General features: G+C 73.2%; 51 protein-coding genes. 37 read left to right on the forward strand and 14 right to left on the reverse strand.

All coding sequences use genetic code 11. The annotated features are described in order from the left end of the window. Together ACIRPK_RS11535 and ACIRPK_RS11540 are read right to left on the reverse strand one after the other, a co-directional pair. Nucleotides 1-249, reverse strand: a 249-nt coding sequence (locus ACIRPK_RS11535; RefSeq protein ID WP_403036876.1) for a carboxyl transferase domain-containing protein, incomplete at its 3' end; no start/stop codon positions are given. A gap of 326 nt (nucleotides 250-575) precedes the next feature. Continuing rightward, nucleotides 576-944, reverse strand: a complete 369-nt coding sequence (locus ACIRPK_RS11540) for a PLD nuclease N-terminal domain-containing protein (RefSeq protein ID WP_403036379.1) — start codon at nucleotides 942-944, stop codon at nucleotides 576-578. 78 nt (nucleotides 945-1022) lie between these two features. Between ACIRPK_RS11540 and ACIRPK_RS11545 the strand changes: the two genes are divergently transcribed. From ACIRPK_RS11545 to hemC, 4 genes are all read left to right on the forward strand, one after another. Continuing rightward, nucleotides 1023-2480 carry a menaquinone biosynthesis decarboxylase gene (locus ACIRPK_RS11545; RefSeq protein ID WP_403036382.1) on the forward strand — a complete coding sequence of 486 codons (1458 nt, stop codon included), beginning with the start codon at nucleotides 1023-1025 and terminating at the stop codon, nucleotides 2478-2480. Next, the gene (mqnP, locus tag ACIRPK_RS11550; protein WP_403036384.1) at nucleotides 2477-3373 is read left to right on the forward strand and encodes a menaquinone biosynthesis prenyltransferase MqnP; all 897 of its coding nucleotides are present in this window, start codon (nucleotides 2477-2479) and stop codon (nucleotides 3371-3373) included. Before ACIRPK_RS11545 ends, mqnP begins: the two co-directional genes overlap by 4 nt. Nucleotides 3374-3490: 117 nt before the next feature. Beyond that, on the forward strand, nucleotides 3491-3880 hold the full coding sequence (locus tag ACIRPK_RS11555) for a VOC family protein (RefSeq protein WP_403036387.1): 390 nt from the start codon (nucleotides 3491-3493) through the stop codon (nucleotides 3878-3880). A gap of 17 nt (nucleotides 3881-3897) precedes the next feature. Further along, nucleotides 3898-4833 carry a hydroxymethylbilane synthase gene (hemC, locus tag ACIRPK_RS11560; RefSeq protein ID WP_403036390.1) on the forward strand — a complete coding sequence of 312 codons (936 nt, stop codon included), beginning with the start codon at nucleotides 3898-3900 and terminating at the stop codon, nucleotides 4831-4833. A 7-nt stretch (nucleotides 4834-4840) separates the two neighbouring features. On the opposite strand, the gene ACIRPK_RS11565 is transcribed toward hemC, so the two are convergent. The 3 genes from ACIRPK_RS11565 to ACIRPK_RS11575 form a co-directional block, all read right to left on the reverse strand. Then, nucleotides 4841-5551, reverse strand: a complete 711-nt coding sequence (locus ACIRPK_RS11565) for an MOSC domain-containing protein (protein WP_403036393.1) — start codon at nucleotides 5549-5551, stop codon at nucleotides 4841-4843. Nucleotides 5552-5669: 118 nt separating this feature from the next. After that, the gene (locus ACIRPK_RS11570) at nucleotides 5670-6005 is read right to left on the reverse strand and encodes a chaplin (RefSeq protein WP_403036396.1); all 336 of its coding nucleotides are present in this window, start codon (nucleotides 6003-6005) and stop codon (nucleotides 5670-5672) included. Nucleotides 6006-6170: 165 nt separating this feature from the next. Next, entirely contained in the window at nucleotides 6171-6911 is a 741-nt protein-coding gene (locus ACIRPK_RS11575) for a cyclase family protein (protein WP_403036399.1), read from the reverse strand. A gap of 558 nt (nucleotides 6912-7469) precedes the next feature. On the opposite strand from ACIRPK_RS11575, the gene ACIRPK_RS11580 reads away from it, so the two are divergent. The 8 genes from ACIRPK_RS11580 (at nucleotide 7470) to ACIRPK_RS11615 (ending at nucleotide 16173) form a co-directional block, all read left to right on the forward strand. After that, complete coding sequence (locus ACIRPK_RS11580) at nucleotides 7470-9182, forward strand: hypothetical protein (protein ID WP_403036402.1); 1713 nt, start codon at nucleotides 7470-7472, stop codon at nucleotides 9180-9182. Nucleotides 9183-9288: 106 nt separating this feature from the next. Further along, nucleotides 9289-10587 carry a condensation domain-containing protein gene (locus tag ACIRPK_RS11585; protein ID WP_403036404.1) on the forward strand — a complete coding sequence of 433 codons (1299 nt, stop codon included), beginning with the start codon at nucleotides 9289-9291 and terminating at the stop codon, nucleotides 10585-10587. Nucleotides 10588-10630: 43 nt separating this feature from the next. Then, nucleotides 10631-11281, forward strand: a complete 651-nt coding sequence (locus ACIRPK_RS11590; protein WP_403036407.1) for a UbiX family flavin prenyltransferase — start codon at nucleotides 10631-10633, stop codon at nucleotides 11279-11281. 120 nt (nucleotides 11282-11401) lie between these two features. Continuing rightward, nucleotides 11402-11863 (forward strand): Lrp/AsnC family transcriptional regulator, encoded by a 462-nt coding sequence (locus ACIRPK_RS11595; RefSeq protein ID WP_057231532.1) that lies wholly within the window; start codon nucleotides 11402-11404, stop codon nucleotides 11861-11863. Between the two features lie 6 nt (nucleotides 11864-11869). Continuing rightward, on the forward strand, nucleotides 11870-12832 hold the full coding sequence (locus tag ACIRPK_RS11600) for a threonine/serine dehydratase (RefSeq protein ID WP_403036410.1): 963 nt from the start codon (nucleotides 11870-11872) through the stop codon (nucleotides 12830-12832). A 50-nt stretch (nucleotides 12833-12882) separates the two neighbouring features. Beyond that, nucleotides 12883-14046: an aminofutalosine synthase MqnE gene (mqnE, locus tag ACIRPK_RS11605; RefSeq protein WP_403036412.1), complete on the forward strand. Its 1164-nt coding sequence runs from the start codon at nucleotides 12883-12885 to the stop codon at nucleotides 14044-14046. A 134-nt stretch (nucleotides 14047-14180) separates the two neighbouring features. Beyond that, nucleotides 14181-15098, forward strand: coding sequence for a L,D-transpeptidase family protein (locus ACIRPK_RS11610; protein WP_403036415.1), 918 nt, complete (start codon nucleotides 14181-14183; stop codon nucleotides 15096-15098). 130 nt (nucleotides 15099-15228) lie between these two features. Then, nucleotides 15229-16173, forward strand: coding sequence for a beta-ketoacyl-ACP synthase III (locus ACIRPK_RS11615; protein ID WP_403036418.1), 945 nt, complete (start codon nucleotides 15229-15231; stop codon nucleotides 16171-16173). A gap of 357 nt (nucleotides 16174-16530) precedes the next feature. On the opposite strand, the gene ACIRPK_RS11620 is transcribed toward ACIRPK_RS11615, so the two are convergent. Beyond that, the gene (locus ACIRPK_RS11620) at nucleotides 16531-17172 is read right to left on the reverse strand and encodes a TetR family transcriptional regulator (RefSeq protein ID WP_403036421.1); all 642 of its coding nucleotides are present in this window, start codon (nucleotides 17170-17172) and stop codon (nucleotides 16531-16533) included. Nucleotides 17173-17534: 362 nt separating this feature from the next. Between ACIRPK_RS11620 and ACIRPK_RS11625 the strand changes: the two genes are divergently transcribed. Continuing rightward, the gene (locus ACIRPK_RS11625; RefSeq protein WP_403036424.1) at nucleotides 17535-19754 is read left to right on the forward strand and encodes a PQQ-binding-like beta-propeller repeat protein; all 2220 of its coding nucleotides are present in this window, start codon (nucleotides 17535-17537) and stop codon (nucleotides 19752-19754) included. 208 nt (nucleotides 19755-19962) lie between these two features. On the opposite strand, the gene galE is transcribed toward ACIRPK_RS11625, so the two are convergent. Beyond that, nucleotides 19963-20925 (reverse strand): UDP-glucose 4-epimerase GalE, encoded by a 963-nt coding sequence (gene galE / locus ACIRPK_RS11630; protein WP_403036427.1) that lies wholly within the window; start codon nucleotides 20923-20925, stop codon nucleotides 19963-19965. A 169-nt stretch (nucleotides 20926-21094) separates the two neighbouring features. Here galE and ACIRPK_RS11635 point away from each other — a divergent pair, with 169 nt between their 5' ends. After that, complete coding sequence (locus tag ACIRPK_RS11635) at nucleotides 21095-22171, forward strand: S1C family serine protease (protein WP_403036878.1); 1077 nt, start codon at nucleotides 21095-21097, stop codon at nucleotides 22169-22171. A gap of 78 nt (nucleotides 22172-22249) precedes the next feature. Here ACIRPK_RS11635 and ACIRPK_RS11640 read toward each other — a convergent pair whose 3' ends face one another. Next, the gene (locus ACIRPK_RS11640) at nucleotides 22250-23395 is read right to left on the reverse strand and encodes a sensor histidine kinase (protein WP_403036881.1); all 1146 of its coding nucleotides are present in this window, start codon (nucleotides 23393-23395) and stop codon (nucleotides 22250-22252) included. Nucleotides 23396-23611: 216 nt separating this feature from the next. Between ACIRPK_RS11640 and ACIRPK_RS11645 the strand changes: the two genes are divergently transcribed. From ACIRPK_RS11645 to htpX, 11 genes are all read left to right on the forward strand, one after another. Further along, nucleotides 23612-24019: an NADH-quinone oxidoreductase subunit A gene (locus ACIRPK_RS11645; protein ID WP_403036430.1), complete on the forward strand. Its 408-nt coding sequence runs from the start codon at nucleotides 23612-23614 to the stop codon at nucleotides 24017-24019. Further along, nucleotides 24010-24630, forward strand: coding sequence for an NADH-quinone oxidoreductase subunit B (locus ACIRPK_RS11650; protein ID WP_403036433.1), 621 nt, complete (start codon nucleotides 24010-24012; stop codon nucleotides 24628-24630). The genes ACIRPK_RS11645 and ACIRPK_RS11650 overlap by 10 nt, the downstream gene beginning before the upstream one ends. Continuing rightward, nucleotides 24627-25595 carry an NADH-quinone oxidoreductase subunit C gene (locus ACIRPK_RS11655; protein WP_403036435.1) on the forward strand — a complete coding sequence of 323 codons (969 nt, stop codon included), beginning with the start codon at nucleotides 24627-24629 and terminating at the stop codon, nucleotides 25593-25595. The genes ACIRPK_RS11650 and ACIRPK_RS11655 overlap by 4 nt, the downstream gene beginning before the upstream one ends. After that, the gene (gene nuoH / locus ACIRPK_RS11660) at nucleotides 25592-26551 is read left to right on the forward strand and encodes an NADH-quinone oxidoreductase subunit NuoH (RefSeq protein ID WP_403036438.1); all 960 of its coding nucleotides are present in this window, start codon (nucleotides 25592-25594) and stop codon (nucleotides 26549-26551) included. The genes ACIRPK_RS11655 and nuoH overlap by 4 nt, the downstream gene beginning before the upstream one ends. Continuing rightward, nucleotides 26552-27106, forward strand: coding sequence for a NuoI/complex I 23 kDa subunit family protein (locus ACIRPK_RS11665; protein WP_403036441.1), 555 nt, complete (start codon nucleotides 26552-26554; stop codon nucleotides 27104-27106). 2 nt (nucleotides 27107-27108) lie between these two features. Next, complete coding sequence (locus ACIRPK_RS11670) at nucleotides 27109-27747, forward strand: NADH-quinone oxidoreductase subunit J (protein WP_403036883.1); 639 nt, start codon at nucleotides 27109-27111, stop codon at nucleotides 27745-27747. Between the two features lie 2 nt (nucleotides 27748-27749). Next, entirely contained in the window at nucleotides 27750-28094 is a 345-nt protein-coding gene (gene nuoK, locus ACIRPK_RS11675) for an NADH-quinone oxidoreductase subunit NuoK (protein ID WP_403036444.1), read from the forward strand. Next, nucleotides 28091-30109 (forward strand): NADH-quinone oxidoreductase subunit L, encoded by a 2019-nt coding sequence (locus ACIRPK_RS11680; RefSeq protein WP_403036447.1) that lies wholly within the window; start codon nucleotides 28091-28093, stop codon nucleotides 30107-30109. Before nuoK ends, ACIRPK_RS11680 begins: the two co-directional genes overlap by 4 nt. Before the next feature lie 31 nt (nucleotides 30110-30140). Then, the gene (locus ACIRPK_RS11685) at nucleotides 30141-31664 is read left to right on the forward strand and encodes a NuoM family protein (RefSeq protein ID WP_403036449.1); all 1524 of its coding nucleotides are present in this window, start codon (nucleotides 30141-30143) and stop codon (nucleotides 31662-31664) included. A gap of 39 nt (nucleotides 31665-31703) precedes the next feature. Then, nucleotides 31704-33194, forward strand: coding sequence for an NADH-quinone oxidoreductase subunit N (locus ACIRPK_RS11690; RefSeq protein WP_403036451.1), 1491 nt, complete (start codon nucleotides 31704-31706; stop codon nucleotides 33192-33194). Nucleotides 33195-33299: 105 nt separating this feature from the next. Then, the gene (htpX, locus tag ACIRPK_RS11695) at nucleotides 33300-34166 is read left to right on the forward strand and encodes a zinc metalloprotease HtpX (protein ID WP_403036453.1); all 867 of its coding nucleotides are present in this window, start codon (nucleotides 33300-33302) and stop codon (nucleotides 34164-34166) included. A 3-nt stretch (nucleotides 34167-34169) separates the two neighbouring features. On the opposite strand, the gene ACIRPK_RS11700 is transcribed toward htpX, so the two are convergent. Further along, the gene (locus ACIRPK_RS11700) at nucleotides 34170-34607 is read right to left on the reverse strand and encodes a hypothetical protein (protein ID WP_403036456.1); all 438 of its coding nucleotides are present in this window, start codon (nucleotides 34605-34607) and stop codon (nucleotides 34170-34172) included. 143 nt (nucleotides 34608-34750) lie between these two features. Between ACIRPK_RS11700 and ACIRPK_RS11705 the strand changes: the two genes are divergently transcribed. Next, nucleotides 34751-35008: a hypothetical protein gene (locus ACIRPK_RS11705; protein WP_403036459.1), complete on the forward strand. Its 258-nt coding sequence runs from the start codon at nucleotides 34751-34753 to the stop codon at nucleotides 35006-35008. 9 nt (nucleotides 35009-35017) lie between these two features. Here the strand turns inward: ACIRPK_RS11705 and ACIRPK_RS11710 are convergent, their stop codons facing one another. Then, nucleotides 35018-35944 carry a carbohydrate kinase gene (locus ACIRPK_RS11710; protein ID WP_403036462.1) on the reverse strand — a complete coding sequence of 309 codons (927 nt, stop codon included), beginning with the start codon at nucleotides 35942-35944 and terminating at the stop codon, nucleotides 35018-35020. A gap of 119 nt (nucleotides 35945-36063) precedes the next feature. Here ACIRPK_RS11710 and ACIRPK_RS11715 point away from each other — a divergent pair, with 119 nt between their 5' ends. Next, nucleotides 36064-36789 (forward strand): helix-turn-helix domain-containing protein, encoded by a 726-nt coding sequence (locus ACIRPK_RS11715; RefSeq protein WP_403036465.1) that lies wholly within the window; start codon nucleotides 36064-36066, stop codon nucleotides 36787-36789. Between the two features lie 75 nt (nucleotides 36790-36864). Here ACIRPK_RS11715 and ACIRPK_RS11720 read toward each other — a convergent pair whose 3' ends face one another. Continuing rightward, nucleotides 36865-37287: an SHOCT domain-containing protein gene (locus ACIRPK_RS11720; RefSeq protein ID WP_403036467.1), complete on the reverse strand. Its 423-nt coding sequence runs from the start codon at nucleotides 37285-37287 to the stop codon at nucleotides 36865-36867. A gap of 236 nt (nucleotides 37288-37523) precedes the next feature. Between ACIRPK_RS11720 and ACIRPK_RS11725 the strand changes: the two genes are divergently transcribed. The 3 genes from ACIRPK_RS11725 to ACIRPK_RS11735 all read left to right on the forward strand — a co-directional run bounded on the left by ACIRPK_RS11725 (nucleotide 37524) and on the right by ACIRPK_RS11735 (nucleotide 40284). Beyond that, nucleotides 37524-38519, forward strand: coding sequence for a hypothetical protein (locus ACIRPK_RS11725; protein ID WP_403036470.1), 996 nt, complete (start codon nucleotides 37524-37526; stop codon nucleotides 38517-38519). A gap of 12 nt (nucleotides 38520-38531) precedes the next feature. Beyond that, nucleotides 38532-39749 carry an MFS transporter gene (locus ACIRPK_RS11730; RefSeq protein ID WP_403036473.1) on the forward strand — a complete coding sequence of 406 codons (1218 nt, stop codon included), beginning with the start codon at nucleotides 38532-38534 and terminating at the stop codon, nucleotides 39747-39749. Between the two features lie 133 nt (nucleotides 39750-39882). Then, nucleotides 39883-40284 carry a YccF domain-containing protein gene (locus tag ACIRPK_RS11735; RefSeq protein WP_403036476.1) on the forward strand — a complete coding sequence of 134 codons (402 nt, stop codon included), beginning with the start codon at nucleotides 39883-39885 and terminating at the stop codon, nucleotides 40282-40284. An 11-nt stretch (nucleotides 40285-40295) separates the two neighbouring features. On the opposite strand, the gene ACIRPK_RS11740 is transcribed toward ACIRPK_RS11735, so the two are convergent. After that, complete coding sequence (locus ACIRPK_RS11740) at nucleotides 40296-41090, reverse strand: helix-turn-helix domain-containing protein (protein ID WP_403036478.1); 795 nt, start codon at nucleotides 41088-41090, stop codon at nucleotides 40296-40298. Nucleotides 41091-41239: 149 nt separating this feature from the next. Between ACIRPK_RS11740 and ACIRPK_RS11745 the strand changes: the two genes are divergently transcribed. From ACIRPK_RS11745 to ACIRPK_RS11760, 4 genes are all read left to right on the forward strand, one after another. Then, nucleotides 41240-42256 (forward strand): NAD(P)-dependent alcohol dehydrogenase, encoded by a 1017-nt coding sequence (locus ACIRPK_RS11745; protein ID WP_403036481.1) that lies wholly within the window; start codon nucleotides 41240-41242, stop codon nucleotides 42254-42256. A gap of 422 nt (nucleotides 42257-42678) precedes the next feature. Further along, nucleotides 42679-44076, forward strand: coding sequence for a sulfatase (locus ACIRPK_RS11750; RefSeq protein WP_403036483.1), 1398 nt, complete (start codon nucleotides 42679-42681; stop codon nucleotides 44074-44076). Between the two features lie 75 nt (nucleotides 44077-44151). After that, nucleotides 44152-45129: a formylglycine-generating enzyme family protein gene (locus tag ACIRPK_RS11755; RefSeq protein WP_403036486.1), complete on the forward strand. Its 978-nt coding sequence runs from the start codon at nucleotides 44152-44154 to the stop codon at nucleotides 45127-45129. Between the two features lie 41 nt (nucleotides 45130-45170). Beyond that, entirely contained in the window at nucleotides 45171-45755 is a 585-nt protein-coding gene (locus tag ACIRPK_RS11760) for a GNAT family N-acetyltransferase (protein ID WP_403036489.1), read from the forward strand. 305 nt (nucleotides 45756-46060) lie between these two features. On the opposite strand, the gene ACIRPK_RS11765 is transcribed toward ACIRPK_RS11760, so the two are convergent. Continuing rightward, a complete protein-coding gene (locus ACIRPK_RS11765) occupies nucleotides 46061-47164 on the reverse strand; it encodes an NADP-dependent oxidoreductase (protein WP_403036492.1) in 1104 nt (367 codons plus the stop codon). A gap of 134 nt (nucleotides 47165-47298) precedes the next feature. Between ACIRPK_RS11765 and ACIRPK_RS11770 the strand changes: the two genes are divergently transcribed. Then, nucleotides 47299-48216 carry a LysR family transcriptional regulator gene (locus tag ACIRPK_RS11770; RefSeq protein ID WP_403036494.1) on the forward strand — a complete coding sequence of 306 codons (918 nt, stop codon included), beginning with the start codon at nucleotides 47299-47301 and terminating at the stop codon, nucleotides 48214-48216. On the opposite strand, the gene mug is transcribed toward ACIRPK_RS11770, so the two are convergent. Further along, nucleotides 48213-48815: a G/U mismatch-specific DNA glycosylase gene (mug, locus tag ACIRPK_RS11775; RefSeq protein ID WP_403036497.1), complete on the reverse strand. Its 603-nt coding sequence runs from the start codon at nucleotides 48813-48815 to the stop codon at nucleotides 48213-48215. The two genes, ACIRPK_RS11770 and mug, sit on opposite strands and share 4 nt — an antisense overlap. A 133-nt stretch (nucleotides 48816-48948) precedes the next feature. On the opposite strand from mug, the gene ACIRPK_RS11780 reads away from it, so the two are divergent. Together ACIRPK_RS11780 and ACIRPK_RS11785 are read left to right on the forward strand one after the other, a co-directional pair. Beyond that, the gene (locus ACIRPK_RS11780) at nucleotides 48949-49422 is read left to right on the forward strand and encodes a hypothetical protein (RefSeq protein WP_403036500.1); all 474 of its coding nucleotides are present in this window, start codon (nucleotides 48949-48951) and stop codon (nucleotides 49420-49422) included. Nucleotides 49423-49554: 132 nt separating this feature from the next. Continuing rightward, the gene (locus ACIRPK_RS11785) at nucleotides 49555-50304 is read left to right on the forward strand and encodes a hypothetical protein (protein WP_403036503.1); all 750 of its coding nucleotides are present in this window, start codon (nucleotides 49555-49557) and stop codon (nucleotides 50302-50304) included. Nucleotides 50305-50435 lie beyond the last annotated feature (131 nt).

Raw genomic sequence — 50435 nt, forward strand, 5'->3', positions numbered from 1 at the left:
CAGACCGAAACCCGTCGCCCGATGCCGACGCAACGGCTCCACCTCACGAAACGACCCCTCGTCCAACAACAGGCCGATCCGCTCACGAGCCGTCAGCTTCCCCTTGGCATGCTGCGCCTCGGTCGCCTTGTCACTCGGGCCACGCAGCACCCGGCTGCGGAGTTCGTGCAGTTCGGCCACTCGCCCCCGGGCGTCGGCCGGGGTCTCGGGGATCTCGCCACCGGCGGGCGCCTCGTGCAGAACCGTCATCTCGAACCACTCCAAGTCTGAGGGAACTGTCCGGCGGCGGGCCGCTGTGGCGGGCCGGTCGCTGCGAACACTTCTTCACCTACGACAGTACGAGGGATCATGGCTCCGGTTCGGCGTCGATTCCGTACAAGGTCGGGCGCCAGAAGCTGTCAGGGCTGTACAGAAAGCGGCCCGGCCGAAAACCCGGCCGGGCCGCTCGACGGACTCTGCGCGGTGCCCGGCGCAGGGGGAGATGCGCAGGTCAGGCCGCATATTCAGGGGGTTCGGGGCAGGTTTTCGCCGACTGCCGGGAGGTGTCCGGGCTCGTAGGGATGCGCCAAAGCCGGTCAGCGCTTGTCGGGGTTCTCCCCGTCGCCCTTGTCGCGGAGCTCCTCCTCGCGGCGGCGCAGGTCGGCCTCCCACTCCTTGAGCAGCTCGGCGTCCCGGTCGCCCTGGTCCTTCTTCAGCGAGGCGAGGAACTCGGGGTTGTCGTCCGGAGCGACCTGGCGGCCGGTGGCCCGGGCCGAGGTCGGGCCGCCGCGCCGCTTGCCGATGGCCAGCCAGGCGATCGAGCCGACCAGCGGGAAGAGCAGCACGATGATCACCCAGGCCACCTTGGGCAGGTGCTTCACCTCCTGCTCCGGCGTGGTCAGGCAGTCGATGAACGCCCAGATCCAGAGGGCGAGCAGGAGCAGTGGCGGCAGAATCCTCAGCACGGTTCGATGTCCCCCGGGGAGCAGCAGGTCGGGCCCTCTTGGCGTGGCCAGGGTAGTCCGTATCGGATACTGGCACGCATGGCATACGACGATCTCCGTTCGTTTCTCCGGGCCCTGGAGCGAGAGGGCGACCTCAAGCGGATCAAGACCGAGGTCGATCCGCACCTGGAGATCGGCGAGATCGTCGACCGGGTGCAGAAGGCCAAGGGCCCCGCGCTGCTCTTCGAGAACGTCAAGGGCTGCTCGATGCCGCTGGCGATGAACGTCTTCGGGACGGAGCGGCGGCTCGCCAAGTCGCTCGGCCTGAAGGGCCCGGAGGAGATCTCGGAGAAGATCGCCGGGCTGCTCAAGCCGGAGCTGCCGCAGGGCTTCACCGGCTTCCGGGACGCGTTCGGCAAGCTGGCCTCGATGGCGCACGTGCCGCCGAAGAACGTGAAGTCCTCGGACGCGCCGGTCCAGGAGGTGGTGCTGACGGGCGATCAGGTCGACCTGGACCAGCTCCCGGCGCTGTTCACCTGGCCGCTGGACGGCGGCTCGTTCTTCAACCTGGGCCTGACCCACACCAAGGACCCGGACTCCGGCATCCGCAACCTCGGGCTGTACCGCCTGCAGCGGCACGACCGGCGGACCATCGGGATGCACTGGCAGATCCACAAGGACAGCCGCAACCACTACGCGGTGGCCGCCAAGCGCGGCGAGCGGCTGCCGGTCGCTATCGCCTTCGGCTGCCCGCCCGCCGTGACGTACGCGGCCACAGCGCCGCTGCCCGGTGACATCGACGAGTACCTGTTCGCGGGCTTCGTGGCCGGTGAGCGGGTGCGGATGGTGGACTGCAAGACCGTCCCGCTCCAGGTCCCGGCCGACGCCGAGGTGGTGCTGGAGGGGTGGCTGGAGCCCGGCGAGATGCTGCCCGAGGGCCCGTTCGGCGACCACACCGGCTTCTACACGCCGCAGGAGCCGTTCCCGGCGCTGACCATCGACTGCGTGACGATGCGCAAGCGGCCGATCCTGCAGTCGATCGTGGTCGGCCGGCCGCCGACCGAGGACGGGCCGCTGGGGAAGTTCACCGAGCGGTTCTTCCTCCCGCTGCTCAAGATCATCATCCCGGACATCGTGGACTACGACCTGCCCGAGGCGGGCGGCTTCCACAACTGCGTGATCGTCTCGATCGACAAGAAGTACCCCAAGCACGCCCAGAAGGTGATGCACGCGATCTGGGGCGCGCACATGATGTCGCTGACCAAGCTGATCATCGTGGTGGACGCCGACTGCGACGTGCACGACTACCAGGAGGTCGCCTGGCGGGCCCTGGGCAACACCGACTACAGCCGCGACCTGACCGTGGTCGAGGGCCCGGTGGACCACCTGGACCACGCCTCCTACCAGCAGTTCTGGGGCGGCAAGGCGGGCATCGACGCCACCCGCAAGCTGCCCGAGGAGGGCTACACCCGGGACGGCGGCTGGCCCGAGATGGTCAGCTCCGACCCGGAGACCGCCGCCCTGGTGACCAAGCGCTGGAAGGAGTACGGACTGTGAGCGCGATCGCCGCCGTCCCGCCGAACAAGGTCCGGGCCTTTCTCAACCTGGTGCTGATCGAGCACTCGATCTTCGCCCTGCCGTTCGCCTACATCGCCGCCTTCACCGCGATGTACCTTCACGACGGTCGGATGCACTGGGGCACGCTGGCCCTGGTCACCGTCTGCATGGTCGGCCTGCGCACCTTCGCGATGGCCGCCAACCGGATCATCGACCGCGAGATCGACGCCCGGAACCCGCGCACCGCCAACCGCGAACTGGTCACCGGTGCCGTCTCGATGCGCACCGCGTACGTCGGCTCGGCCGTCGCGCTGCTGGTCTTCCTCGGCTCGGCCGCGCTGCTCAACCCGCTCTGCCTGCTGCTCGCCCCGGTCGCCGTGGTGCCGATGGTGGTCTACCCGTACGGCAAGCGGTTCACCGACTTCCCGCACGCCATCCTCGGCCTGGCCCAGGCGATGGGCCCGATCGGTGCCTGGCTCGCCGTCACCGGCAGCTGGTCCTGGGACGCGGTCGTGCTCGGCCTGGCCGTCGGCATCTGGATCGGCGGCTTCGACCTGATCTTCGCCACCCAGGACGTCACCGCCGACCGCGCCGAGGGCGTCCGCTCCGTCCCGGCCCGGTTCGGGGTTCCGGCCGCGCTGTACGGTGCCCGCGCCTGTCACGCCGTCACCCTGGCGCTGCTGGTCTGGTACGCCCTGCTCACCGACGCGGGCCCGGCCTTCTGGGTCGGCCTGGTGGTGGTCGCCGGCGCCTTCGTCTACGAGCACACCATCGTCAAGCCGCACGACCTCTCGAAGCTGAACCGTGCCTTCTTCACCACCAACGGCTTCGTCGGCATGTCCCTCTTCGCCTTCGCCCTGCTGGACCTGGTGCTGCGGGGCCTGCGCCTCTGACCTGTGCAGCTCCGGAGCGGTTCCCGGCGGGTGCGCCGTGTGGGGTGCGCCGTTCGGGGCAGGTTCGGCGGGATGCTGGAGGGGCACAGGTCCCCGTCTGCCCAGGGAGTGGTCCCGATGATCGGCAAGCTGCAGTGCGTGGTGCTGGACTGCCACTACCCGGCCGGACTGGCGCAGTTCTACGCCGCCCTGCTCGGCGGCGAGGTGGACCGCCCCGACCCGCGCTGGTCGCTGGACGAGTACTGGTCGACGGTGCACGTCCCCGGCGGCATGGTGCTCGGGTTCCAGCGGGTCGAGGACTTCCGCCCGCCGCGCTGGCCGGACCCCGCCCACCCGCAGCAGCTCCACCTGGACGTCGAGGTCGAGGACCTGGACGCGGCGGAGGCCCGGGTGCTGGAGCTCGGCGCGGTGCGCAAGGACGTCGAGACCGGGTGGCGGGTCTACCTGGACCCGGCCGGTCACCCGTTCTGCCTGGTGCGCGGCGGTGGCCAGGACGGGCCGGTCTGACGCCCTATCATGTCGCCATGTCTTCCGCTGAGTTGATCAGGATCGTGTCCCGCTCCTCGCCGATGGCGCTGGCCCAGGTGGAGCGGGTACGGGCCGAGCTCGCCGTGCTGCACCCGGGGATCAGGACCGAGGTGGTGCCGGTGGTCACCTCCGGCGACCGCTGGATGGGCGACCTGGCGAAGCTCGGCGGGAAGGGCGCGTTCACCAAGGAGGTCGACCAGGCGCTGCTGGCCGGCGAGGCCGACCTCGCGGTGCACTGCCTCAAGGACGTGCCCGCCGACCGGCCGCTGCCGGCCGGCACGGTGTTCGCGGGCTACCTGCGACGGGACGACATCCGCGACGCGGTGATCCACCCCGGCGGTCTGACGCTTGACCAGCTCCCGCCCGGCAGCCGGATCGGCACCTCCTCGGTGCGCCGGATCGCCCAGCTCGCCGCCTCGCACCCGCACCTGGTGTGCGTACCGATCCGGGGCAACGCCAACAGCCGGCTGGCGAAGCTCGAGGCCGGGGAGGCCGACGCCCTGCTGCTGGCGGCCTCCGGTCTGGAGCGGATCGGCGAGAGCGGCCGGATCACCGAGATCCTCCCGCTGGACACGATGTGCCCGCCGATCGGCGCGGGCGTGCTGGCCCTGCAGTGCCGGGAGGGCGACCACGCCACCATCGAGGCCGCCGCCGGGCTGGGCCACCACGACACCTGGCGGGAGGCGACGGCGGAGCGGATGTTCCTGCACGTCCTGCAGGGCCACTGCAACAGCCCGATCGCCGGGTACGCGACCGCCGAGCCGGACGGGCGGCTGGCGCTGCGCGGCCGGGTGTTCTCCCCGGACGGCAAGCAGATCCTGGACGCCCACGAGTGGGCGGGCGCGCTCAGCCCCGAGGACCTCGGCACCTCGGTCGCCCTGGCGCTCAAGCGGCAGGGCGCGCACGAGCTGATCGCGGCCATCCCGCACTGACCCGCCGTCAGGCGAGGGTGAGCGGGTCGCCGACCCGCAGGTGCCCGGGGCGGGCGACGGTGGCGAGGGCGGCCAGCCGGGCGTCGTGCGCCTGGGTGAGCACCTTGAGGATCTCGGGGGCGTGCGGCAGACCGGGCTGCGCCGTACCGGACATGACGCACCGTCGGCCCGCCTGGACGAAGGCCAGGGTCAGCCCGCCCGGGACGCCGGCCGGGCGGCCGAACCAGCTGTCCTCGACGAACGGGGCGGTGCCCGGCGGGGTGCGGAGCAGGATGTTGGGGCGGAACCGGCGCTCGTCCACCACGGTGTCCGGGAGGGCCGCCCTGATCCAGTCCAGGGTGGCGGTGCTGAGCACACTGACCGGCAGGTGGTCGAAGTGCGAAACGGTGTCCTCGCGGGCGAGTTCGACGCCGTCGCGCTGGAGGTAGGCCGCCAGGAAGGCGTTCGGGTCCGGTACGGGCCGGCCCAGCGGGTCGAGCAGCTCGGGGGCGGTCAGCCGGTTGCCGAGCCGGGAGCCGAGCCGGAGCAGGCCGTCCATCCGGCGGAACCGTCGGGTGTTCTTCCCGGAGCCGATCCGGCCGGTGCTCTCCCGGACCGCGTACAGCCGGTCCCCGGCCAGCCCGCGTTCGTCCACCTCGACGGAGTCGAGCCGCTCGCCCCCGGTCGATTTGACCGGGTAGCGCCACAGCCGCTCGATCACCCCGATGATCTCTGCCATGGCGGGAGCCTAGCGCCGTCGCCGGGGGATGGTCTAGACCAAGAGCGGACGGGTGGCGGGGGCGGCCGCCGGACCTCGGAGGACCCGGCGACCGCCCCGGACTCGTAGGGGGAGAAGGTCAGTTGTTCCCGCCGCCGCCGACGGGGTTGCCGACGCCGACCACGTTGACGGAGTTGCCGCAGATGTTGATCGGGATGCTGATCGGGATCTGGACGTTGTTGCCGGAGAGCACACCGGGCGAGCCCACCACGACGGCGGAGGCGCTGGCCCCGCCGGTGTTCACGCAGGTGTTGCCGCCGCCGGTGAACTCGGGGGCGTGCTCCTCCTGGTGCTGGACCGGCGCCTGCTGGACCGGGCCCTGGTCCTCGCAGTCGGCGAGGGCCGGAGCGGTGCAGCCGAGGGCGAGGGCGACACCGAGGCCGACGGTCGCCGCGAACTTCTTGGTTCGGTTCATGTCGGAAGGAGTATCCGGTTTCGCCCCGGGTCAGCTGCGCCGTCGGGATCGGTCACCCGGTCGAACGGTCGGAATCACACCTGTCGTCGGATTGACTGGGGCAAGTGGCCGACCCGGGAGGCGCTCCGCCGCAATCTGCCTGCGGGTCGCGCTCCGGTCCGGCCGCTATCCGAGCCGGGCGACCGCCCGGACCGGGGCGCCGTCGGCGGCGGTCAGGCGGAGCGGGAAGAACGAGACCGTGACGGCCAGCCCGGCCGCCGAGGCGTCCAGCAGCGGCGTCAGGTCGGCGAGGTTCTCGCACAGGACGGCGCCGTCCGGGCTGCCGAGCAGCGTCCGGTGGGCGGCCAGGGTCGGGGCGTCCGGGGCGGGGTCGTGCTCGTCGGTCAGGTCGGCGAGCAGGGCGGCCACCGCCGGGTCGGCCGGCCCCGGATCGGGGGTCGGGTCGATGCTCAGCGCGTCCACGCCCACGCTGCGCACCCCGGCGGCGACGATCGCCTCGGCCGCGCCGGGCGTGAGCCACGGGTGCGCGTAGTAGTGGTCGGTGGCCCAGTACCGGTGCCACCCGGTGACCAGCAGCAGGACGGCGCCGGGTGTCACCGTGGCCAGCGCGGGGGCGAGTTGACCGGCCGTCACCCCGGTGCGCGGGGCCAGGTCACGCAGGTCGGCGAGCACGGCGCGGCCGGTGAACAGGCCGAGCGGCAGCCCGTCCAGGGTCGGCCAGGTGACGTCCACGTGGTACGGCGCGTCCACGTGCGTGCCGGACTGCGAACCCAGGTGCAGGGACAGCACGTTGACCCCGTCGGTGGCGGTGGTCAGGGCCGGTCGCAGCGACACGGCCGGGTCGCCCGGGTACACCGGCATCCCGGTGGTGACCGGGTGGGTGAGGTCGATCAGCGTCGGCGGCATGGGTCCATCCTGGCCCGTCGGCCGGGACGCGGCACACCGTTCGCCCCGGCCCGCCGGCCGGGTGCGAGCTGGAATCGCCGGCCGTCCGTACCGCCCGCAATTCCCGCCGACGGGCCGTCAGGTCCGGGTCCGGACGTATTAGGGAATGGGCGTGGACGAGTCTTGCCCGCCGATCGGGCGAACTGTAGGTTACTCGGCGTGGCCGGTGGGTGTGCGCCCCGCCGGGTCGATCCCTGAAGAGGGGTGGAATTGGGCGCCGAGGGGGATTTCGTCCGCCCCGCCGGCCCCGCCCCACGGCCCGTAGGCGGCCTGGTCCCGGAGTTCCGGGGTCGACGCCGGGTCGTGAATTCCGCAGTGGCGGGCACTGCTGCGGATTGTTCGAAGACTTCCGATAATTGTCGTTCGTGCTTTTCCCCGAACCCTCCCGGTCGGCGGCCCGGTATTCGCTGCTCGCAGACCAGTCGATTCAGCGGGCCGGTATTTTCGGCCCGCTCCGGGACGTCGCCTCCGACGGGCCTCCCGGGACATCCACGGGACACCGGACGGAAGAGGCGAGACGTGCTGACCGCACTGGACGACCGGCCGCAGGACGAGGACGCCCGGGGCCCGGCCGACCGGCCGCCCCGGATCAGCCTGGCGGTGATGCACCACCCCGCCAGGGCCGCGGCCCTGCCCCGGCTGGCGGCGGCCTGCGCCCCGCTGCCGGTCACCCCGGTGGCGGACCCGTGTCCGCTCGGACCGCCCAGCCCGCTGCGGACCGCGAAGCTGGCCTGGGCCGCGGTGCCGCCCGGGGCCACCCACCACGTGGTGCTCCAGGACGACGTCACCCCGGTGCCGGGGTTCGCCGCCCAGCTGACGGCGGTGCTCACCGCCCGCCCCCGGGACGCGGTGGCGCTCTACGTGAACTGGAACAGTCCGTACAACGCCTACCTGGCCCGGCGGGCGGCGGTGGCCGGCTCACCCTGGGCGCCGCTGGCCCCCCGGGAGTGGGTGCCGACCCTGGGCCTGGCCCTCCCGGCCGCGGCCGCCCGTGGGTTGGCGGCCTATCTGGCGGAATTCCCGGACGAGTTGAAGGACGACGACGAACTGATCGTCCGGTACTGCGCCGAGGCCGGGCTGACCGTGCTGGCCGCCGTACCGCACCTGTTGGAGCACCAGGCCGGGCCGAGCCTGGCGGGCAACGGCGAGCACGGGGCACGGCACGCGGCGGTGCCGACGGACGCCCCGCTGCCGGCCGGCCACTGGTCGGGGCCGGTCCCCGGCGGCGGGGAGCCGCCCCGGACGACGGGCGGCCTGCACTACGCCGTCGAGTTGGTGCGTTCGCGCTGCCTGATTCGGCTGATGCGGGATCAGGAACCGGCCGGGCACCCGTTCGCCTGGTCCTGGGCGGACTGGGCCCCGCTGCTCGGAGCCGATCCGGCCGCCCTAATCCGGGACTTCGAGCGGACCGCGGGTCCGGCCGGGCTGCCGGTCGGGACGCTGCGCGAGGTGTGGGCCGCCGGCTGGCTGCTCGGCCGGGACGCCGCCCCGCCGGCGGGCAGGCCGGTGGACCGCGCGGCGGCGCTGCGCACCTGGGTGCTGTCCGGTCTGGCCGAGCGGGACGCCCGGAGGCTCACCCCCGCCGTGGTGGAGGCGGTCACCGGTCTGGCGCTCCGGGCGCTGGCGGCGGGCGCTCGGGCGGCAGCCTGCCACGCCCCTGACGAGGTCCACGAACTGCCTGGCCCGGCCGGGGCGTTGGCCCGGCGCGAGGCCGAGGCACTGACCTTTCCGGCGCCCGAGCAGTCCCCGCCGGTCGCGGTGCGCTGCCTGCCCTGCCCGTACTGTCCGTCCGGCCCGGCGGAGCTCGGCCGGGCGCTCGCCCCGCTGCCGTACGAACGGCTCCGGGTGCTGCCCGACCGGTCGGCGCCGTTGCCGGAGGAGCTGGAACTGACCCTGCTGGCCTGCGAACTCCCGGACGCCCGAGCGATGTTGGCAGTGACCGCCGGGGCCCGCAGGGCGGGGCCGGACCGCCGGTTCAGCAGCCGGGCGGCCGCCCTGGTGGTGCGGTCGGTCCGTCCGGTCGACCAACTGGCCGTGCTGGACCGGGCGGAGAGGTGGTGGGACGGCCGCGCGGGCGAGCCGGACGGCCCGTACGTGCTCCCGATGAGCCTGCGGGTGGCCGCCCGGTGCAACCGTCCCCGGCTGCCCGGTCTGGGCTCCGGCGGCCCCGCCACCGCGCTGGACACGTACTACCGAGCCGTCAGGTACGCGGCCGTGGCCCGAGCGCTCTGAATGCCCGACCTGGTCGAACTGCTGTGGAACGAAAGGGAGTCGTGTGAACACCGAGGTAACCACGCTGCCGGTCCCGTGCACCGGGGCCCGCACCGGGGAGGGCCCCGTGACCTGGGGTCAGCACGCCATCTGGACCGCGCTGCAGAAGCTGCGGCCGGGTGACCACGCGTACAACGTCCCGCTGGACGGCCCGGTCCCGGGCGGGATGCCGCTGGCGGTGGTCGAGCGGGCGTTCAGCGGGTTGCTGTACGTCCACGACGCCCTGCGCACCCGGGTGGTGGCCGGACCGGACGGGGAGCTGCGCCAGCAGCTGGACGGGGACGGCAGCGCGCCGCTGCACCTGCGGCCCGGCGGCCCGGCGGAGGCGGCCGGGATCGGTGCCGCGCTGCGGGACGAGCTCTGGGGACGGGCCTTCGACTACGCCGGGGAGTGGCCGGTGCGGTTCGGCGCGGTGGTCTCCGAGGGGCTGGTCCACCACGTGGTGATGATCTTCTCCCACACGGCGGCCGACGCCTGGGGCCTGCCCAGGCTGCAGGGCGACCTGCAGGCGCTGAGCCTCGGGGCCGACCCGGTCGAGGTCCGGGCCGAGGCCGAGCAGGCCGGGGTGCTGCAGACCCTGGAGCAGGCGGCCGAGCAGTCCTCCCCGCGCGGCCGCCGGCTGGACGCGGCGGCGCGTCGGCAGTGGCGGACGGCGGCGGCAGGTGCCCGGGCCCCGCAGGTCGCCGCGGTCCCGCCGGGCGAGCCGGGGGCGCCGCGCTACCGCCGGGCCCACCTGCTCTCGCCCGCGCTGCCGGGCGCGCTCGCCCGGGTCGGCGAGACCCACCGGACCAGCACCGCGAGCGTCCTGCTGGCGGCGACCGCCGAGACGATGGCCGACTGGGCGGGCACCGGCCGGTGCGGTCTCCAACTGATGGTCAACAACCGCTTCCACAGCGGGCTCGGCCGGGCCAGCGGCCCGCTCGCGATGGAGGGCTACCTGGCGGTCCGCACCGAGGACGCCGCGGACTTCGGGGAGCTGCTGGCCCGGACCAGGAGCGCCTCGCTGGCCACCTACCGCAGCGCCTTCTACGACAAGCGCGCCCTGGAGGCCGACCTCGCCCCGTACGCGGCGGATCCGGGCGTGGTCTTCGAGCGGTCCTGCTGGTACAACGACCAGCGGGTGGCCGCGCCCGAACCCGCCCCGGCGGACTGGTCACCCGAAGCGGCCGGCCCGTCCACCCTCAGTTGGGAGCCCGCGACCGACCACGGCGGCACCGTCAGCTACGTCCTGCACATGGCGGACAAGCCGGCCGCCGTCGAGATCGCTATGACCGCCGACACCCAGCTGTTCACCCCCGCCGACATCGAGCGGCTGCTCCGCACCATCGAGCGCACCGTCCTCGACCAGGCCCGGCAGCAGGGCTGAGCCCGGGCGGTCGTCCGGCCCGGGCCGGACTATCGTGCCCGGTATGAGCAGTGATCGACAGCAGCCGCCCCGCCGACCCTGGGTGGTCGGGGTCTCCGGGGCGTCCGGTACGCCGTACGCCGCCTCGGTGCTCCGGGCCCTGCTGGCCGCCGGGGAGACGGTCGACCTGGTGGTCAGCCGGGCCGCCCGGCTGACCATCCTGGACGAGACCGGCATCGCGTTCCGGGACGCGCACTGGCGGGCCGACTTGGCGGAGTGGCTGGGCACCAAGGACCTGGACGGCGTCCGGTACTGGGCGGCGGGTGACTTCGCGGCGGGGCCGTCCAGCGGCTCGTACCCGGCCAAGGGGATGCTGGTGGTCCCGGCCACCACCGGCGCGGTGGCCGGGATCGCGCTCGGGCTGAGCAAGGACCTGCTCCAGCGGGCCGCCAGCGTCACCCTGAAGGAGCGTCGGCCGCTGGTGCTCTGCCTGCGCGAGACACCGCTCAACGGGGTGACGTTGAAGCACCTGGTGGAGCTGGACGCGCAGGGCGCCGTGGTGCTGCCGGCCGCGCCGGGCTTCTACGCCGGGGGCTCCACGGCCCGTGAACTGGTGGACTTCGTGGCCGGCCGGGTGCTGGACGCGGTGGGTGTGCCGCACACGCTGTACCGGCGCTGGGCGGGTGAGTTGGGCGACGGGGGGAAGGTCGCGTGAGCGGATCGGCCCGGGGAAGGTATGTTCATTGCGATATCCGGGTCGATCCAGGTGTGACGCCTTCGAATCCGGATAATGATCTGTGGGTCTGGAGAGGTTCGGAAGGACGCGGGCGGATACATGGACACGGTGGACAGACAGCTCATCCAGGCGCTCCGGGAGAACGGCCGCGCGTCCTACGCCGAACTGGGCCGCCTGGTCGGCCTGTCGGGCCCGAGCGTGACGGACCGGATCAACCGGCTGGAGCAGGCCGGGGTGATCACCGGCTACCGCGCCACCGTGAACCCGGCCTCGCTGGGCTTCGGGGTCACCGCCCTGATCGGCCTTCAGCTCACCGACGCCGCCGACCACGAGGACGTCGCGCACCGGCTCAAGGACCTCGGCGAGGTCGAGGACTGCTGGTTCATCGCGGGCGACGACTCGTACATGCTCAAGGTCCGGGTCTCCGACGTGGAGGGCCTGGAGTCGGTGGTCAAGCGGCTGTCCGGCACCAAGGGTGTCGCACGGACCAGGACCACCGTGGTGCTCTCCACCAAGTGGGAGAACCGGGTCAGTGAACTGCCTTTGGAACCAGGGGAGTAGCGGACGATGACGTTGATCGGTCTGGAGGAGCTGCGCGCCGCGCAGCAGCGGATCGCCGGAGTGGCGGTCCGGACCCCGTTGATGCCCTGCCCGTGGGCGGCGCAGGGCGACCGGGCACTCTGGCTCAAGCCGGAGAGCCTCCAGCCGACCGGCGCGTTCAAGATCCGCGGGGCCTACAACCGGCTGGCCGCGCTGACCGGGGCCGAGCGGGCCCGGGGCGTGGTGGCGCAGTCCAGCGGCAACCACGCGCAGGCGGTGGCGTACGCCGCGCAGCTGCTCGGCATCAAGGCCGTCATCGTGATGCCGGACGTCTCGCCCGCCGTCAAGGTCGACAACACCCGGGCCTTCGGCGCCGAGGTGATCCTGGTCGGCCCGGGCGAGCGGGACACCCTGCCCGCCGAGCTGGCCGAGCGGCACGGTTACGTCTGGGTACCGCCGTACGACGACCCCTACATCATCGCGGGCCAGGGCACGGTCGGCCTGGAGATCGCCGAGGACGCCCCCGACGAGCTGGACACCGTGCTGGTGCCGGTCAGCGGCGGCGGCCTGATCAGCGGCACCGCCGCCGCCCTCAAGCTGGCCTGCCCCGGAGTCCGGGTGATCGGTGTCGAGCCCGAGCTGGCCGCCGACGCCCGGGCGAGCTTCCGGGCCGGCGAGCGGGTCAGCTGGCCCACCGAGCAGACCTACCGGACCATCGCCGACGGGCTGCGCACGCCCAGCGTCGGGGTGCTCCCGTTCGACCACATCCAGGCGTACGTGGACGACATCGTGACCGTCTCCGAGCAGGAGATCCGGGACACCGTCGCGGTGCTGGCCCGGCGCGGCCGACTGGTCGCCGAGCCCTCGGGCGCGGTGGCCGCGGCGGCCTACTTCCACCGTGCGGCGGAGCTGGAGGGGCGGGTGTTCGGCGCCGTCGTCAGCGGTGGGAACATCGAACCGAGCCTGCTCGCAGAGCTGCTCTCCGCGTAGGCGTAGGCTCGCTTGGTCAGATCTTCAGGCACGAGGAGGCAGGTCACCGCATGGACGCAGGGCTGAAGCGTGAGCTGGAGGCGAAGGTCTACGCGGGTGAGCGGCTGACCCGCGAGGACGGGATCGCGCTCTACGAGAGCGACGACCTGGCCTGGCTCGGCGGTCTGGCGCACCACGTGCGGACCGTGAAGAACGGCGACGTGGTCCACTTCAACGTCAACCGTCACCTCAACATGACCAACGTCTGCGCCGCCTCCTGCGCGTACTGCTCGTTCCAGCGCAAGCCGGGCGAGAAGGACGCGTACACCATGCGGATCGAGGAGGCCGTCCGGCTGGCGAAGGCGATGGAGGTCGACTCGCTGACCGAGCTGCACATCGTCAACGGCCTGCACCCGACCCTGCCGTGGCGCTACTACCCGCGCAGCCTGCGGGAGTTGAAGGCCGCGCTGCCGAACGTCTCGCTGAAGGCGTTCACCGCCACCGAGATCCACTGGTTCGAGCGGATCAGCGGTCTGACGGCGAGCGAGATCCTGGACGAGCTGATCGACGCCGGTCTGGAGTCGCTCACCGGCGGCGGCGCGGAGATCTTCGACTGGGAGGTCCGCCAGCACATCGTCGACCACGAGACCCACTGGGAGGACTGGTCGCGGATCCACCGCCTGGCGCACGAGAAGGGTCTGAAGACCCCGGCGACCATGCTCTACGGGCACATCGAGGAGCCCAGGCACCGGGTCGACCACGTGCTCCGGCTGCGCGAGCTGCAGGACGAGACCGGCGGTTTCCAGGTCTTCATCCCGCTCCGCTACCAGCACGACTTCCACGACTCCAAGGACGGCGTGGTCCGCAACAAGCTGATGGCCCGCACCGAGATGGCCACCGGCGCCGAGGCGCTGAAGACCTTCGCGGTCTCCCGGCTGCTGTTCGACAACGTCCCGCACGTCAAGGTGTTCTGGGTGATGCACGGCGTCACCACCGCGCAGCTGGCGCTCAGTCACGGTGCGGACGACATGGACGGTTCGGTGGTCGAGTACAAGATCACCCACGACGCGGACAACTTCGGCACCCCGAACAAGCTGGGCCGGGACGACCTGCTCGACCTGATCCGGGACGCCGGCTTCCGCCCGGTCGAGCGGAACACCCGCTACGAGATCATCCGCGAGTACGAGGGCCCGGACTTCGGCCGCCGGGAGACCCCGCAGGCGATGCGCCTCTGACTGCTGCGTCACATCGCCCTCCGAGCCCGAACCGGCTCGGAGGGCTCTGTCGTGTTCTGAGTGGGCGTATGCTCACAGGCTCACCACACGCCAGGGGTTCCGTTCCGGCCCACGGCTTTGGAAGGATCGTCCGTATGTCCGGTTCCCATCGTGCCAAGCCCCGAAGCCGGGGCGACGTGCCCGCCGACACGGCGGCCAGGCCTCGTGGGCACCGTCGGAAGGCGAAGAAGAAGCCTGGCGCCGGCCGCGCCCTGATGGGCAGTACGGCGATGCTGCTGGCCGCCGTCTCGGGCTGGTTCACGGTCGGCCCCGGCCGCTCCACCACCGAGGTCGCCGCCGCCGGGATGCCGGACCGACCGCTCCCGGACGCCTCGTCGGCCGTCCCGGACCCCGCCACCGCCCAGGCCGGGCAGCGGACCGAGCAGCCCGCTGCCGACCGCTCGGACCGGACCGACGGCAGCGTGCTGACCATCCCCGGTCTCGGCCCCAAGTTCACCGCCCAGATCCCCGCCGACACCCGGCAGCTGGTGGTCGCGTCCGGCAAGGACAAGGACGGCTCGGACACCGCCGTCACGCTGTGGACCCGGACCGCCGACAACCACTGGAGGCCCGGCACGGTCTGGGCCGGCCACAACGCGTACAAGGGCTGGACCACCGACCACCGCCAGGGCGACCTGCGCAGCCCGATCGGCGTCTACGCGCTGACCGACGCGGGCGGCCGCCAGGCGGACCCGGGCAGCAAGCTCCCGTACGACCAGGACAAGGCGTTCGTGATCGACGGCGACGGCTTCAACGGCGAACCGCTGGCCGGCTCCTTCGACTACGTGGTGGCGATCAACTACAACCGGGTGCCCGGCACCTCGCCGCTCAGCACCAAGTACCCCGAGGGCGTCGGCAAGGGCACCGGCATCTGGCTGCACGTCGACCACGGCGGCCCGACCCACGGCTGCGTGTCGCTGCCGGAGGCGCAGATGATCGAACTGATCAAGGCGCTCGATCCGGCGGCCAAGCCGATGATCGTGATGGGTGACGCGGCCGCACTGGCCGCCTGAGGTCCCGTTGGGGGCGGGGTGAAGGTCCAGGCCCACCAAGGGCTGTTGTCCGGCCCCTACAGCTTCCGACCTCGGACCTTGTACCCGGGCGTCACCCACGGACTGGTCGGTAACGTTGTTGAGTGGCGGTATGACCGCCTCCCGTATCGTGTCGCTCGGCCACTTCCAGCCGCCGAAGGTCCTCACCAACGACGACCTCGCCCTGCTGGTCGACACCGACGACGAGTGGATCCGCTCCCGGGTCGGCATCAGGTCCCGGCACCTCGCCGAGGACGAGACCCTGGTCGACATGGCCACCGAGGCGGCCCAGAAGGCCCTCGCCAACAGCGGCCTGCTGCCCGAGCAGATCGACCTCGTGGTGGTCGCCACCTGCACCGCGATCGAGCGCAGCCCCAACACCGCCGCCGCCGTCGCCGCCCGGCTGGGCATCCGCTCGCCCGCCGCCTACGACATCAACACCGTCTGCTCCGGCTTCTCCTACGCGCTCGCCACCGCCGACCACGCGATCCGGGCCGGCTCGGCCACCCGGGCGCTGGTGATCGGCGCCGAGCGGATGTCCGACACCATCGACTGGAGCGACCGGACCACCTGCGTGATCTTCGCGGACGGGGCCGGGGCCGCGGTGGTGGAGGCGGTTCCTGACGAGCTGTCCGGGATCGGTCCGGTGCTCTGGGGCTCCGAGCCCGACAAGGGCGACGCCGTGGTGATCACCGGCTGGGCCCCGACGATCAGTCAGCAGGGCCAGACCGTCTTCCGCTGGGCCACCACCCAGCTCGCCCCGCTGGCCCGGGAGACCTGCCGGAAGGCCGGCATCGAGCCGTCCGAACTCCGGGGCTTCGTCGCGCACCAGGCCAACCTGCGGATCATCGACGCGATCGCCAACAAGCTCGGGCTGGCCGAGGACGCGGTGGTCGCCCGCGACGTGGTCGAGTCCGGCAACACCTCGGCCGCCTCGATCCCGCTGGCGCTCAGCAAGCTGGTCGAGCGGGGGGAGCTGCGGACGGGCGACCCGGTCCTGCTCTTCGGCTTCGGCGGCGGGCTCGCGTACGCGGGGCAGGTCGTCCGCTGCCCCTGAGCTTCTCCGCAGGCGCTCCGGGTCTACGGCCGAGGGGCTCGGGGAACTGCGACGCCCGCCTCGTACAAGGCGATCCGTCCGACCGTGGTCAGGCACCTTCGCGGTGACCCGCTCGCCAGATCTCTTCGCCCACGCGGCGGAGCCGCACGTCAGCAGAGCCCCGAGCCCCTGGATCGTAGACCCGGAGCGCCTGCCCGAAGATCGGCATGCAGAAGGGGCGGCCCGGTGGGCCGCCCCTTCTCGGGGTCGGTGCGTGCTGCGCGGTCAACGTCGGCGAACCTCCCCCGAGGACACGGCCGCCGTCCGACGCGTCCCGGACAGGAGACCGGGACGGAGCACGCGGAGTGGACGGGTGGGCTACTTGGGCGGCTTCTTGCCCGTCACACCCAGGTAGACCTGGAGGGCGAGGTTGGGTTTGAGGTCCTTCACCTTCACGCCCCAGGCGGTGAAGGCCTTGGAATGCTCCGCCGCCGAGGCGAGGAGCGAGACCAGGGACCCGGAGAGAGCGGCCGGATCGACCGACTTGTCGGTCTTGGCCTGGTTGGCCTTGATGGCTTCACCGAGCGGGCCGGCCACCGAGTTGAGGACCTTCATGCGGATCTTGAAGAACCGCTTGTCCCCTTCGGCTGCACCGAGAGTGACCACTCGGAGAATGGCATCGTTCTTGCGCCAGAAGGCGAGAAATCCGTCCACCAGGTCTTCTGACGTGGTGAAGCCGGTCTTTCCCGCCCAGGACTTTCCATCGAGGAACTCCTTGAGCTCCACGCTGTCCTCGGCCATTTCCTCGGCGATTTCGAGGACTGCGCCCTCGACATCCGGGAAGTACTGGTAGAAGGTCGCGGGGGAGGTACCCGCCATACGGGCGACGTCGATGACCTTGACGTCCCGGTAAGGCGACGTGCTGAGCATCTCGCGGAGGCAGTCGAGCAGCTTCTGCCGCGTCTCCTGTCCGCGTCGCCCGGCGACGCGACCGTCGACGGTGCGAACTTGTCCTGTCATGCCGTCAGCTTACCGTGGCACGATCTTGGCGCGATTCGGTGATGTGACTATTACTCCAGCCGGGGTGTGATCAGCCGACGGATATTCAGCTGGGCCCGCCGCGAACGATGCCCCCCCGTGTTCTGACGGAGCCCCAGCGTGACGGGGTGTCGGCTGAGGGGTGGTCGGGTCGCACAGAGTGACCGTCAGGGAGCGGAGCCGTCGGTCCGTCAGTTCCGGATCGGTGCCCCGGGGTGGGAGGGTGCCGGACAGCGCCGATTCGCCCGGCGGCGGGGGAGATTGGATCAGGCGGGGCGGGCGTTGGAGAATCGGGGGCGGCGCACCCCGACCGGGTGGCGGCAGGACGGGGAGGTGGCAGCGGAGTGGACCAGCTTTCAGCGCACGATCCGAGGCGGATCGGGCCCTTCGAGGTGCTCGGGCGGCTCGGTGCGGGCGGGATGGGCCTGGTCTACCTGGCGCGCTCCGCGTCCGGCCGACGGGTCGCGATCAAGACGGTCCGGGGGGAACTGGCCGAGGACGAGCTGTTCCGGGTCCGGTTCGCCCGGGAGATCGCGGCGGCCAAGACGGTGGGCGGCTTCTACACCGCGGCCGTGGTGGACGCCGACGCCGACGCACCGGTGCCGTGGCTGGCCACCGCGTACGTGCCCGCGCCTTCGCTGGAGGAGCTGATCGGGCACTGCGGGCCGCTCCCGGTGGACGCCGTCCGCTGGCTGATCGCGGGCATCGCCGAGGCCCTGCAGTCCATCCACGCGGCCGGGTTGGTGCACCGCGACCTCAAGCCGTCCAACGTGCTGGTGGTCGAGGACGGCCCCCGGGTGATCGACTTCGGGATCGCCGCCGGGGTCTCCAGCTCCCGGCTCACCATGACCAACGTCGCGGTCGGCACGCCCGCGTACATGTCGCCGGAGCAGGCCAAGGACAGCCGCAGCGTGACCGGGGCCAGCGACGTGTACTCGCTCGGCTCGCTGCTGGTCTTCTGCGCCACCGGCCACGCCCCCTACCGGGGCGCCAATCCGGTGGAGACGGTCTTCCAACTGCTCCGCGACCAGGCCGACCTGTCCGGGCTGCCGGTCGAGCTGGCCGACCTGGTCCGGGCCTGCATGCGGCCCGCGGCGGAGAACCGGCCGACGCCCGCGCAGATCCAGGCCGAGCTGGCCCCGCACCTGTTCTCCCGGGACGACGCGGCCGGCGAGGCGGGGGACTGGCTGCCGACCGTCGCGCTGGACCTGATCGAGCGCAAGCGCACCCGGCGGACCGTCCCCTCGGGGGCACCCGCCCGGGTGGCGCCGGTGCCGCCGCAGCCGCCGGGCCCCGCCTCGGTGGCCACCGAGAAGATCGCCGGGCGCCGGGCCCCGGCCGCCGGGGAGATCCGGCTGGCCGGTGCCGCCGTGCCGATAGGGCCCGGGCCGCGGGCGGAGGCCGCCGCCGTGACCGGCGCCGCCGCACCCGGCACGGACTGGGTCCGGCGGGCCGCCCCGACCGCTCCGCCCGCGCCCCGGTGGCGTCCCTGGCGGTTCCGGATGTCCAACGACGTCTGGGGCACCCCGGTGGTGGCCGGCGGCACCCTGTTCGTCTCCAGCTTCGAGGTGCACGCCCTGGACATCGGCTCCGGGCAGCGCCGCTACAAGACCCGCGACGTGGCCTGGGCGCTGGCCGTGGACGCCGGCCGGGTGCACGCCGCCGACGGTCCGCACCTCTACACGGTGGACGTGGCCGACGGCACCGAGCGCTGGCGCAACTCGCTGGACGGCTGGATCTACTCGTTGGACGCCGCCGACGGCGTGCTCTGCTGCGGCATCAGGGGCGGTGGCGTCCAGCTCCGTTCGGCCGCCAGCGGCGCCGAGCTCTGGCGGGCCGACGACGCCCAGCAGGACTACGAGAACCCGCAGTCCGGGCCCGCGCTGGTGGCCGGTGCGGCGTACTACTACGGCGGTGGGCGGCTGCGCTGCGTCGATCCGCGCGGCGGGCGGCTGCGGTGGGCCTTCCAGGTCGGCGAGGAGGTGCCGTCCCGGCCGGTCGAGCAGGGGGGCACGCTGTACCTGACCTCCGGGACCCGGGTGTACGCCCTGGACGCCGCGACCGGGGCCGAGCGGTGGCGGTTCGAGGCGGCGGTGGTGCTCTTCACGCCACCGGCGGTGGACGGCGGAGCGGTGTTCGTCGCGGACTACCTCGGGACGGTCTACTCGCTGGACGCCGCAACGGGTCGCGACCGCTGGCGGGGGCGGACCGGCCGGCGGCAGGGGGCCGAGCCGGTGGTGGTCTCGGCCGGCACCGTGCTGGTCGGGGCCGGGGACACCCTGCACGCCTTCGACACCGGCTCCGGGCGGGAGCGCTGGCGCTACAGCGCACGCGGCGAACTGGTCGGCTCCCCGGCCGTCGCCGACGGCCTGGTCCACCTGGGCAGCCGGGACCACTCGCTGCACACCCTCGACCTGACCACGGGGCAGCTCCGCTGGGAGCTCGGCACCAAGGGCGAACTCACCGGCTCCCCGGTGGCGGTCGGCGGGCGGGTCTTCGTCGGGAGCAAGGACCGCTGCGTCTACGCCCTCGACGCCTTCTACGGCACGGCGGTGCCCAACTGACGGAGGAACAGCTCGGCTTTTCGCCGGGCGGTCAGTTGCCCTGTCCAGGGGCTCGGGGACCTGCGAGGAGATCTGGCGTTCGGGTCACTGCGAACGTGCCTGGCCATGTGCGGACGGATCACCTTGCACGGGTGGGCGTCGCAGTTCCCCGACCCCCCGGGTGGCGCGTGGCTGATGCGGTGCCCGGGCGTCTGCCGGCAGGCAGGGCTCAGCGGAGCTGCCAGGCGGACCAGGCGGAGGTGACCATGGCGTCGAGGTCGTACCGGGCGCGCCAGCCGAGTTCGCGGTGGATCAGGTCGGCGGAGGCCACCACGCGGGCGGGATCGCCGGGGCGGCGGGGGGTGACCTGGGGGGCGGTGGGGTCGCCGGTGACGCGGGCGATGACGGCGAGCATCTCGGCGACCGAGACGCCTTCGCCGCGGCCGATGTTGAGGGTGAGCGCGATCGGTTCACCGCCCGCGTCCAGGCGGGCCGCTGCGGCGACGTGGGCGGCGGCGATGTCGGCGACGTGGATGTAGTCGCGGACGCAGGTGCCGTCGGGGGTGTCGTAGTCGTCGCCGAAGACCAGTGGGGGCTGACCGTCGGTCAGGCGCTGGAAGACCATCGGGACCAGGTTGGAGACGCCGTCGTCGGCCAGCAGCGGTGACGAGGTGCCGGCCACGTTGAAGTAGCGGAGCGAGACGGTGGAGAGGCCGTGGGCCCGGCCGACGGAGTTGACCAGCCACTCGCCGGCGAGCTTGGTCTCGCCGTAGGGGTTGATCGGGGCGCACGGGGTGGTCTCGGCGACCAGGTCGACGTCGGGCATGCCGTAGACCGCGGCGGAGGAGGAGAAGACCACGTTGCGGACCCCGCCGTCGACGGCGGCGGCCAGCACGGTCTGCAGACCGGTGAGGTTCTCCCGGTAGTAGAGCAGGGGTTCGGCGACCGATTCGCCGACCTGCTTCTTGGCGGCGATGTGCACCACGCCGGTGATCCCGTGCTCGCGGATCGTGGTGTCGAGCAGGGCCCGGTCCAGGGTCGAGCCGATGACCAGCGGGACGCCGGACGGGACCCGGTCGGCCGCGCCGCTGCTGAGGTCGTCCAGGACGACCACCGGTCGGCCGGCTTCGGCCAGCTGGTGCGCGACATGTCCGCCGATGTAACCGGCTCCGCCGGTGATCAACCAGGTCATGGCGGAAATCCTAAGCCGGGAGGCGGGTCGAACCGGGCCCGGGCGACCGGGCGGTGACGGCGCGTCGGTTCCAGTGAAACGGACATTTCGGTGCAATGCTGCCCAATGCTGTCCGCGTACGGAACCGGAGGAAGCTCAGGTGCACCCCAAGAAGGAACCCACCCGCCCGATCCCGGCGGGTCCCCGGCCGACCGGTCCCCGCCTGCTGTTCTCCGGGGCGGCACTGCTGCTGGCCGCCGCCCTGGTCACCGGCTGCAGCAGTGGTGGCTCCTCCTCCTCGGCCAGTGCCTCGGGCAGCGCCACCGCCCCGGCGTCGCCCAGCGGCAACCAGCTCCAGGACGACTACCAGAAGGTGATCGCCAACGTGCTGCCCTCGGTGGTGCAGATCACCACCGCCAGTGGGCTCGGTTCGGGCATCGTGTACGACACCAAGGGCAACATCGTCACCAACGCCCACGTGGTCGGCAGCGCCAGGACCTTCACCGTCACGCTGGCCAACAGCAACAAGGCGCTGGAGGCCACCCTGGTCGGCAGCTACCCCGAGTCCGACCTCGCGGTGATCAGGCTCGACAGCCCGCCGAGCGGGCTCAAGCCGGCCGTGTTCGGCGACTCCGGCAAGGTCGAGGTCGGGCAGATCACGCTGGCCATGGGCAGCCCGCTGGGGCTCTCCTCCAGCGTCACCCAGGGCATCGTCTCGGCCACCGGCCGGACGGTCTCCGAGCCCAAGGGCGGTGACTCGCCGGGCGCCACCATCGGCAACATGGTGCAGACCTCGGCCGCGATCAACCCGGGCAACAGCGGTGGCGCGCTGGTCAACCTGGGCAGCCAGGTGATCGGCATCAACACGCTGGCCGCCACCGACCCGGACATGAACGGCAGTGCCGCCCCGGGCATCGGCTTCGCCATCCCGGCCGCCACCATCACCAACATCGCCGACCAGCTGATCAAGGACGGCAAGGTCGCCAACTCCGGCCGGGCCGCACTCGGCATCACCGCCCGGACCTACTTCAACGCGGACTTCCGGCCGGCCGGCGTGGCGGTCGTGGCGGTCACCGCGGGCGGCCCCGCCGCCTCGGCCGGGCTCCAGCCCGGCGACGTGATCACCAAGGTCGGCGACACCACCGTCACCAGTATGAACGGCCTCACCACCGCGCTGGCCGCGCTGCAGCCCGGCGCCAAGATCACCGTCACCTACCAGCGGGACGGCGCGGCCAAGACCGCCGAGGTCACCCTCGGCAGCCTGTAGCCGCAGAGACGGCCGGGCCCGGCAGGCCACCCACCGCGCAAGGGGGTGCGGCCTGCCGGGCCCAGCGCTGCCGTACCGTCAGCGGGCCACCCGGGTCCGCCAGGGGAGCTCGACGGTGATCGCGGTCGGGCCGCCGGCCGGGCTGTCGACCACCAGCAGGCCGTCCACCGCGCCGATCCGCTCGGTCAGACCGGCCAGGCCGCTGCCGGGGTAGGAGGCGGCGCCGCCCTTGCCGTTGTCCTCGACCCGGACCATCAGGCGGTCGGCGACCTGCCAGACCTCCACCGAGGCGGCCCTGGCACCGGCGTGCTTGGAGACGTTGGTGAGCAGCTCGCTGACGGTGAAGTAGGCGATGCCCTCGACGGCCGAGTCCGGCCGGCCCGGCAGGTCGACCTTCACCGTGACGCCCTCGGGGACGGTGCAGCGGGCGGCGACCGCGGAGAGGGCGGCGTCCAGCCCACGGTCCGTCAGGACCGCCGGGTGGATGCCCCGGGCCAGGTCGCGCAGCTCCTGCAGGGCGAGCTTCACCTCGCCGTGCGCGGCACCGACCATGGCGGCGGCCGCCACCGGGTCCTCGGTGAGCTTCTCCTTGGCCAGGCCGAGGTCCATCGCCAGCGCCACCAGCCGGGCCTGGGCGCCGTCGTGCAGGTCGCGCTCGATCCGGCGCAGGTCGGCGGCGGCGGTGTCGACCACCGCGCCCCGGTCGTCCTCCAGTTCACGGACCCGCTCGGAGAGCGGGTTCGGGCTGAGCAGGCTGTCCACCAGCATCCGGTCCACGGTGGACAGGAAGCGGGCCGCCCACGGCAGCAGCGGCCAGCCGACCAGCACCAGCACGACGGTCAGGGTGAAACTGATGATCCCCCAGGGCAGCAGCAGCACCGCGTAGAGCGCCGAACGCCAGCCCAGCGCGTCGGTCAGGGCGGCCGACACCCGGCCCGCGGGGCCCGGGCGGGTGACCCGGACCGGCGGGGCCTCGGTCATCTCCAGGCCCAGCGCCAGCGCGCAGCGCTTCCGGGCGAACTGGCCGAAGCCGCGGCAGCCGGCCAGGCCCGCGGCCAGCAGGGGCAGGCCGACCACCGTCACGGCGAGGGCCAGCCCGACGCTCAACAGCGTGACCGTGAAGGTGAATCCGGCCAGCCCGAGCGGCAGGTTGAGCAGTAGGTGCTGTACCTGGCGCCAGAGCTTCGCCCCGTAGAGCGGGGGACGGTCCGGGATCTCCTTCATCATGCACCAAGCCTCTCGTAGAACCTCTGCGCCCAGCATCCCGGCTCGGGGCGGCCCGGGACCATGGGGGCAGTTGGCATTCCGGAGGTGGGGATATCCCCACCACGGTGTGTCTTACGGGTCGGGCAGGGGGTCAGCGGAGCGGGGCGCTGCACTTAGACTCACGCCTTGACGGTTTTGGACGTGTGGGACCAGCGGTGACCGGGAGGCGAACGCATGGAGGGGCTGTCGGCCGCTGCCGACCCTGCCGTGGGCGGTGGCTACTTCGACGCGTACGCGGCGGTGGGCCTGCTCGCGGTGGTCGGCGTGCTGTTCATCGCGGTGTCCTTCACCGCCAACCGGCTGCTCCGACCGGTGGTCCACTCGCCGGAGAAGCAGCTCGCCTACGAGTGCGGGGTGGACCCGGTCGGTGAGGGCTGGGCACACACCCAGATCCGGTACTACGTCTACGCGTTCCTCTACGTGATCTTCGCGGTCGACGCGATCTACCTGTTCCCGTGGGCGACCGTGTTCGCCGCCGCCGGGTTCGGGGCGGCCACGCTGGTGGAGATGTTCGTCTTCATCGGCTTCCTCGCGGTCGGGCTGCTCTACGCCTGGAAGAAGGGCGTTCTGGAATGGACGTGACGCACTCGCACGGTGCCGGGGGCCCGGTCCCGCTGGGCATCCCCGACCCGGCCAAGCCCGGTGCGGTGGAGCCGGCCCGGCTCGGCCCGCTGGCCCGGCTGGCGCCGGACCCGGTCAAGGTGGTGCTCAACTGGGGCCGCCGGTACAGCCTCTGGTGCTTCAACTTCGGCCTGGCCTGCTGCGCGATCGAGTTCATCGCCGCCTCGATGGCCAAGCACGACTTCATCCGGATGGGTGTGATCCCGTTCGCCCCCGGCCCCCGGCAGGCCGACCTGATGATCGTCTCGGGCACCGTGACGGACAAGATGGCACCCGCCGTGAAGCGGCTGTACGAGCAGATGCCCGAGCCCAAGTACGTGATCTCCTTCGGCGCCTGCGCCAACTCCGGCGGCCCGTACTGGGATTCGTACTCGGTCACGAAGGGCGTGGACCAGATCATCCCGGTCGACGTCTACGTGCCCGGCTGCCCGCCCCGCCCCGAGGCGCTGCTCCAGGGCATCCTCAAGCTGCAGGAGAAGATCGCGGCCGAGTCGCTGCCGCAGCGGTACGCGGCGCCCGCCGCCGCGCTGCGCCGACCGCTGGTGGCCGGGCCCGAGGCGGAGCAGAAGTGACCGACCCGCAGACCCCCGCCGGCGTCCAGGCCGAGGCCGCCGTCGCCGCGATCGGCGAGTGGGCCACCGCCACCGAGGCGTACCGGCTGCTCACCGTGGACGTGCCCGCCGAGCACTGGATCGAGGCGCTCACCGCCGCCCGGGACGCCCTCGGCCTGACCTTCTTCGACTGGCTGAGCGCGGTCGACGAGCTGGCCGACGGCTTCTCGGTCGCCGCGCACCTGGCCGACGCGGGCGCGGGCCCCGTCCGCCACCTGCTGCTCCGCACCAAGGTGCCGCGGCACGCCGCCGCGCTGCCGACCGCCCTCGGCGTCTACGCCGGGGCCGGCTGGCACGAGCGGGAGACCGCCGAGATGTTCGGCATCGACTTCACCGGCCACCCGCACCTGGTCACCCTGCTGCTGCCGGACGGCTTCGAGGGCCACCCGCTGCGCAAGGAGTTCGTGCTCGCGGCCCGGGTCGCCAAGGCCTGGCCCGGCGCCAAGGAGCCCGGCGAGAGCGAGGGCGACGGCCCGGCCCGGCGCAAGATGCAGCCGGCCGGCGTGCCCGACCCGAACGAGTGGGGCCCGCTGAAGGGCACCCTGCCGCCGATCGCCGAGCGCCCGGCCCGCGCCGCCCGGACACCCCGGGCGGCCGCCGCCGGTGCGGCCGGTCCCGCCGCTCCCGCCGCCGAAGGGGCGGAGGGCGCGCCCGCCCCCCGGCCGCGCCGGACCCGCAGCATCAGCGACGGCTCGGTCAGCCAGGCCGAAGGCGCCCCGGCGGCTCCGGCCGCCCCGGTCGAGCGCCCGCGCCCGGCCCGCACCCAGTCGGCCGACGCCCCGTGGCACAACCCGGTGCCGGCCACCGCTGACGAACCGTCGGCGCCGCCCGGGCCGCCCGCCCCGCCCGTGAGCGGCGGCCCCGGCGCCCCGGCGGTGCCCCCCACGGCCACCGAGCCCGAGCCGAAGGACGGAGACAGCGCATGAGCTTCCTCGAGATGCTGCTGCGCTGCGTCGCGGTGCTGGTGGTCTTCCTGGTCTTCCCGCTGGTGATCGGTCAGACCGAGCACAAGGTGATGGCGCACATGCAGGGCCGGCTCGGCCCGATGTACGCCGGTGGTTTCCACGGCTGGGCCCAGCTGGTGGCCGACGGGGTGAAGTTCGTCCAGAAGGAGGACATCGTCCCGGCCGACGCCGACCGCCGGGTCTTCCAACTGGCGCCCGCCGTCGCGCTGTTGCCGTACCTGGTGGTGCTGCTGGCGATCCCGGTCGGGCCCGGCGGCTTCGTCGGTCAGGCGATCGACGCGGGGATCTTCTTCGTGCTCGCCGTGATGGGCATCGGGGTGCTCGGTTCGCTGATGGCGGGCTGGGCCTCGGCCAACAAGTTCTCGCTGCTCGGCGGCCTGCGCACGGCCGCCCAGCTGATGGCGTACGAGCTGCCGATGCTGCTGGCCGCCGCCTCGGTGGCGATGGCGGCCGGCACCCTCTCGCTGCCCGGCATCCTGGAGCAGTTCGAGTGGTGGTGGGTGCCGTGGCAGATCGTCGGCGCCTTCGTCTTCTTCGTGGCCGGCCTGGCCGAGCTGCAGCGCCCGCCGTTCGACATGCCGGTGGCCGACTCCGAGATCATCTTCGGCGCGTACACCGAGTACACCGGCATCCGGTTCGCGTTCTTCCTGCTCTCCGAGTACGCGGGCATCCTGGTGGTCTCCGCGCTCACCACCGTGCTGTTCCTGGGCGGCTGGCACGGCCCGCTGCCGGACCAGCTCGGCTGGCTGTGGACGATCCTGAAGACCTTCGCCCTCGCCCTGGTGGTGATCTGGCTCCGGGTCACCTTCCCCCGCCTGCGCGAGGACCAGCTGATGCGGTTCGCCTGGACCAAGCTGATCCCGCTGGCGCTGGCCCAGCTCGCCCTCACGGGCATCGTGAAGGTGGCGATCTCCTAGATGAAGCTTCCCGGTAGCGGCCTCGCCAAGGGCCTGGCCGTCACGCTCCGCACCATGACGAAGAAGACCGTCACCGCGCAGTACCCCGAGGTGCAGCCCGACCTCGCCCCGCGTACCCGGGGCGTGATCGCGCTGCTGGAGGAGAACTGCACGGTCTGCATGCTCTGCGCCCGGGAGTGCCCGGACTGGTGCATCTACATCGACTCCCACAAGGAGACGCTGCCCGCCGCCGACCCGAACGCCCGGGCCAGGACCCGCAACGTGCTGGACCGGTTCGCGATCGACTTCTCGCTCTGCATGTACTGCGGGATCTGCATCGAGGTCTGCCCGTTCGACGCGCTGTTCTGGTCCCCGGAGTTCGAGTACGCGGAGACCGACATCCTGGAGCTGACCCACGAGCGGGACCGGCTCCGGGAGTGGATGTGGACGGTGCCCGCACCGCCCGCGCTCGACCCGGCGGCCGAGGAGCCCAAGGAGATCGCGATGGCCCGCAAGGCCGCCGACAAGGCACACGCCGCCCAGCTCGCCGCCGAGGCGAAGGGTGACGAGTCGTGAGCCTGCTGGCCGCCGCCGGTCCGCTGGAACCGGCCGCCCGTTCCTTCCTCTCCCCGACCGGGGTGGAGATCGTCTTCCTGCTGGTCGGCGTGGTCGTGCTGGCCGCCGCCGTGATCACCGTGACCACCCGGCAGCTGGTGCACGCCGCGCTCTGGCTGGTGGTCGCGCTCGGTGGCCTGGCGGTGGAGTTCCTGCTGCTCACCGCCGAGTTCGTCGCCTGGGTGCAGGTGCTGATCTACCTCGGCTCGGTGGTCGTGCTGGTGCTGTTCGGCCTGATGCTGACCAAGGCCCCGATCGGCCGCTCCCCGGACGCCGACTCCGGCAACCGGTGGGCCGCGTCGGCCGTCGGCCTGGCCACCGCCGGCACCCTGGTGACCCTGGTGGTGGACGCCTTCCGCACCTCCTGGATCGACCTCGGCGCCGGCGCGGGCAGTGCCAGGGCCACCGGCGAGTACCTGTTCCGGCACTGGGTGCTGCCCTTCGAGGCGCTCTCGGTGCTGCTGCTGGCCGCACTGGTCGGCGCGATCGTGCTGTCCCGCCGGGACGGCGAGGGCCGCAAGCCCAAGCCGCGCCCCGGCAAGCTGCGCGCGGGCAAGGCCGTCGGCACCAGCGCGCCCGTCGGCACCGGCAAGGAGAGCTGACGATGCATCTGGCCTACCCCGCCGTCCTGGCCGCCCTGCTCTTCGCGATCGGTGTCTACGGCGTGCTCGCCCGGCGCAACACGGTGCTGGTGCTGATGTCGGTCGAGCTGATGCTCAACGCCGTCAACCTCAACCTGGTCGCCTTCGACGTCTGGCTGCGCGACGCGCTGCACGGCGGCCAGGCGCTCACGCTCTTCACCATCACGCTGGCCGCCGCCGAGATCGGCCTCGGCCTGGCCATCGTGCTGCTGGTGTTCCGCACCCGCCGCACCGCCGACATCGACCGGCTCACCGCGCTCGGCGACCCGGCGGAAGACGACGACACGTCAGCAGAGGCCGTCGCATGAACCTCGCCCTCCCCGTCCTGGTCCCGGTGCTGCCCGCGCTCGGCGCCGCCGCCACGCTGGCCACCGGGAAGCGGGCCCCCGGCCTGACCCGGCCGCTGGCGATCCTGCCGGTGGCCGCCTCGGCGGTGCTGGCCCTGGTGGTCGCCCTCCAGCTCGGCACCGGCCAGAGCCTGGACGCCGCCACCCGGCTGGCCCCGACCGGCGGCCCCGAGCTCTCGCTCGCGCTGCACCTGGACGGCTTCAGCTCGCTGATCTCGGTGCTGGTCGGCCTGGTCGCCACCTGCGTGCAGGTGTACTCGACCGCCTACCTCAAGGACGACCCGCGCTACCCCTCGTACGCGGCGCTGGTCTCGCTCTTCACGGCGGCGATGTTCCTGGTCGTCTTCTCCGGCGACCTGGTGGTGCTGCTGGTCGGCTGGGAGGTGATGGGCATCTGCTCGTACTTCCTGATCGGCCATCACTGGGAGACCGCCGACGCCCGCTCCGCCTCGCTCAAGGCGTTCCTGGTCACCAAGCTCGGCGACGTGCCGTTCCTGATCGGCCTCTTCCTGCTCGGCGCGGACGCCGGGACGTTCCGGATCGAGGGCGTGCTCAAGGTCGCCACCGAGGGGCAGCTCTCGCACCCGACGCTGACCGCGCTGCTGCTGCTCGCGGGCGTCGCGGGCAAGAGCGCCCAGTTCCCGCTGCACACCTGGCTGCCCGACGCGATGGCCGGCCCGACGCCGGTCTCCGCGCTGATCCACGCCGCCACCATGGTGGCGGCCGGCATCTACCTGGTGGCCCGGCTGCTGCCGGTCTTCCTGGCCTCCGGTGCCGCGCTGGTGGTGCTCTCGGTGCTGGCGGCCGTCACCATGGTCGGCTCCGCGCTCTGCGCGCTGGCCCAGGACGACCTGAAGCGGGTGCTGGCGTACTCGACGGTCGGTCAGCTCGGCTACATGGCGGGCGCGCTGGCCGCCGGTGACCGGCAGGCCGCCGTCTTCCACCTGGTCAGCCACGGTGCCTTCAAGGCGCTGCTGTTCCTGGCCGCCGGTGTGGTCATCCACGCCGCGCACACCAACTCGCTCAGCGCGATGGCCCGGATGCCCGGGCTGCGCAAGCAGGTGCCGGACGCCTACTGGACGACCGGCATCGCGCTGGTCGCGCTGATCGGCCTGCCGCCGTTCGCCGGTTTCTTCAGCAAGGAGGCGGTGCTCACCGCCGCCGAGCACGCCGCCACCGGCGAGGCGCTGACCAACGGCCTCGGCCCGGCCTCGGCCGTGCCCGCCACGGCCGGCTGGATCGTGCTGGTCGCCGCCGGGCTGACCGCGCTGCTCACGGCCGCGTACGCCGCCCGGCTCTGGCTGCTGGCCTTCCACAGTGCGCCGGTCACGCTGACCGCCGCCACCGACGCCCCGTACTCCGCCGAGATCGACGAGGCCGACCCGGCGCACGCCGAGCCGCCCGCGATGCGCTGGCCGCTCTGGGTGCTGGCGATCCCGACCATGGGCTTCGGCGTCCTCGGCCTGCGCCCGGACTGGCTGCCCGCCCTGCTGGACGGCGGCTCGCTCCGCCCGTCCACGGTGACCGCCGTGATCGGCACCGGACTCGCCCTGGCGGGCGCCCTGATCGGGTACGGCGCCTGGCGCTCCGTCACCGCCCGGGCCGCCGCGGCGGCCGAGCGGGTGCCGGAGCAGGCGGGCCCGCCCGCCGCCGAGACGCTGGCCCCGGCCCGCCCCAAGCCGCCGGCCGACCCCGGCCGGCTGCTGCTCGGGCCGCTGTTCGGCCCGGCACTGCACGGCTTCCACGTGGACCGGCTGTACAGCGCGCTGTTCGTCCGCCCGACCCTGGCCGCCGCGCGGCTGGTCCGCTTCCTGGACCGCGAGGTGGTGGAGACCTACGTCCGGGGCACCGGCACCGGCGCCAACCTGCTCGGTTGGGCGGTCCGCCGGAGCCAGACCGGCAACGCCCAGACCTACCTGAGCGTGCTGCTCGGCGCCGTCGTGGTGCTCACCGTCCTGGTGGCGGTCGGCTCATGACCCTCTCTCACCGCTTCGGAGGCAGGGCCTCGTGAACGTGCTCCTCATCGCCCTCCTGGCCCTGCCGCTGCTGGGCGCCGCCCTCACCCTGGCCCCGCTCGGCGAGCGCGCCGCGCTCCGCCTCGGGGTCGGGGTCACCGGCGCCGTGCTGGCGGGCACGATCGCGCTGGCCGCCTGGTTCGACCACGACACCCCGGCCCGGATGCAGGCCGTCACCGACGTGGGCTGGATCCCGGCGATCGGCGTCCGGTTCCACCTCGGGGTGGACGGCATCTCGCTGCCGCTGCTGGTGCTGACCGCGCTGCTCACCTTCCTCTGCGCGGTGTACTCCAGCCGGAAGCTCCCGGCCGGGCCCGGCGCCCGGGCCTTCACCGGCCTGGTGCTGCTGCTCGAAGTGGGCATGCTGGCCACCTTCGTGGTGCTCGACCTGGTGCTGTTCTTCCTGGCCTTCGAGATCGTGCTGATCCCGATGTACTTCCTGATCGCCCGCTGGGGCAGTGGCGCCAAGGTGCCCGCCGCCAACCGCTTCATCCTGTACACCCTGCTCGGCTCCGCCGTGATGCTGCTCGGCTTCCTGCTGATCGGCGGTCAGGCGGGCACCTTCGACCTGACCGAGCTGGCCACCGCGCACGGCAGCGGCCTGACCCACACCACCCAGGTCACCGCCGCGCTGGCGATCATGATCGGCCTGGCGGTGAAGGCCCCGGCCTTCCCGCTGCACAGCTGGCTGCCGGACGCGCACACCGCCGCCCCCACCGTCGGCTCGGTGCTGCTGGCCGGGGTGCTGCTCAAGATGGGCACCTACGGCCTGGTCCGGGTGCTGCTCCCGGTGGTCCCGGACGGCACCGCCACGCTGGCCCCGTACCTCGGTGCGCTGGCCGCGGTCGGCATCGTCTACGGCTCGCTGGCCTGCCTGGCGCTGGCCAGGCCCGGCGCCAAGGGCGATCTCAAGCGCCTGATCGCGTACTCCTCGGTCGGCCACATGGGCTTCGTGCTGCTGGGCATCGCCTCGCTCACCCCGAGCGGGGTGAACGGCGCGCTGTTCGCCAACATCGGCCACGGCCTGATCACCGGCCTGCTGTTCTTCCTGGTCGGCGCGGTCAAGGACCGCTACGGCACCGCCGACCTGGACACCCTGGCCGGTGCCACCGGCGCCGCCCTGTACGGCCGGGCGCCCAGGATCGGCGGCCTGCTCGCGTTCGCCGCCGTGGCCAGCCTCGGCCTGCCAGGACTGGCCGGCTTCTGGGGCGAACTGCTCGCCATGTACGGCGCCTTCGACCCGGCGGCCGGGCTGTCCCGCCCGGCCTTCCTGACCTACCTGGTGCTGGCCGGCCTCGGCACCCTGCTCACCGCCGGCTACCTGCTGGTGGTGGTCAAGCGGGTCTGCATGGGCGACCCGAAGCAGCCCGGCCGCTCGGACGTGCCCGACCTCCAGGCGTACGAGGCGGTCAGCTGGACCCCGCTCGCCGCGCTCACCGTGGTGGCCGGGCTCTGGCCCGCGCTGCTGCTCGGACTCTCCGACCCGGCCGTCAAGCACCTGCTCGGAGGCGGCTGACCCGTGTTCACCCTCCCTATCTCCCAGGGGCCGACCGCCATGACTCCTCTCGCCGTCGCCGACCCGGGCGCCCTGGTCCAGTCCGTCGACTGGGTGGCCGTCGCGCCCCCGCTGGTCGCCGCGCTGGCCGGTCTGGTGGTGCTGGTCGCCGACCTGTTCCTGAAGGGGAGCCGGAAGAAGGCGCTGTCCTGGATCGCGCTCGGCGGCCTGACCCTGGCCCTCGCCGCGCTGCTCCCGCTGGCGCTCGGCGACCCGCGCGCCACCTTCTGCGTCACCGACGGCGACTGCTCCTACGTGGTGGACCACTTCACGCTGGCCTTCCAGCTGCTCGCGCTCGGCGGCGCGCTGATCGCGGCCCTGCTCTCGGTGCACACCGTGGCGGCGGACCGGCTGCCCGGCGGTGAGTTCTGGTTCCTGCTGCTCAGCAGCGCCGCCGGGGCCGCCCTGCTGCCCGCCTCGCGGGACCTGGCCACCCTGGTGGTCGCGCTGGAGGTGGCCTCGCTGCCCGCCTTCGCGCTGGTCGCGCTGCGCCGGGACGGCCGGGGCGCGGAGGCGGCGCTCAAGTTCTTCCTCTCCTCGGTCACCGCCACCGCCGTGATGCTGCTCGGCGTCAGCTTCGTCTACGCCGCGACCGGCACCCTGCACCTGTCGGCGATCGCCGACGCGCTCACCACAGCCCCGGCCCAGCTGCGGCACCTGGCCGAGGCCGGGGCGGTGCTGACCCTGGTCGGCTTCGCCTTCAAGACCGCCGCCGTCCCGTTCCACTTCTGGGTGCCGGACACCTACGTCGGCGCCCCGGTCCCGGTCGCGGGCTACCTCTCGGTGGTCGGCAAGGCCGCCGGTCTGGCCGGGCTCGCACTGGTCACCACCGTCGCGTTCCGCCCGTACGGGCACACCTGGGGCCTGGTGCTGGCGGTGCTCGCCGCCGTCACCATGACGGCCGGGAACGTCGCCGCGCTGCGCCAGCGGTCCGCCGCCCCGAACGGCGCGGTGCGGCTGCTGGCCTGGTCCTCCGTCAGCCAGGCCGGCTACCTGCTGGTCCCGCTGGCCGCCGCCGGGTACGCCGGCTCCGACCGGCCGGTCGGCGCCACCGTGGCGTACGCGCTGGTCTACGGCGTGGTGAACCTCGGCGCCTTCGCGGCGGTCGCGGCCACCGGGCACTCCCGGCTGGACGACTTCCAGGGCCTGTTCGCCCGGAACCGCTGGACGGCGCTGGCGCTGGCCTTCTTCCTGCTCTGCCTGGCCGGGCTGCCGCCGGGCGTGGTCGGCCTGTTCGGCAAGGTGGTGGTCTTCCGCGCGGCGGTGGACGCCGGTCTCGGCTGGCTGGCGGTGGTGATGGCGGCCAACGTGGTGGTCGCGCTCTCCTACTACCTGGCCTGGACGGCGAAGCTGTTCGCCGCCGGCGAGAGCGCCCCGACCCGGGTCCCCGGCCCGCTGCGGGCCACCCTGGGGCTCACCGCGGCGGTCGCCGTGGCGCTCTCGGTGGCGCCGCAGCTGGTGCTCCAGGTGGTCTCGGGCAGCCTGTTCTGACCCCGCCCCCGCCGGTGCCGGGAACGAAGCCGCCTCGTCCTGCCGTTGATCCAGGCAGAGGGACGATTCCAGAAGGCTTCCCACCGCACCACTTGGAGGGCCTGCGTGCACCGGCAGCACAACGGGTTGAGGACGGCTGCGCTGCTCGGCGGGCTGTCGGCGCTGATCCTGGTGGTCGGCAGCTTCTTCGGCCGGACGGGCTTCGTGCTCGCGCTGCTGGTGGCCCTCGGCACCAACGCCTACGCCTACTGGAACAGTGACAAGCTCGCCCTGAAGGCGATGCGGGCCCGCCCGGTCAGCGAGATCGAGGCGCCCCGGCTCTACCGGATCGTCCGGGAGCTCTCCACCTCGGCCCGGCAGCCGATGCCCCGGCTGTACATCTCGCCCACCCCGGCCCCGAACGCCTTCGCCACCGGGCGGAACCCGCGCAACGCGGCGGTCTGCTGCACCGACGGCATCCTGCAACTGCTCGATGAGCGCGAGCTGCGCGGGGTGCTCGGCCACGAGCTCAGCCACGTCTACAACCGGGACATCCTGATCTCCTCGGTGGCCGGCGCGCTGGCCACGGTGGTGATGTTCCTGGTGAACTTCGCCTGGCTGATCCCGTTCGGCCGGAGCGAGGACGACGACGGCCCGGGCCTGTTCGGGATGCTCGCGATCATGATCCTGGGCCCGCTGGCCGCCTCGATGATCCAACTGGCCGTCAGCCGCTCCCGGGAGTACCAGGCCGACGCCGACGGGGCCCGGATCACCGGCGACCCGCTCGCCCTGGCCAGTGCCCTGCGCAAGCTGGAGGCGGGCACCCAGCGGCTCCCGCTGGCCCCGGAGCCCCGGCTCAAGACCGCCAGCCACATGATGATCGCCAGCCCGTTCCGGACCGGCGAGCACGGCACCCGGCTGTTCGCCACCCACCCGCCGATGGCCGACCGGATCGCCCGCCTGGAGCGGATGGCCGGCCACCGGCTGCCGTAGGGGTCAGTCCCGGTAGGTGCAGAGCGCCCAGACCACGAAGGCGTTCAGGGCGATCGCGACCAGCGACCAGAGCGGGTAGTAGGGCAGGAAGAGGAAGTTCAGCACCAGGTTGACCGAGACCAGGGCGATGCCGACCACCCGGCCCCAGGCGGCGCCCCTGAGCACGCCGTAGCCGACCAGCACCAGCACGAAGCCCATCGCCAGGTGGATCCAGCCCCAGCTGGTCAGGTTGAACTGGAAGACGTAGTTCGGGGTGGTCAGGTAGACGTCGTCCTTGGCGATCGCGACCACGCCCTGGAAGATCCCCAGCACGCCGTCGATCAGCATCATCACACCGGCGAACAGCACCAGGCCGGTGACCGCCCCGGTGTTGCGACGGCCTCCGCCGGAGACCGGCACGGGGCCTGACGGGTCGTAGAGCGGGCCGGATTCCTGGGCCATGACTGCCTCCTGGGGACCAACTGACGATGTACCAGTTTGTCCAATTATGTGAGCTGAGGCAGTGTCCGGCACGCCGGACGGAGCGGCCGATGGACGGCCGCCCGGCCGGGGGGTGACGATGGGAGGGCAGGAGAGGGGTCAGCATGCACGAGCACTGTTTCCACCGCGACCACGGCAGCCACTCGGTCACCGTCAACCTCCGGCGCGGTCTGCACACCGAGATCGAACTGCTGGTGGACGGCAAGGAGGTCGGCCTGCAGCGCGTTCACGGCCACGGCCCGTGGACCGTCCGGGACGCGCTGCCGGGCGACCCGCCCCGCCCGTTCACCGTCCGGGTCGGCCCGGAGGGGCCGTCCTGCGTGCTGGAGCTCGACGGGGCCGAGTGGCCGATGTCGGTCTGAGCCCGACCGTCAGCCGGCGAGCAGCTCGGCGGCGGTCGGCGGGGTGGCCCCGGCCCGGGAGACGGTGATCGCGGCGGCCCGGCCGGCGTACCGGAGCAGCGCGGTCAGGTCCGCCGGGGTGAGCGCCCCGAGCGCCGGTCGGCCGGTCGGGCCGAGCAGGCCCCGGCCGGCGAGGGCGTCCAGGGTGGCCGACATGAAGGCGTCGCCCGCGCCGACCGTGTCCACCACGGCCGTCGGCTCGGCGGCCGCCTCGACCGTGCCGCGCGGGGTGAAGGCGGCCGCGCCCCGTCCGCCCCGGGTGATCAGGACCAGGGCGGGACCGAGGCCGAGCCAGTGCTCGGCCACCCGCTGCTCGGACCAGCCGGGGTAGAGCCAGGCCAGGTCCTCGTCGCTGGCCTTCACCAGGTCGCTGAGCGCGACACAGCGCTCGACCCGGGCCGGCGCCGCCGCCGGTGCGCCGAACAGCGCGGGCCGGACGTTCGGGTCGTAGCTGACCGAGGCGCCCGGCCGGAGCCGCTCCAGCAGCCCGAGGGCGGCGTCCGCGCCGGGCGGCAGGACGGCGGCGATCGAGCCCAGGTGCACGTGGTCGGCCCCGGCCGGAGGGTCCACCGGCCGCAGCGACCAGTGGATGTCGAAGGTGTACCCGGCCCGGCCGTCCGGGTCGAGCGTGACGATCGCGGTCGGCGTGCGCACCCCGGTCCGGCCGTCGGCCGGCAGCTCCACCCCGGCCGACCGCAGGTGGGCGGCGATCAGCCGGCCCACCTCGTCGTCCCCGAGCTGGGTGAGCAGCGCCACCGGCCGGCCCAACCGGCCCAGCCCGTACGCCACGTTGGCCGGGCTGCCGCCCGGGTGCGGGACGTCCGGCCGCCCGGGGGCGCGGACGATGTCGGCCACGCTCTCGCCGATGACGAGGAAGGACGGGGTGGAGGTCGTCATGGGCCGTCGGCTCCGATGCGGTGGGGAGGGTCGCGGACGACCTTCACCGTACCGATCGCGCTGGTTGCCGGGGAGTGCGGCGGTTACGCTGGCCGCTCCTGGGGCGGGAGGTGGGTGTGGTGGGGGAGGGCGAGCTGCTGGCCGAGCTGCTGGTGGCGGTACGGGAGTCGGCCGGCCGGTCGGCGGCCCGGCCGTGGCTGGTCCGGCTGGCCGCCGGATCGGTGTCCGCCGGGACCCTGCGGGCGGCGGCCGAGGCGGCCGGGCTGGACCCGGACGAGGGCTTCCAGGGCTGGGTGGCGGACGGGCCCGGGGTGGCCGAGGCGCAGCGGCGACTGGACCGGCTGGCCGGGCGGTGTGCTGCGGGGGAGGGGCCCGAGGGGCTGTTGATCCTCACTCAGGGCGTCCCGGAGGGCGAGGTCCTGACTGCGCTCGGTGCGGTCGGCCGGCTGGCGGTCGGGCTGCTCCGGATCGGTCCCGACGCCGCTCTGCAGACCTTGGCGGACGCCCGGGCGGCGGCGGCGCTGGCGGCCGGCCGGTCCGGGCTCTGGCGGTTCCAGGACCTCTGGCCGCTGGCCGTGACCACGGCCGCGGCCGACCGGCTCGACCCGCTGCTGGCCCCGGCCGTCGCCACCGCCCGGACCTTTCCCCATCTGGCCGACGCGGTACGGGCGTTCGCCGACCACGGGTTCGCGGTCGGCCCGGCCGCCCGGGTGCTCCGGCTGTCCGCCGACGCGCTGGCCCGCCGCCTCGACCGCTGGCAGCAGCTCACCGGGGCGGACCTGCGGACGCTGCCCGGGCTGACCGCCTCGCGGGCGGCCGTGGAGCTGGCGGCACGCGGGCGCTGAGACCGACCCGGCGGCGGTGGTCCCGACGCCGTCGACCGGGGCCCGAGGGCTCCGGCCGACGGGCGGTGCCGTGGGTCAGGCGAGCAGCTTCTGCTTGGCCAGCCGGAACTCCTCCTCGGTCAGGGCGCCCTGTTCCTTGAGGGCGGCGAGCTTGGCGAGTTCGTCGATCCCGCCGCCGCTGCGGCCACCGGCCGAGCTGCCGCCACCGTCCGGTGTGCCGGCCGCCTTCCGGATGTAGTCCTTGAAGGCGGCGTCGGCCTGCTGCGCCTGTTCGGCGTCCCGGTGGCTCATCGACCTGCCGCGGACGATCAGGTAGACCAGGACACCCAGATAGGGCAGCAGGATCACGAAGATCAGCCACCCGGCCTTGCCCCAGCCGCCCATGTCGTGGCTGCGGAAGATATCCGTGATGATCTTGAAGAGCAGGAAGAACCAGAGGACCCAGAGGAACATCCACATCATGGTCCAGAACAGATTGAGCAGCGGATAGTCGTCCATGCCACCACAGTGGTGACTGCTCGGGCGCCCCGCGCGCGGAGCCGGGGCAGGTTGCGCCGTTCGGGGCCTGACGGTGCGTGGGGCCGGGGCCGGGGCCGGGGCCGGGACGCGGGTCGGGTCGGGACGGGGAGCCCTGTCGGCCGGGACGTCGGGACCGGGAGGCTGGGAACCCGGTGGCGGGCACGGGTTCCGGCCGTGCCGGGGGCGGGGCACCGGTCACCTGGCAGAGGAGCACGATGGCAACCTCAGCGAACTCCCCGAACTTCTCCGAGCGGTGCCCGAGGAACGACCACGCGGCGGACCTCGACCCGCACGACCTCCAGCTGGTCGCGTTCCGGTCCGACCCGGTGCGGCAGGCCCGGGACGCGGTCCTCGCGGTCAACGCCGACATGCGGCGGAACTACGCCGCCCTCAAGGCCGACCTGATCGGTCGGCTCACCCCGGTCATCGTGGTCGAGAACGACTCCCAGGGCGGTCGCTACACCCTGGTCCACGACGGCGAACGCGAGTCGGTGCACCCGGTCGCGGAGGTGTTCGAGCTCGCGAAGTCGATCGCCCACGTGCCGCTGGGGACGTTCTCGATCCTGGCCCCGTACCTGAAGGGCTCTCAGGGCGGCGGCTGGGTCCGCCCGCTGCAGGACTTCGCGGGCACCCTGACGGCGGCCCGTCGTCGGCTCGGTGCGGCCGACCTGCCCGCCGAGCTGGCGGTCTCGTCCGGCCGGATCCTCGACGCGGCACTCCGCTTCGCCGAGGAGACCGTCCGGCGCGGATCGTTCGACCGCGAGTCGTTCACCGACTTCTCCGGCAGCGTGTACGGCGACATCCGCACCACCATGGCGCACGCGGCCCGGGCCCAGATCGCCGGAGTGGAGGCGCTGCTGCGCCGGTGGCGGGACCAGGTCGGCGCGGAGCGGTGGCAGGACCTCTACACCGTGGTGCTGTCGATCTGGACCACCTCGGTGCTGAACCAGAACACGATCATCATCCGGCAGTTCATGAACCCCGCCAATGTCGACACCCACCTGCTCGACGTGCCGACCGCCCAGCTCCCGGCCGACCCGGTGCTCACCGCGCTCGACAACCTGGCCCGGATCGTGCAGGACAACGTCGCGGCGGAGCTGGTCTTCCCGGTCGATCAGGAGATCGCGGACGCGCTCAAGGGGAAGGAGGACCTGCTCTCCGACACCATCCAGGAGCAGCTGGCCTGCCCCTTCCGCACCGCGTCCTCGTAGCGGGGTGCGCCGATGGCCCCCGTGACGGCCATGACGGCCATGACGGCCGGGGTCGGCCGGGCCTGGCCGCTGGTCGGCCTGGTGCTGCTGGCCGTCAACCTGCGGACCGCGATCACCGGCATCGCGCCGGTGCTCGGCGACGTACGGGCCGCGTTCGGTCTGAACGGCCTCGAACTGAGCGTGCTGACCGCGCTGCCGGTGCTCTGCCTGGGAGCCTTCGCCGCGCTCGCGCCCGCGGTGGCCCGCCGGGCGGGTGTCGGGCCGACGGTCGCCGGCGCGCTGGCGCTGGTCACCACCGGCCTGCTGCTCCGGGCGGTCCCCGCCACGGCGGCCCTGTTCGCGGGCACGGTGCTGGCCGGGGTCGGCCTCGCGGTCGGCAACGTCCTGCTGCCGGCCTTCGTCAAACAGCACTTCCCCACCCGGGTGGGCCCGTGCACCGGCCTCGCGATGACGGCGATGGCGGGCAGCGCGGCGCTCGCCGCCGGAGCGGCCGTCCCGCTCGACCGCGCCGCCGGGCTGCCGGTGGCCCTCGCGGCCTGGGCGCTTCCCGCGCTGCTCGCCACCCTGGTCTGGTGCCTGCCGGTGCTGCGTGGTCACCGGACGCCGATTCCGGCGGCGAGTGCGGCGGACACCTCGTTGCTGCGCTCGCCGTCGGCCTGGGCGGTGGCGGGCTTCCTGGGGGCGGTGTCGCTGATGTTCTACGTACTGACCGCCTGGCTGCCGGAGTTGATGCGGGATCAGGGGTTCGGCGCGGCCGAGTCCGGGACGATGGTCTCGGTCATGCTGACCATCGGCATCCCGCTGGGCTTCGTCGTGCCGGTGGCCGCCGCCCGGCTGCGGGACCAGCGACCGCTGGTCGCCGGGATCGCGGTCGCCATGCTGGTGGGGCTCGGCGGCATCCTGCTCGCCCCACAGGTCGGCTGGCTCTGGGTCTCGGTGCTCGGTGTCGCCAACGGCAGTGCGTTCCCACTCGCCGTCACCCTGCTGAGCCTGCGCTCCCCGGACCCGGGGACCGCCGCCCGCCTGTCGGGCCTGGCCCAGACCGGCGGCTACCTGCTCGCCGCCCTCGGGCCGCTGGCGGTCGGGACGGTACGCACCGCCACCGGCGGCTGGACGGCCCCGCTCCTGCTGCTACTCGCCCTGGTGGTGCCCGAAGCCGTCTGCGGGCTGCTGGCCGCCCGCCCCGGCTTCGTCCGACCGGGCGTGGGCGTGCTCCGGGCCGTGGCCTGACGCCGCCGAGCACCGCAGCGGGGTGACTCGACATGCGCGCTGCGTCACCTTCCGGCGCGCCGTCGGCCGAGATCGGACGCGCCGGTCAAGGCAGGAGCCCGCGCCGGGACTTGGCTCGTGGGAGGGTGGTGTCATGAAGGTGATTGGTTTCGTGCTGAACGTGCTCTGGCTGATCTTCTGCGGCATCTGGATGGCGCTCGCCTACGTGCTCGCCGGGATCATCTGCTGCGTCCTCATCGTCACCATCCCGTTCGGCATCGCGTCGTTCCGGATCGCGGGCTACGTGCTCTGGCCGTTCGGGCGGACCACGGTGGAGCGGCCGGACGCCGGGGCCCCGTCCTGCGTCGGGAACGTGGTCTGGCTGGTGTTCGCCGGGTGGTGGCTGGCGCTGGGGCACATCGCGACCAGCATCCCGCTGTTCCTGTCGATCATCGGGATCCCGTTCGGCTGGGCGAACCTGAAGATGATCCCGATCTCGCTGATGCCGCTGGGCCGCGAAGTGGTCTCCACCGACGAGAAGTTCGGCGGCCGCTGAGCCGTCGCGGCTCAGCCGGTGGCGGCCCGGGCGCGGAGGACGGCGGCGGTGGCCTCGTCGGCCGGCAGGAACGCCTCCAGGTGCAGTTCGGCGAGCGTGACGTCCAGGGCGGTGGCGAACGACGTGATCGTGGTGATCAGGCGCAACTCGCCCTCGGGTGCGGCGAGTCGGAGCGGGACCGCGAAGCCGAGGTGCTCCGGGTCGGGTGCGGCGGGCGGCAGGTAGCCCTCCAGTTCGGCGACGAAGGCGGCCAGCCGGGCGTCGTGGTGGCCGTTCGCCGAGGCCCGCCGGATGTTCTCGGTGACGTGGCGGCCCCACTGCGGGAGGTTCAGCACCCGGCGGGCCATGCCGTCGGGGTGCAGCAGCAGCCGGATCAGGTTGACCGGCGGAGTGAGCAGTTCGGCCGAGCAGCCCTCGGTGATCAGGTCCACCGCGCTGTTCGCGGCCACCAGTTCGCCGTACGGGCGGAGCACCAGGGCCGGGTACGGAAGGTGGCCGCGCAGGATCACCTCCAGTGCCTCCCGGACCGGGCCGAGCATCGGGGTCTCCAGCCGGGACTCGGGGTACACGGGTGCGTAACCGGCCGAGTGCAGCAGCGCGTTGCGCTCGCGCAGCGGCAGGTCGAGCGACTCCGCGATCCGGATCACCATGGTCCGCCCGGGGCGGGAGCGGCCACGCTCCATGAAGCTCAGGTGCCGCTGGGTGGTGCCCGCCCGCAGGGCCAGTTCGAGTTGGCTCAGCCTGCGCTCGGTCCGGCGGCGGCGTAACTCGGCGGGGAACGGGCCGGGTTCGGTCACGGTGCTCACCGGACGGTTATAGCCCGCCCCGTCATTCCCTGCACGGAATTGAGACGGCTCGTCGGCTCGCGCAGGATCGTCCCTGTCACCCCGTCGAGGCGCCGGCCGTCCCAAGTCCCCTTGGATGCGCCGGGGTTCGGGCACACCTGAGGAGAGTCATGAAGAGCTACCACCTGACCGGCACGGGCACCGGAGCGGCTGGCCTGACGCTGCGTGAGCACGAGGTGCCCGAACCGGGCCCCGGGCAGGTGCTGGTGCGGATGCGTGCCAACGCCGTCAGCTTCCGGGACGGGCTGATCCTGGCCGACGACTACCCGCTGCCGGTGGTGCCGGGTGTGGTCGCCGGGTGCGAGGGAGCCGGGGAGGTGGTCGGGGTCGGTCCGGCCGTCGGCACCTTCGGGGTCGGTGACCGGGTCGCGCTGACGGTTTTCCCGGACTGGCTGGACGGCCCGTTCGGGCTGGACCGGGCCGCCCAGCTGGGCTCCTCGCTGGACGGCGCGCTGACCGAGTACCGGGTGGTCGCGGAGCGGGCCCTGGTGCGGATACCCGGACACCTGTCGTACGAGGAGGCCGCCGCGCTGCCGCTCACCGCGCTGACCGCGTGGAACGCCCTCACCGGCGGCCGGCCGCTGCTCCCCGGCGAGGCCGTGCTCACCCTGGGCACCGGCGCGGTCAGCCTGGCGGCGGTGCAACTGGCCCTGCTGGCCGGCGCCCGGGTGATCGCCACCACCTCGGGCGGGCCGAAGGCCGTACGGCTCAAGGAGCTCGGCGTGCACGAGGTGATCGACCGGACCGCCGAGCCGGACTGGCACGAGCGGGTCCGCGAGCTCACCGGCGGCCGGGGTGCGGACCAGGTGGTGCACGTCGCGGGTCCGCTGGAGCAGTCGCTGCGCGCGGCCGGGATCGGCGCCGAGCTGGCGTACGTCGGCTTCCGGGTCGCCGACGCCCCCACCGCCCCGCCGGTGGACGCCCGGCTGCTGTTCGCCTCGGGGGTGCAGGTGCGCAGTGTCGCGGTCGGCAGCCGGGCGCAGTTCACCGCGCTGAACCGGGCGTTGGAGGTGCACGGGGTCCGGCCGGTGCTGGACCAGGTGTTCCCGTTCGCCGAGGTCCTGGCGGCGTTCCGGTACCACCGGGAAGGCGGTGCCTTCGGCCGGGTGGTGATCAGCCACGGGTAGTGGCCGGCCCGTGCACCTGGCCGCGCACGGTGGGACGCCCCGGGCGGTCGGCCGAACTCCGTTCCCGCGGAGCGCTGTTCGGCCGTCCGGCGGTGGAACGTGAATTCCGCGTGTCCGCCTGCTGGGCACCATTGCGGGCCGCCGAGGCCGGCCCCTATTGTCGCTGCCATGGCAGCCGGAGAGTTCCTCGCTGCCCGCCGCCACGTCGATCTCGGCCGACTGGCCAGCGGGCTCTGTAGCCCCGCCGCGTGACCTCCGCGGCTCGTCGGCGCTGATCACGGCGCTGACGAAGCCCTTTCCGTGATTCCCCGGTGGGTGCCCTCCCCCCTCCCCGGAGCACGCGTTCTCCCACAACTCCGGCATCGATTCGGCATACCCTGCCGCAGCCGCCGGAGTTCACCGACGCCGAAAGGAATTCCGTGGTGCCCGAGAACAGCCGTCCCGAATTCGGCCGGCGGGGCTTCCTCGCCGGAGCCGCCGCCGTGGCCGCCGCCGGAGCCGTCCCGCTGACGGCCGCGCCCGCCGCGGCCGCGCCGACCGCCGCCCGTCCGAACATCCTGCTGATCGTCACCGACGACCAGCCCAAGCACACCGACTGGGCGATCCAGAACACCATCGCCTGGCTCGGCGGCCAGGGCGTGACCTATCCCAACGGCCATGTCGCCACGCCGCTCTGCGCACCGTCCCGGTCCTCGATCTTCTCCGGCCGGTTCGCCCACAACCACGGGGTCCGCAACAACGGCGCCTCGGCCGCGCTGGACCAGCACACCACCGTGCAGCGATACCTGAGCCAGGCGGGCTACCGCACCGGCCTGTTCGGCAAGTACCTCAACTCCTGGGCGCTGGCGGACAATCCGCCGCACTTCGAGGACTGGCTACTGCTCCAGCCGTCCTACCAGGACGCCCGGTACAACGACAACGGGACCGTCCGCACCATCAACGGCTACGCCACCAACGTGATCAAGAACCACACGCTGGCCTTCCTCGACAAGGCGGCCACCGACACCCGCCCGTGGTTCGCCTACGTCACCCCGTACGCCTCGCACGAACCCAACAAGCCGGCCCCCAAGTACGCCGACACTCCGGTCCCGGCCTGGAACGGCCGGCCCTCGGTGACCGAGGAGGACCGCAGCGACAAGCCCGCCTACATCCGCGACGCCACCGCCACCCTGACGGACGCCCGGGAGCTGCGGCAGCGGCAACTCCGCACCCTGCTCTCGGTGGACGACGCGGTGCAGGCGTTCCACGACAAGCTGGCCGCGCTCGGCCAGCTCGACAACACCCTGGTCGTCTACCTCGGCGACAACGGCTACACCTGGGCCGACCACGGCTGGCTGAAGAAGTCGGTGCCGTACTCCCCGTCCCACCAGGTGCCGTTCTACCTCTCCTGGCCGGCCGGCGGCCTCGGCGCGGGCACCACCGACAACCGGATCGCCGCCAACATCGACGTCGCCCCGACCATCCTGGACGCGGCCGGCATCGTCCCGGACACCCCGCAGGACGGCCGCTCGCTGCTCGGCGACCAACGGCGCGACCACCTGCTGGTCGAGTGGTGGCGGCAGGGCACCGGGGCCGGTACGCCCAACACCTGGGCCTCGTACGTCGCCACCGACCGGCAGTACACCGAGTACTACGACCTCAAGACCGACGCCGCCGGGACGGTCACCGGCACCGGGCAGGTGCTGTTCCGGGAGTACTACGACCTGGTGAGCGACCCGTACCAGCTGCAGAACCTGCTGTACCAGGCCACCCCGCAGCAGGAGCAGGCACTCGGCATCCCGGCCCTGGCCGCCCGGTTGGCGGCCGACCGCGCACTCTGACCGAGCCGACCCGACCCGTCACCGTCCCCCGGGCCGTCCGGCCCGGGGGACGACCCTTCGAGAGGACGACCGACGTTGAGCACCGAGCCGATCAAGCCCTGCTGCACCCCGGGCCGGGCCGGGGCGGGCCCGGCGGTGCTCACCCTGGCCACCGCTCCCGCCCGCACCGCCCCCGCCCGCACCACTCCCGCCCGCACCGCCCCTGCGCGTACCGCCCGGGGGCTGCTCGCCCTGCCGGGCGGTCGGTTCCTGATGGGCACCGACGATCCGGTGGGCTTCCCGGCCGACGGCGAGGGGCCGGTCCGCGAGGTCGAGGTCGGGCCGTTCCGGATCTCGCCGACGGCCGTCACCAACGCCCGGTTCGCCGGCTTCGTGAAGGCCACCGGGTACGTCACCGAGGCCGAGCGGTTCGGGTTCAGCTTCGTCTTCGAGGGCTTCCTGGCCCCGGCGGCGGCCACCGCACCGTCGGTGGCGGGCGTCCCGTGGTGGCGCGCGGTGGGGGGTGCTGACTGGCGCCGGCCCGAGGGCCCCGGCTCTTCGGCCGGCGCCCGGCAGAACCACCCGGTGGTGCACGTCTCCTGGCACGACGCCCAGGCGTACTGCGCCTGGTCCGGCAGCCGGCTGCCGACCGAGGCCGAGTGGGAGTACGCCGCCCGGGGCGGGCTGGAGCAGAAGCGCTACCCGTGGGGTGACCAACTCACCCCCGGCGGACGGCAGATGTGCAACATCTGGCAGGGCGTCTTCCCCGCCCTGAACACCGCCGCCGACCACCCCGGCACCGCCCCCGTGAAGACCTACCGCCCCAACGGCCACGGCCTGTACAACGTGGCCGGCAACGTCTGGGAGTGGTGCGCCGACTGGTTCAGCCCCGACTTCCACCGGACCGGCCCCCGCCACCACCCGGTCGGCCCGCCGGACGGCACCCGCCGGGTGATGCGCGGCGGTTCGCACATGTGCCACGACTCCTACTGCAACCGCTACCGGGTGGCCGCCCGCAGCTCCAACACCCCCGACAGTTCGGCGGGCAACATCGGCTTCCGGGTCGCCGCCTGAGGGGCTGGCGCCGCCGTCCGTCAGGAGGTAGACAGATCGTCATGAGTGCCGACGGATCCGTGAACTTCCTGCCCAGCTTCACCCCCGCCGACCTGGCCGGGGACGGCTTCCGGCTGCGTCCGTGGAGCCGGGTCGGTGAACCGGAGCGCCGGGCAAGGGAGTTGGTCGCCGTCGCCGCCGACCCGGTGCTGTCCCTGTGGAACCCGCTGCTGGCCCCCACCGTCCTGCACGCCGAACGCTGGCTGGCCGGCCGGACCGCCGGCTGGGACCGTGGCGACCTGGCCTCCTTCGCCCTCCTCGACGACGACTTCGACGAACTCCTCGGCGCCGTCGCCGTCCGCTGGGCGGACCGGGCGGACGGCATCGCGATGATCGGCTACTGGCTGGTCCCGGCCGCCCGGGGCCGCGGCCTCGCCACCCGCGGCCTGGAAGCCGTCACCCACTGGGCCTTCACCACCGCCGACGCCCGCCGGATCGAACTCGCCCACGCCGTCGGCAACTCCGCCTCCTGCCGAGTGGCCGACCGGGCCGGCTACCCCCTGGAGGGCACCCTCCGCAAGAGCCACCGCTTCGGCGACGGCACCTACCACGACGAACACCTCCACGCCCGCCTCGCCACCGACTGAACCCAGGGCGGCGCCGCCGACTTTTCGGCAACTGCTCAACCGGCTACGGCCCAGGGGCTCGGTGCTCTGCTGGTGTGCGGCCCCGCCGCGTGGGCGACGCCGGCCCTTGCAAGGTGGTCCGTTCCGGGGTGGTCAGGCACTTTCGCAGTGCCCCGCACGCCGGATCTCCTCGCCCACGCGGCGGAGCCGCACGTCGGCAGAGCCCCGAGCCCCTGGACCGTAGACCTGGAGCGCCTGCCTGGAGCCCAGCCCCGAGCCCCTGACCGTTGATGCCCGCGATCGCCTTCCGCCGGGCTGACCCGCCGTCACTCCGCTGCGGCCGTGCCGACCTGCACGATCGCCTTCCCGGTGTTCGCCCCCGCCAGCATCCCGAGGAAGGCGTGCACCGACCGGTCGAAGCCGACCGTCACTGTCTCGTCCGGCACCAGCACCCCCGAGCGCAGGTACGGCGCGAGGTACTCCTCCAACTCGCCCTGCACCTCCCGGTGGTTGCGGACCAGAAAGCCCTCCAGCCGCAGGCTCTTGCTCACCACGTCGTAGAGGTTGTACGGCGCGGCGGGCGGGTTCGCGGCATCGTCGTACTGCGCCACCGCCCCGCACCAGGCGATTCGGCCGCCGTCCCGCAACACGTCGATGGCACCGGCCAGATGGTCCCCGCCGACGTTGTCGAAGTACACGTCCAGGCCGTCCGGGGCGGCCCTGCGCAGCTGCTCGCCGACCGGGCCGTCGTGGTGGTCGAAGGCGGCGTCGAAGCCGAGCCGCTCGGTCAGGTGCCGCACCTTGACGGCCGAGCCGGTGCTCCCGACCAGCCGGCCGACCCCCATCAGCCGGGCCAGCTGGCCGACCGCCGTCCCCACGCCGCCCGCCGCCGCGCTCACGTACAGGCTCTCGCCGGGTTGGAGCCGGGCGATCCGGGTCAGGCCGACGTACGCCGTCAGGCCGGTGCCGCCGAGCAGGCTCAGGTAGGTGCGGAACGGCACTCCGGCCGGCGGGGTGACCACCCGGACGCCGGCCGAGCGGAGGGCGGGCACCCCGGGCTCGCGGAGCCGGACCTGCACCCCGCCCGGGTCGGGCGCGGCGGACCGGTGCGGGATCTGATCCGGGCTCAGCAGGGCGTGGGTCCGCCAGCCCAGCCGGTGCGCGACCAGGTCGCCGACTTTCAGTTGATCTGACCGGGACTCCACCACCCGGCCGAGCGCGCGACCCTCCATGGGGGCGTGCAGGTCACCGAAGTCCATCACTTCGCGCATGTACGGGTCGACCGAGAAGTACAGGTTCTCCACCAGCGCGCCGCCCGGTTCGACCGGCGGGAGCGGGGCCTCGACGAAGGCGAAGTCGGTGGCGGTGGCGCGGCCCTGCGGACGGGCGACCTGGTGGACGAAGCGGGCGGTGACGGCGGTGCGGGTCATGGTGGGGCTCCCTGTTCGGTGTGGTGATCACGCTAGGGAGCTCCCGGGCGGCCGGGCAGGGGGTCGCGTCGATGGTCGAGGCCGTTCCATGAGCACAGTTCATGGAAGCCGGTGAGCCGGGGTAGGTTGCCCGGATGACCGATCTCGCCCCGCACGAGCTGCGCATCCTGGTCGCCGTCGACCGCGACCGCAGCTTCACGGCCGCCGCCACGGCGCTCGGCATGTCGCAGTCCGCCGTCTCGCACGCCGTCCGCGGGTGCGAGCGCAAGCTCGGCGCCGTGCTGTTCGAGCGCGGTCGGCACGGGGCGCGTCCCACCCCGGCGGGCGCGCAGGCCGCCGCCCACGCCCGGCAGATCCTGCACCTGCTCGCCACCCTGGCCACCGAGACCCGGGCCGCCGCCCGGCAGGATGCCGAAGTCACCGGCCCGCTCCGGATCGTGGCGTTCCGCAGCGCCGCCGCCCACCTGCTGCCCGGGGTGCTCGCCCGGCTGAAGGACCGTCACCCCGGCCTCGAACCGGAGCTGCGGATCGTCCGCGAGATCGGCCGCGGCACGGCCGGTGAAGTCGCCGACGGCCACGCCGAACTGGGCATCGCCACCCTGGGCGCGGCCACCGGCCAGGCCCCGTCCCCGACGCTGCCAGGACTGCTCGCGGGCCGCCTGTTCACCGAGCCGTACGCGCTGGCGCACCCGATCGGTCACCCCCGGCCGCGCACCCTGCCGCTGGTCGACTGGGACGAGAACTGCGGCTCGTACACCCGCGACTGGTGGCGCAGCCAGGACTGGATCCCGCCCGCCACGGTGAACGTCGAGGACGACACGGTCACCCTCTCGCTGGTCGCCCAGGGCCTCGGCATGTCGATCATGCCCGCCCTCACCCTGCTGGGCGCCCCGCCCGGGGTGGCCGTCACCGGCCTCGGCCCGCAGCCGCCCACCCGGACGGTCGGCTACGTCACCACCCCCGCGCTGGCCCGGACCGCCGCCGTCCGGGAGCTGATCCGCGAACTCCGGTCCGCCCCGGCCCCGGTGCTCGTCGGCCAGGGCTCCGACTAGCGCCCCTCCCGGTGCCCCGACCGGTGGTCCGGCAGTGCCTCGCGCAGCCGCCGGAACTCCTCGGCGATCCCGTCCAGCGTGTAGTGGGCGTTCAGGCCGCTGGGGTTGGGCAGCACCCACACCTCGGTGTCGCCGATCCCCTCCGGCTGCGGCCCGACCACCGCGCCCCGCCGTCCGAACGCGGTCCGGTACGCCCCGATCCCCAGCACCGCGAGCACCTCGGGCCGCAGCCGGGTCACCCGCTCCACCAGCGCCTGCCCGCCCGACCGGTACTCCTCGGCGGTGAGTTCGTCCGCCTTGGCGGTGGTCCTGGCCACCACGTTGGTGATGCCGAGCCCGTGGTCGAGCAACTCCAGTTGCTCCGCCGGTCCGAGCTGACGGGGCGTGAAGCCCGAGCGGTGCAGCGCGGGCCAGAACCGGTTGCCCGGCCGGGCGAAGTGCCGACCGGTCGCCCCGGACCACAGCCCCGGGTTGATGCCGCAGAACAGCACCCGCAGTCCTGGTGCCACCACATCCGGCACGGTCCGGTCCCGGGCTGCCGCCAGTTCCTCGGCGGTGGGCCGGGGTTGACGTACCGTCGGCTTGCTCTGCTCGTTCATCCGTCCAGTCTGCCCGCTCCGCCGTCGCCCTTGCCCTCGCCCCCGCCGACGCCCGGTCGCTCGGCGCGTTCGAACGCACAGCGAGTTCGATAATCCGCTCCCGCACCGTTGTCGGAAGGCGCAGAATGGCTGGATGTCCTACGAACTGAAGGCGCTGATCGCATCGCGGGAACTGCTCGACGTGGTGGCGGCCGAGGTGCCGGTCGCCCGGGTCGCCGGACTCGAACAGAAACTGGCGCTGATCCCGATGACGGACCTTCTCTTCGACACCGTCACCGAGCACGGCGGCGCGATCCAGCCCGGCTTCACGTCCTTCCCGGGCGGCTTCGGGCGCCGGATGGCGGCCTGGTCCAAGGCGGGCCCGATCGGCTACGTCGAGGCGGACTTCTGTGGCGGTGAGGGCACCCAGCACGCGGCGGTCTGGTTCGACGCCCAGGTGGTGCTCGGGCCGCTCTCCTCGGTGACCGGCCAGCCGTTCGCGGTCGAGGGCAGCCCGATCTCCCAGGCACTGCGCCGGGTCGGCGCCCAACACAGCCACGGACAGGACGAGTTCGAGGCGGTCGGGCTCGACCGGCACCGGCGGCTGGTCGACTGGTGTTCCGGCTGACCGACCCAAAACCCTTACCGCGCCCGGGCCCCGGACCATTCGGCGTACAACCGGTGGCCGGGGCAGGTGCGGTGGCCCAACGTGAAGTTCAGGCGATTCCGCCTGTACTTCACTGAGAGGAAGCGCAATCCCATGCGTGCCACCTGGACGGCCGTCGTGCTGACCGCAACCCTTGGCCTTGCCACGGTCACCACCACGTCCGTCACCGTCGCCAATGCTGCCGACACCGCTGCGGCGACCACCATCCGTCCCCTAGCTCCGCCCCTCCCGCTGCCCCCGATCGTCCCGCCCGCGCCGGACCTGCCGGTGAAGCCCCCGGTGGACCTGCCCGTGAAGCCTCCGGGCGGTGACCTGCCGGTGAAGCCCCCGGTCGACCTGCCCGTGAAGCCTCCGGGCGGTGACCTGCCGGTGAAGCCCCCGGTCGACCTGCCCGTGAAGCCTCCGGGCGGCGCAGACCTCCCGGCTCTCCCTGACCCGGGCAAGAACCTTGCGGTGCTCGGCTCGCTCGGCGACGTGCTCGGTCAGATCACCAAGCTGGTGACCTCCGCGACCTCCGCCAGCCCCGACCCGGCCGCCCTGCAGAAGCAACTGGCCGACCTCCAGGCGGCGGTGAAGTCCCTGCTGGGCCTGCTGCCGGCCGCGCCCGTCGCGGTCCCGGCGCCCGTCCCCGGCCTGCCGGTCGACGACACCCGGGGTCTCCCGCCGCTGCCGGCCAACCCGACGGACGCCCTCGGCCAGGTCGAGAAGTCCGCAGCCGACCTGGTGGCCAAGGCCACCGCCGCCAAGCCCGACCCGACGGCCGTCAAGGACGCGGTGTCCCCGCTCTCCACCAGCACCGTCACCGCCACCGTGGCCACCGCGACCGCCCTGGTCACCGGCTGACCCACCCCGCACCCAGACGTCGGGGCCCGGGCCCGGCACGGGCCGGGCCCCGCCGGGCGCGCGTGGGGCGCGTGCGGGGGATGGGACCGACGGGGGAGGGAACGCCCCGGCGCGTCGCGTGAGGCGGCGCG

Origin of the sequence: Kitasatospora sp. NPDC101801 (assembly GCF_044766665.1) — a bacterium.
GTDB lineage: Bacteria > Actinomycetota > Actinomycetes > Streptomycetales > Streptomycetaceae > Kitasatospora.

Bases quoted from the DNA above. Each gene is read 5' to 3' on its own strand.
- ACIRPK_RS11545 (WP_403036382.1), top strand. From the start codon at position 1,023: ATGGCATACGACGATCTCCGTTCGTTTCTCCGGGCCCTGGAGCGAGAG.
- ACIRPK_RS11555 (WP_403036387.1), top strand. From the start codon at position 3,491: ATGATCGGCAAGCTGCAGTGCGTGGTGCTGGACTGCCACTACCCGGCC.
- hemC (WP_403036390.1), top strand. From the start codon at position 3,898: ATGTCTTCCGCTGAGTTGATCAGGATCGTGTCCCGCTCCTCGCCGATG.
- ACIRPK_RS11565 (WP_403036393.1), bottom strand. From the start codon at position 5,551: ATGGCAGAGATCATCGGGGTGATCGAGCGGCTGTGGCGCTACCCGGTC.
- ACIRPK_RS11570 (WP_403036396.1), bottom strand. From the start codon at position 6,005: ATGAACCGAACCAAGAAGTTCGCGGCGACCGTCGGCCTCGGTGTCGCC.
- ACIRPK_RS11575 (WP_403036399.1), bottom strand. From the start codon at position 6,911: ATGCCGCCGACGCTGATCGACCTCACCCACCCGGTCACCACCGGGATG.
- ACIRPK_RS11590 (WP_403036407.1), top strand. From the start codon at position 10,631: ATGAGCAGTGATCGACAGCAGCCGCCCCGCCGACCCTGGGTGGTCGGG.
- ACIRPK_RS11595 (WP_057231532.1), top strand. From the start codon at position 11,402: ATGGACACGGTGGACAGACAGCTCATCCAGGCGCTCCGGGAGAACGGC.
- ACIRPK_RS11600 (WP_403036410.1), top strand. From the start codon at position 11,870: ATGACGTTGATCGGTCTGGAGGAGCTGCGCGCCGCGCAGCAGCGGATC.
- mqnE (WP_403036412.1), top strand. From the start codon at position 12,883: ATGGACGCAGGGCTGAAGCGTGAGCTGGAGGCGAAGGTCTACGCGGGT.
- ACIRPK_RS11610 (WP_403036415.1), top strand. From the start codon at position 14,181: ATGTCCGGTTCCCATCGTGCCAAGCCCCGAAGCCGGGGCGACGTGCCC.
- ACIRPK_RS11615 (WP_403036418.1), top strand. From the start codon at position 15,229: ATGACCGCCTCCCGTATCGTGTCGCTCGGCCACTTCCAGCCGCCGAAG.
- ACIRPK_RS11620 (WP_403036421.1), bottom strand. From the start codon at position 17,172: ATGACAGGACAAGTTCGCACCGTCGACGGTCGCGTCGCCGGGCGACGC.
- galE (WP_403036427.1), bottom strand. From the start codon at position 20,925: ATGACCTGGTTGATCACCGGCGGAGCCGGTTACATCGGCGGACATGTC.
- ACIRPK_RS11640 (WP_403036881.1), bottom strand. From the start codon at position 23,395: ATGAAGGAGATCCCGGACCGTCCCCCGCTCTACGGGGCGAAGCTCTGG.
- ACIRPK_RS11645 (WP_403036430.1), top strand. From the start codon at position 23,612: ATGGAGGGGCTGTCGGCCGCTGCCGACCCTGCCGTGGGCGGTGGCTAC.
- ACIRPK_RS11650 (WP_403036433.1), top strand. From the start codon at position 24,010: ATGGACGTGACGCACTCGCACGGTGCCGGGGGCCCGGTCCCGCTGGGC.
- nuoH (WP_403036438.1), top strand. From the start codon at position 25,592: ATGAGCTTCCTCGAGATGCTGCTGCGCTGCGTCGCGGTGCTGGTGGTC.
- ACIRPK_RS11665 (WP_403036441.1), top strand. From the start codon at position 26,552: ATGAAGCTTCCCGGTAGCGGCCTCGCCAAGGGCCTGGCCGTCACGCTC.
- nuoK (WP_403036444.1), top strand. From the start codon at position 27,750: ATGCATCTGGCCTACCCCGCCGTCCTGGCCGCCCTGCTCTTCGCGATC.
- ACIRPK_RS11680 (WP_403036447.1), top strand. From the start codon at position 28,091: ATGAACCTCGCCCTCCCCGTCCTGGTCCCGGTGCTGCCCGCGCTCGGC.
- ACIRPK_RS11690 (WP_403036451.1), top strand. From the start codon at position 31,704: ATGACTCCTCTCGCCGTCGCCGACCCGGGCGCCCTGGTCCAGTCCGTC.
- ACIRPK_RS11700 (WP_403036456.1), bottom strand. From the start codon at position 34,607: ATGGCCCAGGAATCCGGCCCGCTCTACGACCCGTCAGGCCCCGTGCCG.
- ACIRPK_RS11705 (WP_403036459.1), top strand. From the start codon at position 34,751: ATGCACGAGCACTGTTTCCACCGCGACCACGGCAGCCACTCGGTCACC.
- ACIRPK_RS11710 (WP_403036462.1), bottom strand. From the start codon at position 35,944: ATGACGACCTCCACCCCGTCCTTCCTCGTCATCGGCGAGAGCGTGGCC.
- ACIRPK_RS11720 (WP_403036467.1), bottom strand. From the start codon at position 37,287: ATGGACGACTATCCGCTGCTCAATCTGTTCTGGACCATGATGTGGATG.
- ACIRPK_RS11725 (WP_403036470.1), top strand. From the start codon at position 37,524: ATGGCAACCTCAGCGAACTCCCCGAACTTCTCCGAGCGGTGCCCGAGG.
- ACIRPK_RS11730 (WP_403036473.1), top strand. From the start codon at position 38,532: ATGGCCCCCGTGACGGCCATGACGGCCATGACGGCCGGGGTCGGCCGG.
- ACIRPK_RS11735 (WP_403036476.1), top strand. From the start codon at position 39,883: ATGAAGGTGATTGGTTTCGTGCTGAACGTGCTCTGGCTGATCTTCTGC.
- ACIRPK_RS11745 (WP_403036481.1), top strand. From the start codon at position 41,240: ATGAAGAGCTACCACCTGACCGGCACGGGCACCGGAGCGGCTGGCCTG.
- ACIRPK_RS11760 (WP_403036489.1), top strand. From the start codon at position 45,171: ATGAGTGCCGACGGATCCGTGAACTTCCTGCCCAGCTTCACCCCCGCC.
- ACIRPK_RS11765 (WP_403036492.1), bottom strand. From the start codon at position 47,164: ATGACCCGCACCGCCGTCACCGCCCGCTTCGTCCACCAGGTCGCCCGT.
- ACIRPK_RS11770 (WP_403036494.1), top strand. From the start codon at position 47,299: ATGACCGATCTCGCCCCGCACGAGCTGCGCATCCTGGTCGCCGTCGAC.
- mug (WP_403036497.1), bottom strand. From the start codon at position 48,815: ATGAACGAGCAGAGCAAGCCGACGGTACGTCAACCCCGGCCCACCGCC.
- ACIRPK_RS11780 (WP_403036500.1), top strand. From the start codon at position 48,949: ATGTCCTACGAACTGAAGGCGCTGATCGCATCGCGGGAACTGCTCGAC.
- ACIRPK_RS11785 (WP_403036503.1), top strand. From the start codon at position 49,555: ATGCGTGCCACCTGGACGGCCGTCGTGCTGACCGCAACCCTTGGCCTT.